The sequence below is a fragment of the Paenibacillus larvae subsp. larvae genome (assembly GCF_002003265.1).
GTDB classification, from domain to species: Bacteria; Bacillota; Bacilli; order Paenibacillales; family NBRC-103111; genus Paenibacillus_H; species Paenibacillus_H larvae.
In genome coordinates this window covers 518,781-572,004 of record NZ_CP019687.1, presented here as the reverse complement: position 1 = coordinate 572,004, position 53,224 = coordinate 518,781, and the positions used below count along the sequence as shown (strand labels likewise).

General features: G+C 44.1%; 72 protein-coding genes and 3 pseudogenes (2 of these 75 only partly in view). 14 read left to right on the top strand and 61 right to left on the bottom strand.

The window, feature by feature from the left end:
* From BXP28_RS03140 to BXP28_RS03110, 8 genes are all read right to left on the bottom strand, one after another.
* A protein-coding gene (locus tag BXP28_RS03140) for a phage antirepressor KilAC domain-containing protein (RefSeq protein ID WP_023483806.1) crosses the window boundary here: on the bottom strand, positions 1-440 show its 5' portion. Its footprint begins 313 nt before the window's first position; the window shows 440 of its 753 coding nt (coding positions 1-440); it begins with the start codon at positions 438-440; its stop codon lies beyond the left edge, outside the window.
* A gap of 4 nt (positions 441-444) precedes the next feature.
* A complete protein-coding gene (locus BXP28_RS22425) occupies positions 445-618 on the bottom strand; it encodes a hypothetical protein (protein WP_155116304.1) in 174 nt (57 codons plus the stop codon).
* A complete protein-coding gene (locus BXP28_RS03135; RefSeq protein ID WP_036658666.1) occupies positions 602-832 on the bottom strand; it encodes a hypothetical protein in 231 nt (76 codons plus the stop codon). The genes BXP28_RS22425 and BXP28_RS03135 overlap by 17 nt, the downstream gene beginning before the upstream one ends.
* Positions 829-1,206, bottom strand: coding sequence for a hypothetical protein (locus tag BXP28_RS03130; RefSeq protein WP_036658668.1), 378 nt, complete (start codon positions 1,204-1,206; stop codon positions 829-831). The genes BXP28_RS03135 and BXP28_RS03130 overlap by 4 nt, the downstream gene beginning before the upstream one ends.
* Positions 1,207-1,212: 6 nt before the next feature.
* Positions 1,213-1,416 carry a hypothetical protein gene (locus BXP28_RS03125; protein ID WP_036658670.1) on the bottom strand — a complete coding sequence of 68 codons (204 nt, stop codon included), beginning with the start codon at positions 1,414-1,416 and terminating at the stop codon, positions 1,213-1,215.
* A 20-nt stretch (positions 1,417-1,436) separates the two neighbouring features.
* Positions 1,437-1,706, bottom strand: coding sequence for a DUF7667 family protein (locus BXP28_RS03120; RefSeq protein ID WP_036658672.1), 270 nt, complete (start codon positions 1,704-1,706; stop codon positions 1,437-1,439).
* Positions 1,707-1,720: 14 nt separating this feature from the next.
* Positions 1,721-1,912, bottom strand: coding sequence for a hypothetical protein (locus tag BXP28_RS03115; RefSeq protein WP_144029586.1), 192 nt, complete (start codon positions 1,910-1,912; stop codon positions 1,721-1,723).
* Between the two features lie 122 nt (positions 1,913-2,034).
* The gene (locus BXP28_RS03110; protein ID WP_235430683.1) at positions 2,035-2,214 is read right to left on the bottom strand and encodes a helix-turn-helix domain-containing protein; all 180 of its coding nucleotides are present in this window, start codon (positions 2,212-2,214) and stop codon (positions 2,035-2,037) included.
* Between the two features lie 136 nt (positions 2,215-2,350).
* Between BXP28_RS03110 and BXP28_RS03105 the strand changes: the two genes are divergently transcribed.
* Genes BXP28_RS03105 through BXP28_RS23795 form a run of 3 tightly spaced genes read left to right on the top strand, consistent with a single transcriptional unit; the run spans position 2,351 to position 4,795 of the window.
* Positions 2,351-2,689 (top strand): helix-turn-helix domain-containing protein, encoded by a 339-nt coding sequence (locus BXP28_RS03105; protein WP_036658676.1) that lies wholly within the window; start codon positions 2,351-2,353, stop codon positions 2,687-2,689.
* A 1-nt stretch (position 2,690) separates the two neighbouring features.
* A complete protein-coding gene (locus tag BXP28_RS03100; RefSeq protein WP_023484366.1) occupies positions 2,691-4,373 on the top strand; it encodes a recombinase family protein in 1,683 nt (560 codons plus the stop codon).
* 23 nt (positions 4,374-4,396) lie between these two features.
* Entirely contained in the window at positions 4,397-4,795 is a 399-nt protein-coding gene (locus BXP28_RS23795) for a magnesium chelatase subunit ChlI family protein (protein WP_023484365.1), read from the top strand.
* A 97-nt stretch (positions 4,796-4,892) separates the two neighbouring features.
* Here BXP28_RS23795 and BXP28_RS03090 read toward each other — a convergent pair whose 3' ends face one another.
* The 28 genes from BXP28_RS03090 to BXP28_RS02960 all read right to left on the bottom strand — a co-directional run bounded on the left by BXP28_RS03090 (position 4,893) and on the right by BXP28_RS02960 (position 28,568).
* On the bottom strand, positions 4,893-5,297 hold the full coding sequence (locus BXP28_RS03090) for a YraN family protein (protein ID WP_023484364.1): 405 nt from the start codon (positions 5,295-5,297) through the stop codon (positions 4,893-4,895).
* Positions 5,298-5,306: 9 nt separating this feature from the next.
* Positions 5,307-5,639 (bottom strand): EscU/YscU/HrcU family type III secretion system export apparatus switch protein, encoded by a 333-nt coding sequence (locus BXP28_RS03085; protein WP_023484363.1) that lies wholly within the window; start codon positions 5,637-5,639, stop codon positions 5,307-5,309.
* On the bottom strand, positions 5,636-6,379 hold the full coding sequence (locus BXP28_RS03080) for a hypothetical protein (RefSeq protein ID WP_077584882.1): 744 nt from the start codon (positions 6,377-6,379) through the stop codon (positions 5,636-5,638). The genes BXP28_RS03085 and BXP28_RS03080 overlap by 4 nt, the downstream gene beginning before the upstream one ends.
* Positions 6,380-6,621: 242 nt before the next feature.
* A complete protein-coding gene (locus tag BXP28_RS03075; RefSeq protein ID WP_077584881.1) occupies positions 6,622-7,446 on the bottom strand; it encodes a TP0910 N-terminal domain-containing protein in 825 nt (274 codons plus the stop codon).
* A 54-nt stretch (positions 7,447-7,500) separates the two neighbouring features.
* On the bottom strand, positions 7,501-8,184 hold the full coding sequence (rnhB, locus tag BXP28_RS03070; RefSeq protein ID WP_023484361.1) for a ribonuclease HII: 684 nt from the start codon (positions 8,182-8,184) through the stop codon (positions 7,501-7,503).
* Between the two features lie 292 nt (positions 8,185-8,476).
* Positions 8,477-9,358, bottom strand: coding sequence for a ribosome biogenesis GTPase YlqF (ylqF, locus tag BXP28_RS03065; RefSeq protein WP_036658681.1), 882 nt, complete (start codon positions 9,356-9,358; stop codon positions 8,477-8,479).
* 91 nt (positions 9,359-9,449) lie between these two features.
* A complete protein-coding gene (lepB, locus tag BXP28_RS03060) occupies positions 9,450-10,052 on the bottom strand; it encodes a signal peptidase I (RefSeq protein ID WP_023484359.1) in 603 nt (200 codons plus the stop codon).
* A gap of 111 nt (positions 10,053-10,163) precedes the next feature.
* Positions 10,164-10,505, bottom strand: coding sequence for a 50S ribosomal protein L19 (gene rplS, locus BXP28_RS03055; protein WP_023484358.1), 342 nt, complete (start codon positions 10,503-10,505; stop codon positions 10,164-10,166).
* A 142-nt stretch (positions 10,506-10,647) separates the two neighbouring features.
* On the bottom strand, positions 10,648-11,400 hold the full coding sequence (gene trmD, locus BXP28_RS03050) for a tRNA (guanosine(37)-N1)-methyltransferase TrmD (RefSeq protein WP_077584880.1): 753 nt from the start codon (positions 11,398-11,400) through the stop codon (positions 10,648-10,650).
* Positions 11,397-11,918 (bottom strand): ribosome maturation factor RimM, encoded by a 522-nt coding sequence (gene rimM, locus BXP28_RS03045; RefSeq protein WP_024094306.1) that lies wholly within the window; start codon positions 11,916-11,918, stop codon positions 11,397-11,399. The genes trmD and rimM overlap by 4 nt, the downstream gene beginning before the upstream one ends.
* A 225-nt stretch (positions 11,919-12,143) precedes the next feature.
* Positions 12,144-12,374: a KH domain-containing protein gene (locus BXP28_RS03040; RefSeq protein WP_023484355.1), complete on the bottom strand. Its 231-nt coding sequence runs from the start codon at positions 12,372-12,374 to the stop codon at positions 12,144-12,146.
* Positions 12,375-12,396: 22 nt separating this feature from the next.
* Complete coding sequence (gene rpsP, locus BXP28_RS03035) at positions 12,397-12,669, bottom strand: 30S ribosomal protein S16 (RefSeq protein WP_023484354.1); 273 nt, start codon at positions 12,667-12,669, stop codon at positions 12,397-12,399.
* 41 nt (positions 12,670-12,710) lie between these two features.
* Positions 12,711-14,078 (bottom strand): signal recognition particle protein, encoded by a 1,368-nt coding sequence (ffh, locus tag BXP28_RS03030; RefSeq protein ID WP_023484353.1) that lies wholly within the window; start codon positions 14,076-14,078, stop codon positions 12,711-12,713.
* Between the two features lie 29 nt (positions 14,079-14,107).
* Positions 14,108-14,470 carry a putative DNA-binding protein gene (locus BXP28_RS03025; RefSeq protein ID WP_077584879.1) on the bottom strand — a complete coding sequence of 121 codons (363 nt, stop codon included), beginning with the start codon at positions 14,468-14,470 and terminating at the stop codon, positions 14,108-14,110.
* A gap of 133 nt (positions 14,471-14,603) precedes the next feature.
* Positions 14,604-15,611, bottom strand: coding sequence for a signal recognition particle-docking protein FtsY (ftsY, locus tag BXP28_RS03020; protein WP_023484351.1), 1,008 nt, complete (start codon positions 15,609-15,611; stop codon positions 14,604-14,606).
* 84 nt (positions 15,612-15,695) lie between these two features.
* Positions 15,696-19,274: a chromosome segregation protein SMC gene (gene smc, locus BXP28_RS03015; protein ID WP_023484350.1), complete on the bottom strand. Its 3,579-nt coding sequence runs from the start codon at positions 19,272-19,274 to the stop codon at positions 15,696-15,698.
* 168 nt (positions 19,275-19,442) lie between these two features.
* Positions 19,443-20,144, bottom strand: a complete 702-nt coding sequence (gene rnc / locus BXP28_RS03010; protein ID WP_036658728.1) for a ribonuclease III — start codon at positions 20,142-20,144, stop codon at positions 19,443-19,445.
* Positions 20,145-20,323: 179 nt separating this feature from the next.
* Positions 20,324-21,559: a beta-ketoacyl-ACP synthase II gene (gene fabF, locus BXP28_RS03005; RefSeq protein WP_024094309.1), complete on the bottom strand. Its 1,236-nt coding sequence runs from the start codon at positions 21,557-21,559 to the stop codon at positions 20,324-20,326.
* Between the two features lie 89 nt (positions 21,560-21,648).
* The gene (gene acpP / locus BXP28_RS03000) at positions 21,649-21,882 is read right to left on the bottom strand and encodes an acyl carrier protein (protein WP_024094310.1); all 234 of its coding nucleotides are present in this window, start codon (positions 21,880-21,882) and stop codon (positions 21,649-21,651) included.
* 118 nt (positions 21,883-22,000) lie between these two features.
* The gene (gene fabG, locus BXP28_RS02995; RefSeq protein ID WP_024094311.1) at positions 22,001-22,741 is read right to left on the bottom strand and encodes a 3-oxoacyl-[acyl-carrier-protein] reductase; all 741 of its coding nucleotides are present in this window, start codon (positions 22,739-22,741) and stop codon (positions 22,001-22,003) included.
* Positions 22,742-22,840: 99 nt separating this feature from the next.
* Positions 22,841-23,776: an ACP S-malonyltransferase gene (fabD, locus tag BXP28_RS02990; protein ID WP_023484345.1), complete on the bottom strand. Its 936-nt coding sequence runs from the start codon at positions 23,774-23,776 to the stop codon at positions 22,841-22,843.
* Positions 23,777-23,807: 31 nt separating this feature from the next.
* Positions 23,808-24,794, bottom strand: a complete 987-nt coding sequence (locus BXP28_RS02985; protein ID WP_036658693.1) for a beta-ketoacyl-ACP synthase III — start codon at positions 24,792-24,794, stop codon at positions 23,808-23,810.
* Positions 24,795-24,804: 10 nt separating this feature from the next.
* A complete protein-coding gene (plsX, locus tag BXP28_RS02980) occupies positions 24,805-25,791 on the bottom strand; it encodes a phosphate acyltransferase PlsX (RefSeq protein ID WP_024094313.1) in 987 nt (328 codons plus the stop codon).
* 1 nt (position 25,792) lies between these two features.
* Entirely contained in the window at positions 25,793-26,386 is a 594-nt protein-coding gene (gene fapR / locus BXP28_RS02975; RefSeq protein ID WP_023484342.1) for a transcription factor FapR, read from the bottom strand.
* Between the two features lie 172 nt (positions 26,387-26,558).
* Positions 26,559-26,732, bottom strand: coding sequence for a 50S ribosomal protein L32 (rpmF, locus tag BXP28_RS02970; protein WP_023484341.1), 174 nt, complete (start codon positions 26,730-26,732; stop codon positions 26,559-26,561).
* A gap of 118 nt (positions 26,733-26,850) precedes the next feature.
* Positions 26,851-27,174: a DUF177 domain-containing protein gene (locus BXP28_RS24910; protein WP_077584877.1), complete on the bottom strand. Its 324-nt coding sequence runs from the start codon at positions 27,172-27,174 to the stop codon at positions 26,851-26,853.
* Entirely contained in the window at positions 27,087-27,362 is a 276-nt protein-coding gene (locus BXP28_RS22420) for a YceD family protein (RefSeq protein ID WP_051428111.1), read from the bottom strand. The genes BXP28_RS24910 and BXP28_RS22420 overlap by 88 nt, the downstream gene beginning before the upstream one ends.
* 87 nt (positions 27,363-27,449) lie before the next feature.
* Positions 27,450-28,568, bottom strand: a complete 1,119-nt coding sequence (locus tag BXP28_RS02960) for a SepM family pheromone-processing serine protease (RefSeq protein WP_023484340.1) — start codon at positions 28,566-28,568, stop codon at positions 27,450-27,452.
* Positions 28,569-28,707: 139 nt separating this feature from the next.
* Between BXP28_RS02960 and BXP28_RS02955 the strand changes: the two genes are divergently transcribed.
* On the top strand, positions 28,708-30,057 hold the full coding sequence (locus BXP28_RS02955; protein ID WP_023484339.1) for a nucleoside recognition domain-containing protein: 1,350 nt from the start codon (positions 28,708-28,710) through the stop codon (positions 30,055-30,057).
* Positions 30,058-30,067: 10 nt separating this feature from the next.
* Here BXP28_RS02955 and coaD read toward each other — a convergent pair whose 3' ends face one another.
* From coaD to BXP28_RS02940, 3 genes are all read right to left on the bottom strand, one after another.
* Positions 30,068-30,577, bottom strand: coding sequence for a pantetheine-phosphate adenylyltransferase (gene coaD / locus BXP28_RS02950; protein WP_023484338.1), 510 nt, complete (start codon positions 30,575-30,577; stop codon positions 30,068-30,070).
* Positions 30,578-30,594: 17 nt separating this feature from the next.
* Positions 30,595-31,152, bottom strand: a complete 558-nt coding sequence (rsmD, locus tag BXP28_RS02945) for a 16S rRNA (guanine(966)-N(2))-methyltransferase RsmD (RefSeq protein ID WP_023484337.1) — start codon at positions 31,150-31,152, stop codon at positions 30,595-30,597.
* Positions 31,153-31,701: 549 nt separating this feature from the next.
* Complete coding sequence (locus tag BXP28_RS02940) at positions 31,702-31,845, bottom strand: helix-turn-helix domain-containing protein (protein ID WP_206764766.1); 144 nt, start codon at positions 31,843-31,845, stop codon at positions 31,702-31,704.
* Between the two features lie 118 nt (positions 31,846-31,963).
* Here BXP28_RS02940 and BXP28_RS02935 point away from each other — a divergent pair, with 118 nt between their 5' ends.
* Positions 31,964-32,377, top strand: a complete 414-nt coding sequence (locus BXP28_RS02935; RefSeq protein ID WP_024094321.1) for a hypothetical protein — start codon at positions 31,964-31,966, stop codon at positions 32,375-32,377.
* A 147-nt stretch (positions 32,378-32,524) separates the two neighbouring features.
* Here BXP28_RS02935 and BXP28_RS02930 read toward each other — a convergent pair whose 3' ends face one another.
* The 7 genes and pseudogenes from BXP28_RS02930 to BXP28_RS23790 form a co-directional block, all read right to left on the bottom strand.
* Entirely contained in the window at positions 32,525-32,914 is a 390-nt protein-coding gene (locus tag BXP28_RS02930) for a hypothetical protein (RefSeq protein ID WP_024094322.1), read from the bottom strand.
* A gap of 444 nt (positions 32,915-33,358) precedes the next feature.
* Positions 33,359-33,751 (bottom strand): hypothetical protein, encoded by a 393-nt coding sequence (locus BXP28_RS02925; protein ID WP_496543686.1) that lies wholly within the window; start codon positions 33,749-33,751, stop codon positions 33,359-33,361.
* A gap of 424 nt (positions 33,752-34,175) precedes the next feature.
* Entirely contained in the window at positions 34,176-35,507 is a 1,332-nt protein-coding gene (locus BXP28_RS02920; RefSeq protein ID WP_023483239.1) for a lytic polysaccharide monooxygenase, read from the bottom strand.
* Between the two features lie 390 nt (positions 35,508-35,897).
* A complete protein-coding gene (locus BXP28_RS02915; RefSeq protein ID WP_024094326.1) occupies positions 35,898-36,140 on the bottom strand; it encodes a hypothetical protein in 243 nt (80 codons plus the stop codon).
* Positions 36,141-36,329: 189 nt separating this feature from the next.
* Positions 36,330-36,818: pseudogene (locus BXP28_RS02910) on the bottom strand (peptidoglycan recognition protein family protein); the annotation flags it as partial.
* The gene (locus tag BXP28_RS02905) at positions 36,818-37,057 is read right to left on the bottom strand and encodes a BhlA/UviB family holin-like peptide (protein WP_024094328.1); all 240 of its coding nucleotides are present in this window, start codon (positions 37,055-37,057) and stop codon (positions 36,818-36,820) included. The pseudogene BXP28_RS02910 and the gene BXP28_RS02905, both read right to left, overlap by 1 nt.
* A gap of 27 nt (positions 37,058-37,084) precedes the next feature.
* Complete coding sequence (locus BXP28_RS23790) at positions 37,085-37,213, bottom strand: hypothetical protein (protein ID WP_024094329.1); 129 nt, start codon at positions 37,211-37,213, stop codon at positions 37,085-37,087.
* Positions 37,214-37,468: 255 nt separating this feature from the next.
* Between BXP28_RS23790 and BXP28_RS24895 the strand changes: the two genes are divergently transcribed.
* From BXP28_RS24895 to BXP28_RS24890, 3 genes are read left to right on the top strand one after another with little or no spacing between them, the layout of a single operon-like run.
* A complete protein-coding gene (locus BXP28_RS24895; protein ID WP_024094330.1) occupies positions 37,469-37,780 on the top strand; it encodes a transposase in 312 nt (103 codons plus the stop codon).
* A gap of 38 nt (positions 37,781-37,818) precedes the next feature.
* On the top strand, positions 37,819-38,628 hold the full coding sequence (locus BXP28_RS22415; RefSeq protein ID WP_367869692.1) for a DDE-type integrase/transposase/recombinase: 810 nt from the start codon (positions 37,819-37,821) through the stop codon (positions 38,626-38,628).
* Entirely contained in the window at positions 38,576-38,686 is a 111-nt protein-coding gene (locus tag BXP28_RS24890) for an IS3 family transposase (RefSeq protein ID WP_357548028.1), read from the top strand. Before BXP28_RS22415 ends, BXP28_RS24890 begins: the two co-directional genes overlap by 53 nt.
* Before the next feature lie 54 nt (positions 38,687-38,740).
* Here BXP28_RS24890 and BXP28_RS25725 read toward each other — a convergent pair whose 3' ends face one another.
* The 3 genes from BXP28_RS25725 to BXP28_RS02875 all read right to left on the bottom strand — a co-directional run bounded on the left by BXP28_RS25725 (position 38,741) and on the right by BXP28_RS02875 (position 40,881).
* A complete protein-coding gene (locus tag BXP28_RS25725; protein WP_051428112.1) occupies positions 38,741-38,947 on the bottom strand; it encodes a DUF8602 domain-containing protein in 207 nt (68 codons plus the stop codon).
* 1,081 nt (positions 38,948-40,028) lie between these two features.
* Entirely contained in the window at positions 40,029-40,379 is a 351-nt protein-coding gene (locus BXP28_RS02880; protein WP_036658701.1) for a YxeA family protein, read from the bottom strand.
* Positions 40,380-40,635: 256 nt separating this feature from the next.
* A complete protein-coding gene (locus BXP28_RS02875) occupies positions 40,636-40,881 on the bottom strand; it encodes an ArpU family phage packaging/lysis transcriptional regulator (RefSeq protein WP_235430685.1) in 246 nt (81 codons plus the stop codon).
* Positions 40,882-41,073: 192 nt separating this feature from the next.
* Here BXP28_RS02875 and BXP28_RS02870 point away from each other — a divergent pair, with 192 nt between their 5' ends.
* Positions 41,074-41,589 (top strand): DUF3231 family protein, encoded by a 516-nt coding sequence (locus BXP28_RS02870; protein WP_040930346.1) that lies wholly within the window; start codon positions 41,074-41,076, stop codon positions 41,587-41,589.
* 82 nt (positions 41,590-41,671) lie between these two features.
* On the opposite strand, the gene BXP28_RS02865 is transcribed toward BXP28_RS02870, so the two are convergent.
* The 3 genes from BXP28_RS02865 to BXP28_RS02855 all read right to left on the bottom strand — a co-directional run bounded on the left by BXP28_RS02865 (position 41,672) and on the right by BXP28_RS02855 (position 42,649).
* On the bottom strand, positions 41,672-41,875 hold the full coding sequence (locus BXP28_RS02865; protein ID WP_042119037.1) for a hypothetical protein: 204 nt from the start codon (positions 41,873-41,875) through the stop codon (positions 41,672-41,674).
* A gap of 424 nt (positions 41,876-42,299) precedes the next feature.
* Positions 42,300-42,470, bottom strand: coding sequence for a hypothetical protein (locus BXP28_RS22410; RefSeq protein WP_158529812.1), 171 nt, complete (start codon positions 42,468-42,470; stop codon positions 42,300-42,302).
* Positions 42,470-42,649: a helix-turn-helix transcriptional regulator gene (locus BXP28_RS02855; RefSeq protein WP_235430686.1), complete on the bottom strand. Its 180-nt coding sequence runs from the start codon at positions 42,647-42,649 to the stop codon at positions 42,470-42,472. Before BXP28_RS02855 ends, BXP28_RS22410 begins: the two co-directional genes overlap by 1 nt.
* A 191-nt stretch (positions 42,650-42,840) precedes the next feature.
* Between BXP28_RS02855 and BXP28_RS02850 the strand changes: the two genes are divergently transcribed.
* The 4 genes from BXP28_RS02850 (at position 42,841) to BXP28_RS02840 (ending at position 44,494) form a co-directional block, all read left to right on the top strand.
* Positions 42,841-43,392, top strand: coding sequence for a helix-turn-helix domain-containing protein (locus BXP28_RS02850; protein WP_051428114.1), 552 nt, complete (start codon positions 42,841-42,843; stop codon positions 43,390-43,392).
* Entirely contained in the window at positions 43,389-43,538 is a 150-nt protein-coding gene (locus BXP28_RS24885) for a LexA family transcriptional regulator (RefSeq protein ID WP_357548020.1), read from the top strand. The genes BXP28_RS02850 and BXP28_RS24885 overlap by 4 nt, the downstream gene beginning before the upstream one ends.
* Before the next feature lie 19 nt (positions 43,539-43,557).
* Entirely contained in the window at positions 43,558-43,893 is a 336-nt protein-coding gene (locus BXP28_RS02845; RefSeq protein ID WP_024094340.1) for a tyrosine-type recombinase/integrase, read from the top strand.
* A gap of 115 nt (positions 43,894-44,008) precedes the next feature.
* Positions 44,009-44,494: a site-specific integrase gene (locus tag BXP28_RS02840; protein WP_052752961.1), complete on the top strand. Its 486-nt coding sequence runs from the start codon at positions 44,009-44,011 to the stop codon at positions 44,492-44,494.
* 444 nt (positions 44,495-44,938) lie between these two features.
* Here BXP28_RS02840 and BXP28_RS23785 read toward each other — a convergent pair whose 3' ends face one another.
* Positions 44,939-45,037, bottom strand: coding sequence for a YjcZ family sporulation protein (locus tag BXP28_RS23785; protein ID WP_226989871.1), 99 nt, complete (start codon positions 45,035-45,037; stop codon positions 44,939-44,941).
* Positions 45,038-45,360: 323 nt separating this feature from the next.
* Between BXP28_RS23785 and BXP28_RS02835 the strand changes: the two genes are divergently transcribed.
* Positions 45,361-45,564 carry a hypothetical protein gene (locus BXP28_RS02835; RefSeq protein WP_024094341.1) on the top strand — a complete coding sequence of 68 codons (204 nt, stop codon included), beginning with the start codon at positions 45,361-45,363 and terminating at the stop codon, positions 45,562-45,564.
* 258 nt (positions 45,565-45,822) lie between these two features.
* Here the strand turns inward: BXP28_RS02835 and BXP28_RS02830 are convergent, their stop codons facing one another.
* The 8 genes and pseudogenes from BXP28_RS02830 to arsB form a co-directional block, all read right to left on the bottom strand.
* Entirely contained in the window at positions 45,823-46,527 is a 705-nt protein-coding gene (locus BXP28_RS02830; protein ID WP_023484790.1) for an NADPH-dependent oxidoreductase, read from the bottom strand.
* A gap of 150 nt (positions 46,528-46,677) precedes the next feature.
* Complete coding sequence (locus tag BXP28_RS02825; RefSeq protein WP_023484789.1) at positions 46,678-47,949, bottom strand: Glu/Leu/Phe/Val family dehydrogenase; 1,272 nt, start codon at positions 47,947-47,949, stop codon at positions 46,678-46,680.
* Positions 47,950-48,083: 134 nt separating this feature from the next.
* Entirely contained in the window at positions 48,084-49,415 is a 1,332-nt protein-coding gene (locus BXP28_RS02820) for a sensor histidine kinase (RefSeq protein WP_036658705.1), read from the bottom strand.
* A 410-nt stretch (positions 49,416-49,825) separates the two neighbouring features.
* Positions 49,826-50,143 carry an ABC transporter-like protein gene (locus tag BXP28_RS02815; RefSeq protein ID WP_023484787.1) on the bottom strand — a complete coding sequence of 106 codons (318 nt, stop codon included), beginning with the start codon at positions 50,141-50,143 and terminating at the stop codon, positions 49,826-49,828.
* Positions 50,144-50,572: 429 nt separating this feature from the next.
* Entirely contained in the window at positions 50,573-50,911 is a 339-nt protein-coding gene (locus BXP28_RS02810; RefSeq protein ID WP_023484786.1) for a YolD-like family protein, read from the bottom strand.
* Entirely contained in the window at positions 50,908-52,155 is a 1,248-nt protein-coding gene (locus BXP28_RS02805) for a DNA polymerase IV (protein WP_024094347.1), read from the bottom strand. The genes BXP28_RS02810 and BXP28_RS02805 overlap by 4 nt, the downstream gene beginning before the upstream one ends.
* 214 nt (positions 52,156-52,369) lie before the next feature.
* A pseudogene (gene arsC / locus BXP28_RS02800) lies at positions 52,370-52,681 on the bottom strand (arsenate reductase (thioredoxin)); the annotation flags it as partial.
* A 29-nt stretch (positions 52,682-52,710) separates the two neighbouring features.
* Positions 52,711-53,224, bottom strand: a pseudogene (gene arsB / locus BXP28_RS02795) (ACR3 family arsenite efflux transporter); it runs 541 nt beyond the window's last position.

Sequence of the window (53,224 nt, the reverse complement as noted above, 5' to 3'; positions counted from 1 at the left end):
ATTACCTTTGGTCTATCCTGTTCAATTTGCGATTCCAGCAACTTTCTAGCTTCTCTTTCTTCCTTTAGCTTTGTCGCCGCTTGTATGAGAAAGTCAGGATTGTCCAGTAGCTCGTCAGTCGCATACATTCCTGTTTTGCGGATAGCCGGGAGAACTTCGTGTGTAACCCAGCGCTTAAACTGTTTTGCTTCGGGTTTACGGCTGGTTAAGATGAGAGAATACAATCCGGGCTCATTTACAAACCAAACATTCCGATTCTGACCTGATACAAACAATGTTTGGGTCAGCTTTTCGTCCTCATCCAACCTCTTAACTGCCATGGATACATCTGAGTGATCGAGAACCGAACAAATATCTTTCGCTAACCACCACGGCTGTCCGTCTTTCATAATCACGCGAACGTCTTTTCCGGTGAAGTTAAACACTTGTAATTGATTCATTCGCCTACTCCTTTCTTTTCACGTAGCCTTTTTGTATCCATTCCGGGCGTGGGTAATATTCTTCATTCCCTTCAATCAGGAATCCTATAGGTACCTTTTCCCCTGCCTTTCTATCCGGCATCTTGGACTCAGCTTTTTCTGTCCATACCCACGGGTTCGGTTTAGCTTTTTGGTTCATTTTCGTTCTCCTTTAGCTGTTCTTCGCAAAATTTTATGCTGTCTTCGAGTTTCCTTTTTATTAGCGCCCGTAGCTCACTGTCTATGGTGATATCCATAAAAACCATCGTTTCATCTTGAGTCCACACATAGAGCCATCCGTGATAACTGTTGATTTTATTAAGCTGTGACTTAAGTTGTTCGAGATGTCTTTTTATAGATTCTATTTCATTCATTTTCTTGCTCCCTCCTCTGATTTTGGCGTAATGATATCAAGGGCATATTCAATTTTGTCTACATCCGTTTCTAATTGTTTTAGCTCAGCTTTGATATGCTGTATTTTGGTTTCAAACTCATATTTCTTTATTAGAAGTAACAGGTGGGGATCCGTCACAGTTTCGAGATGTTCTTCTTCGCGCAAGTGTATTCTCCTATTGCCAGATACCGTATTTTTTACCTTGTCAATGTCTAGGTAGCAGATGTCATATCTCCACTTTCCATATTTTTCCGGAAACGTCTTGCTTACTATTTCTACAATTTTTTGTCCTCCCTGTAGCATTGCGAAATCGCCTACTTTAAACTTGCTATTTGGCTTGCTTTTTTGATTCATTCACCTTCAGCTCCTTATTTGATTTGGTAAAGCTAAACCGTACTTGGACTCATCAAGGAGTGTTATATAGGTGGTACCACGGCGCTTCCAAAGCCCAACCACCTTGTATATACGATCATTTTCAAATCCGATAAGATGCGTTCCCTTTTTCGGGTCCCAGGTGCCTCCACCGCTAAGCAGCCGCACCGTATCCCCTGGATTAATATTCATTGACTTCAGCTCCTTTTTGGTTATTTCGAAAATGACGCTTCCAATTGTTTGATCTTTTCGTCCAGTTCTTCCTTCCACTCTTCATCATTCGCAAGATGGGCTACAAAAGTGAGTTGTTTGAGTTCATCTAACTTATAAACCAGATCAGCGTTTTGTTTTAAACATTGCCATAACTCTCCAAACTCCGACTTAGAGTGATTTTCGAACAGAGCGAATAGATTGCTATGTTTCATACAAAGTTCAGCCAGCCTTCGGTGTACGGGGTGTATGCCAATTTTAATTTCTGACATATCAGAGCTCCTTTCTAAGCCTTATCCCTCACTATTTTCAAAGCCTCAACCATTTTTCCCCGATCAGGTGAGTATGTCGCGACAAACTCCAATCCTTTTGGTGTAGAAACATTAATAGTTCCAGGAGTTTTGCCTAATTTAACTGAGGCAATGGCCTTAACAAGTGCCTCGGGTACTCTTTTCTTGCATTCAATCGTATGATCCATTCCCATTAACTCCCTCCGAATGAGCTTTTAAATAACACAATGATATTCACAATATCATTTTTGGTAAAAAAAATATCATTCTATATAATGTGATATTGACAATATCACATAGACAAGGTATACTATCTTTGTCGAGATGTAGTATACCGAAAAATATCCGGAAAAAGTTCTTGCGGGTTCTTTCCATAAAGTTCACAAAATCTTTGTAAAACGAGAACACTTGGGTTAACGGAACCATCTTCTAATTTTCTAAGGTGTATTTGTGAGATGCCTAGTTTATTCGCTGCCGCAGGTCTAGGCAACCCTAGCGACTCCCTGCAAGCACGAAGATATTTTCGTTTCAAGTTATCACCTCCTATGTGTTTGATTATAAGCGATATTTGTAATATCGTCAATATATTTTAAATATCTTTTTTTAAAAAAAAGGAGGCGTTCTGAATGAATGTTGGAGATAGGATTAAGGATCTTCGGATTAAGAAGAAATTGACCCAAAGTGATATGGCCAAAAAAATTGGTACTGGTAGAGCAAATTATGCACACATGGAAAACAACAGGGTGGAGATAAAACATGAATTCCTTCAAGCAATTGCAAAAGAATTAGATGTAAGCACTGATTACCTCCTAGGCAATTCGAATTCTACAGTGTCTGATGCACACGACCTAAAAAAGTTCCTAGATCAAAACATGATATTATTTGACGGTATTCCACTGACTGAGGAAGAGATATCTAGGATTAAAGGATATCTTGATGCACTGATTTCTAGGGGAGGTAAGTAAGATGTTCTCTAATTCCCTTGAGGATTTCTTTGGTCCGGAAGTTGACATTTATGCAAGGGTATCTTCAGAGGATCAGCAAGAAAGAGAAACCATCGAAAATCAAATTGAATACGCCACAAAGTATTGTGAACTAAATAAACTTACTATTAGAGAATGGTATCTTGATGACGGAATAACAGGCACCATCCCTCTCCGTGATCGACCTGCAGGAGCAAAATTGATTAAGGATGCCCAAGAAGGGAAATCAAAAAAGATACTCATCTTTAATATGAAAAGGCTCGGAAGAGTTGCTAGGGTGACATTAGATGCTGTTTACGAACTAGAAAAACATGGGGCCAAAATTAAAAGTATGACTGAACCGTTTGATACTTCCACTCCCGCGGGGCGTTTTATACTTACCGTTTTAGCAGGCCAAGCTGAATTAGACCGCGATACAATGCTTGAAACAATGTGGCATGGTGCTAATAGGGCAGCAAGGAAAGGAAAATGGCTAGGCGGTATCGTTCCTTATGGATATAAGAAAAACCATGATGGGTTTCTGGAGATCAATTGCGATCCCTTGCCAGGCAAAGAGGATATGTCAGAAGCATCAGTCATTGAACTTTTGTACCATCTATGTGTAAACGGAAAAATGTCTACAATACAAATCGCTGATTACTTAAATGCTTTGGGAATTCCTCCGTCATACGTAAAAGATAATAGATCAATCAAAAGAGGACGCAGGAAAGAAAAAACTGCGGGGGTTTGGAGGCCTGCTCGAGTTGGCAACATGATAAAAAACTCCACTTATCGAGGTATACATGTATATGGCAAAAGATCGAACAAGGATAGAGAACTAATAGAAAGAAAAGTACCTGCTATCATCAGCGAGGAAATGTGGCACCAGGCTCAAATTATTCTTAAAGCAAATCAAATTGAAGCAGTGAAAAACACTAAGAGGCAATACCTCTTAAGGGGCCTAATAAAATGTGGTTGCTGCGGTTTGAATTATCACGGTACTGCTTATAGATCTTCCCCATTTTATGTATGTAATGGGAAAACCGCTTACGCGGGGCCATTGATGGGAAAGTGTAAATCTCGGAACATACCTGCACCGTGGGTTGAAAACTTGGTCTGGGAACAATGTGTTAATTTCATTAACAATCCTGGTGACACTGTTAAGGAATTAGTTAATGTCGATGAAAAAGTATTAGATCATACAGCTGCTTACATCGATGAAAAGGAGTTAGTACAAAAGTCACTTTTGAATAAAGATGACGAGAGACAGAGTATTTTAGAGCTTTACAGAAAAAAAATGATATCATCAAATGATGTTGAAATACAACTCACAGAAATAACAAATGAAAAAAAAGAACTTGAAGACAGACTCCGTGAATTGAATATCCTCATTGAGGGAAACGCAAGAAAAGAAAAACGGACAGATGATGTATTCCAAATTCTTGACGGACTTCGCGAAGTGATAAAAGAAGAACTTCCTTTTGAAACAAAAAGGGCTATCGTAAAAGCTCTAGTTAAAAAAATTATTGTCCATACCCACTTTGAGGATGGTGTTAAGAGGTTTCATAACGCCTCAGTTCACGCCGAGTTTTCTTTTGATGGAATCAAGGTTATTAACGGAACTCCTGTCCCTGTGGTTATCTTTCCGCTGAGCATGAAACACAAGGCTGTACCTGTACTCCATTGAAAATTCAACATTACCGGTCGAAGATGTCCGGACCGCTAATGGACCGGATTGATTTGCATGTGGAAGTTCCGCGTGTCAATTTTCAACTATTATCCTCCAAAACGGAAAGTCTTTCCTCTGCCCAGATGAGAGAACAGGTGGAATTTGCTCTTCAACTCCAAAAACGCCGCTATGCACATTTCCCCATCACTTTCAATAGTGAGCTGCAAGGGAAACAGCTTCGTTCCTGCTGCGAATTAAGCGGGGGAGCTTTGGGACTGCTGCAGCGTGCCTTTGCTGCCCTTAGGCTTAGTGCAAGAGCATACGACCGGATTCTTCGGATTTCCCGAACCATTGCGGACCTGGAAGGTTCAGAGACTATTCAGACTGAGCATGTGGCAGAAGCGGTCCAATACCGGAATCTCGATCAGAAACAGATGTGATTTTTTATAAAAAGCCCGCGGGGTCCTTTTAACAAGGAACCCCCCGGGCTTGTCTAAGCATAACTTTACTTTCCTTTTAATCAGAAACTTCTCTTACTTAAAAAGCGGCCTTGATATGATGAATCACCGGGTCTTCTTTTTCTGGAAAAAACTCCACAGTTACGACATCAAACCTGATGGTATATCTGTTAAATGGAGGATGAACATAGACATAATAAAGAGCAGTTTGTCTTATTTGCTGCTGTTTTCTCCTGTTTATGGATTCAGCTGCCGAACCGAACTTGCCCGTCACCCTTCGCGAGCGGACTTCTGTAAAAATCAGACATCTTGGTTCCTCAAGCAAAATAATATCAACCTCACCTGTCCGGCATCTCCAGTTTTGGGACAATATCTGAAAGCCTTTTTCTTTAAGATAACGGACCGCTATCTCTTCTCCTCTTTTACCTAACGCTTTTCGGCCGTCTAATTTCTTGGTTTCTCTTTGGAACTCGTCAGAATTCATTTGTATGAATTAGTCCTCCACTTGCTGTGACTTCCGGATCTCGCCCATCCGGTTATCGGACCGGTAAATAAAGGTCAAAATTTCGGCTACAAGCTGATAAAGTTCAGGAGGAATCTCCTGATCCAAATCAAGTTTGGACAGCACTTCTACGAGAGAGGGATCCTCCTGCACAGGAATGCCGTGTTCTTCTGCCTTACTTAATATATCCTCCGCAATCTTCCCCGTCCCCTTAGCTATTACAACCGGAGCTTGGCCCTGGCCTGGATTATATTTTAAGGCAACTGCTTTTTTCAATGAATTTCCCGGCCTTCCCTCCTGACCGTTATGAGCCGCTTTAGTCATATGCGGTAATCCACTCCTTTGCGTACTCCGCCTTCATACCACTCCGTCATACGTACAGCTGCCGTCTCTGATTGAGCCCCATTCTGAGTGGTCATAACCGGAAACGGATCACACTTCATAGAAATAAACTGGTATCCGAGTTTATCCAGTGCTTCTGCTATCTCGCCTTTTTGACTGTCCAAAAGTGCGCCGAGCTCAGGAAAATCATTGCGAATATTCAGGCTCACTATACGGTTGACAATTTGTACATCAACCAGTGTATCCCCCAGTGTATGTAGTTGAAGGTCAAATAAAAGCCGGCAGTTATCCATGTCCAGTTCCCCTTTGGCCCCTTTGCGGGTTTGTACATGTACAGCCGCAGACCGGCTCCCGTCCTGATTCTGAAAGGGCACGAACAAGGTCAAGTGGGTAAACGGTGATTGGCGGTCTGCCGTCAGCAAAAGCTGCTGGCCGGTTATATGCTGGATAGTTTGCTGAGCGGCCTCTTTGACTACAGGAGGCAAATCATCAGTCGCTGTAGCTTGCAAAAGCAAGCCTTTCAGCGTCTCGGTCGCGCGGGCAGCTTGATGTTCCGCTCCTCCGGGGAGCGGGGCTGTCTCCCCGTGCACGCCCATGAGCATCTTCCCAAGGTGATGCTCATGATCGATACCAAGCGCCTGAAGCAGGCGCTTGATGCCTTCGCCCTCCTCCGCGCCGGCGGGCATTGTTTCAGCCGCGGCCTGGGTGGCCTGCGGCGGCATTTGCCGGACCGCGGATTCCGGTCCGGGCCGGTGGCCTGCGGCGGGCGGCTCTGCCGGTCCTGCCGCTTGAGTCGGGCGCGAATCAATACGCGCCTGAGCCTCTGCCGCCCCCGCAGGGTTAGGAACGGTAGAGGACGGCGGAGCGGCCCCATCCCTTGGGGCTGTACCGCCGGCCTGCAGCGCTGTCCCTGTAAATGCGGGAGCAGCTTTAGACGCAGCCGGTTGAAACGACTGCAGCCCGGCTATGGCCTGGCGGACTTGCTGAAGGAGGGCTGTGGCTTTATCCGGCGATCCCCCCCGTTAGCTGCCGCCGGCGATATTGAAGAAGGCTGGCTCATTTCAGTTTGAGATTGTTTATTCGCAGCTGCGTTCTGAGTGCTGTTTAACAAAGGCTTTCCTTCAACCGGAACTTGTGCTGAAGAACTCCCCCCATTGGATACAGGAGACTGATTCGGTTGGGGATTCAGCGGGGAACGGGCAAGCCATTCGCTCAATCCGGTTTCCAGCTTCTGCAAGAGAGAAAGGATAGATTGTCCAAACAGTACCTGATGCAGCGGCTTGACTGTTTCTCCAGACAAAGGCAGCTGCTTATTTACTGCAATAGAGGCCGCCTGGCTCCATTCCTGTAAAGGAATGTTTCTTGCTTTTCCCTTAAGAACGTCTGTGAACCGGGATACGTTCTCCTGTGTAAACGATAGCCCTGCCTGCTTCATACCAAGCAGCAGCGCCCGGTTTTCCTCCGTATCTTTCAAACCAAGCTGTTTCAACAGTTCCCCGAACATCGAATCTGTCAAAGCAGTCAGGACAGGTCCAGTAATAGGTTTCATGACTACGGTCCCGTCTTTCATTCCCGGCTGAACCTGGAGCAGGGTGGACTCCCCTTGGGTTAAGGGGGTCTCCAGTTTCGCTCTAAGCTGAACTCCGTTAATGGACAATATTGCATCCTGAGCATCCAGCAGTTCTAATACAACACCCCTTACGACTTGGCCTGTTTTCAGTTCGACTGTTTTGGCTTCACTGCCCCGCATATCGCCAAGTGCAGCTCTTACTAATCCGCTTATATTCATGCATTCACCCTACTTTCCGATCCTATGTATCCTTTTTATCGGTTATAAGCCAGCTTAAAATAACGTCTGTTGCTCCATTAGAATATTGCGCAAAAACAAAGACCGGTGAAGCGGGGTTGGCCCAAGCAGGCGGATTTGCTCCCGATGCTCTTTTGTAGCATACCCTTTATGACCGGCAATTCCGTATCCGGGGTATAGCCCGTCCCATTCAGCGCAAAGCCGGTCTCTCGTTACTTTTGCAACGATGGAGGCCGCGGCAATAGATTGGGACAACTCATCTCCATGAATGACAGCTTCCTGGGGGAAGGAAAGATCTACTTTCTCCGCATCAATAAGCAGGTAATCAGGGGCTAAAGCAAGTTCTTCCACTGCTAATTTCATAGCCAGTCTTGCAGCCTGTTTGATATTGATTCTTTCAATCGTTTGCACATCCACTCTCCCTATACCAACTGCCACTGCTTCATTCATAATCGTTTCAAAGAGAGCTTCCCGTTTTTTTTCTGTTAATTTCTTGGAATCATTGATTTCCTCTATATATGAATCTGCAGGCAAAATGACAGCCGCTGCCACCACATCTCCAAACAGACAGCCTCTACCGACTTCATCTATGCCGGCTATGGCAGTGTACCCGGCTGCCCACAGCTCTTTTTCCTTTTGCAATAAATCAGGAGTTTCCGCCTTTTTTCTTTTTTCTTTTCTTTTAAGCTTTGCGGAACTGCTCGTTTTATTTTCTTTCATGACCTCTCCTCCATCTTCCTATTATAACGGAGGCTATGTTCAGCATCTAGCTATTTGTCCTTATAAAAAAAGCCGCTAAAGCGGTTAGGTGTGTCGACAAAGTATGTCTGATATAAAAAGGTAAAAAGATTTTGCTTTCGGCGCTGTTTCATTCCAGGGAATTTGAATAGATTCTGTCGTTATTCCCCGGAATGAAAGACGCACGCTGACGCTCTCAAGCTAATATCTTTTATCTGTAACCATGATTCAGAGATATTGCCGGCAGTTTGAAACCTCTTTAGCGGACTGACTTTTATACATTATCATAATAATCGCTTGGCCGTTCCAAACTGACCCGGCCAAGCTTACCCGAACGCGTATCCCTCAGTAAAACTGAGGAAGCTTTTTCAAGATCGACACGTCCCCCGCTCATGATCGCTCCACGCTTTCGCCCCACTGTCTCCATTACATCCACTATGGCATGATTATCTTCCAGATCCCCGGGAAGCTCAGCTAAACCGTAACGCTCTCTTAGTGCCTGCGGATAATGAATAATAAGCTGCTTGGTTAAGTAAAAAGCGATCTCATCCAAATGAAGAATTTCTTCACGAATGGCTCCGGTAGCAGCCAATTTTAAGCCGACAAGCTGATCTTCAAATTTTGGCCAGAGAATGCCGGGCGTATCAAGCAGATCCATTTCCTTCCCGACTTTAATCCACTGCTGGCCTTTTGTTATTCCGGGACGGTCCCCGGTTGCGGCAATTTTTTTGCCTGCCAGTTGATTGATTAAAGTTGATTTTCCTACATTCGGAATTCCTACTATTAAAGCACGGACGGGCCGTGGCTTTATCCCTTTTTGGATTTGGGCTTCGATCTTGTGGCTGGCCAGTTCTTTGCATCTGGGAATGATGTCTTTTACTTGAAAACCGCTTGCCGCGTCAATAGGCAGAGCTTTTAGCGTTTCCTTTTCGAAGAAAGCAACCCATGCTTCTGTCACAACCGGGTCAGCCAAATCACTTTTATTCAGTACGACCAGTCTGGGTTTGTCTTTTAAAATTTCGTCAATCATTGAATTACGGCTGGATAAAGGAATGCGTGCATCCAGCAGTTCAATAACTACGTCAAGCTGTTTCAGTTTTTCCTGAATTTCTCGTCTCGCCCTGGTCATATGACCAGGAAACCATTGTATTGTCATACATTCACCTCATGATCCTTGTGGATCCCCGCACCAAATAAGTATGGTGAAATTCGGTTCTTTAAGCGAATTTCACATTCTGGCAGCTCATTTATCCGCCATGATTTACTAAAGTGAAATTTTTAATCGGCCAGAAAACTACATCCGCCCGGCCAACAATTTTATCATATGGTACAGCCCCTACCTCGCTGGAACGGCTATCCTTGCTGTTGGAACGGTGATCGCCCATGACAAAAACGGTACCTTCGGGGACTTTAGCATCCTGGAAATTAATCGTATTGTATGGAATACCTTTCTTTTTGGCATCATCCACAGCTTCCTTCAGATACGGTTCATTCAGTACTTCCCCGTTTATGTACACCTTATCCCCTTCTACCTTAACCGTTTCCCCCGGCAGGGCAATGACCCTTTTGATAAAGTCCTTGCCTTCAGGCGCATGAAAGACAATCACTTCGCCCCGCTCCGGCTTGCGTACTTTGTAGATCAGTTTATTGACGATCAAACGTTCATTCGTAAAGAAATTAGGTTCCATTGAGGGCCCGTCAACAATGAAAGGGGCGAACAACAGCCAGCGAATGAGAATCACTAATACCGCAGCGATTAAAATGGCCTTTGCCCATTCCCAGGCTTCCTTTTTAACCGGACCGGTATTGCGCTGGACTTCAGGCAGGGATTGCTCTTTTTTTTGTTCCACACATTCGCCTTCCCTTCGTTCGTTAGTTTGGTTTATATATCCCTATTGTAAAGGTTTTGTCCTACTAAAACAAACAAAAGGGGCTTGATTGACTCAAGCCCCCTGGTTTTCTTATCGAATCTCACGAATTCTTGCTGCTTTACCGCGAAGACCACGCAGATAATAAAGTTTCGCACGGCGAACTTTACCACGGCGAGCTACTTCAAGCTTATCAATCTTCGGAGTGTGAAGCGGGAATGTTCTTTCCACGCCTACGCCGTAAGAAATTTTACGAACGGTAAAGGTTTCACTGATTCCACCACCGCGGCGCTTAATGCAAACACCTTCAAAAAGCTGAATACGCTCACGGCTTCCCTCGATAACTTTTACGTATACTTTCAAAGTATCTCCAGGGCGGAAGTTAGGAATATCCGTACGCAGTTGATCTTTAGTCAGTTCTTGAATAAGATTCATCTAAGATTACCTCCTTCCACACGGGTGTTCATTCCGCCATTCCCGGGATATTCCCTATCCTACAGGTTTGCATGCGTAGAGGACCACCGGATTCACAACATGAGTTATTTTAGCATAAAGCGTCCAATATGACAACTTAATTTTACGGCTTGTCTGATCCCCCGGATGCTTCCCATTCCGTTTTCCATTGCTGTTCTTCCTTAGTAAGCTCGCGGCCCTCGAGAAGATCCGGGCGGCGTTCCAAGGTGCGGTATAATGACTGCCTCCGGCGCCAGCCTTCGATGTTCTTATGATGTCCGGACAAGAGTAATTCAGGCACCTTCCACCCGCGGAAATTCACTGGCCTTGTGTAATGGGGGTGTTCAAGTAAACCGGTGCTAAAAGAATCCGTAACTGCAGACATCTCATTACCGAGCACACCCGGGAGTAGCCTTACCACACTATCGATGATAACCATGGCTGGAAGTTCGCCTCCTGTAAGGACATAATCACCGATGGAAAGTTCGTCGGTAATAAGGTGTTCCCTTATTCGCTCATCATAGCCTTCGTAATGACCGCAGATAAAGATCAGGTGCTCTTCCCCGGCAAGCTCCTCCGCTTTTTTCTGGGAGAATGTCTCTCCTCGGGGACACATCAGAATCACTCTGGGCCGTTTGACATGTCCCTCAGGCACAAGATCCTCCACTGCGGAGAATATCGGTTCCGGTTTCAAAACCATTCCCCCTCCCCCGCCATAAGGATAGTCATCAACCGTATTATGTTTGTTATTGGCATAGTCCCGGAAATTAACGGATTTTAGCGAAACAATACCTTTTTCCTGGGCTTTCCCCAGAATGCTGGAGGTAAAAACCCCTTCAAACAATGCTGGAAAAAGCGTCAATACATCAATCTTCATAAATCCAGCAGCCCTTCCAAAAGCTTAACCCGGACAATTTTGTTATCTACATCTACTTCTTTAACAACATCCTCAATGTAAGGAAGCAGGATCTGTTTGTATTTCGGTCCGGATACGACCCAAACGTGATTGGCACCGGGAGTTAAAATGTCTTTAATGGTACCCAGCTCTTCTCCATCCATGGTAAAGGCCGTACAGCCTAAAATTTCATGGAAGTAATACTCCCCTTCCTCCAGTTTCTGTAGATATTTTTCTTCCACTTTAAGCAATCCGCCTTTAAGCGGTTCAACCTCATTAATATGATGAAACTGTTTAAACTTCACAATAAAAGCGTTTTTATGTAAACGGGCAGAAGCAATTTCTACCGGCATTTCTTTCCCCTTTAAATCCACAGCCATGAGCTTGCTGCCGGGAGCAAACCGCTCTTCAGCAAAGTCCGTGTGCGGAATAATTTTGAGTTCTCCCCGCAATCCGTGTGTATTGGCAATAGCCCCTACTGTATACAAATTTGGACTCATCTTTGAATGTCAACCCTCCAACAGATTTAAATGGATACTCTATTCTTCCTTTATACATGTTTTAGGCTTCTGGTATATACAAGAAAAAACGGTTTTGCCGGACCCGTTTAAAGGCGGCAACCGTTTCTCCCAAACTGCAGAAAGGTATGTTTTTTACTAACGGCCTTCCTGCAAAAGTCATCACTTTATAATATGGAGAAAAGGTTAGGATCTCCTAACCTTCCCCTATGAAATGATTTCAACAGTCACACGTTTGTTCACTTTCACTGCTGCAGATGTCACTACGGTCCGAAGGGCTTTGGCGATCCGGCCCTGTCTGCCAATTACCTTGCCGACATCGTCGGGATGCACGGTAAGTTCGTAAACAGCGCTGTTCTCGTTCTCCACCACATTGACCTTGACATCTTCCGGATGATCAACCAATGCCTTCGCGATAACAGTAATAACTTCTTCCATGAGGACCTCCGAAATCACAGAATTACTTCTGCTGCTTTAGCTCGTGAAACTTTTGCATCAAACCTGCTTTGCTGAACAAGTTGCGCACGGTATCGGAAGCTTGCGCCCCGTTTTGAAGCCACTTCAACGCTTTTTCTTCGTCGATTTTAACTTCAGCCGGTTGGGCTACCGGATTATAAAAACCGATTTCCTCGATGAAACGTCCGTCACGTGGAGAACGGGAATCGGATACTACCACACGGTAGAAAGGAGCTTTATGAGCACCCATACGTTTCAGGCGAATACGTACTGCCATGAATATCACCTCCTACACAAAATTAGAATCTCTTTATCCGGTTAACCAAATGGGAACTTAAATCCTTTACCGAGCTTGGACTTCAGGCCTTTCATTCCCTTAGGGTTATTCATCATGCCGGAGAACTGTTTCATCATTTTGCGCATATCCTCGAATTGCTTGATGAACCGGTTCACATCCTGAATGGAATTACCGCTGCCGAGCGCAATCCGTTTCCTGCGGCTGGCATTTAATAATTCCGGTTTCTGTTTTTCTTCCTTAGTCATGGATTTGACAATAGCTTCAACACGGCTCATCTGCTTGTCATCCACTTTCAAGTCTTTCATGCCCTTCATTTTTCCTGCTCCAGGAAGCATATCCAGAATTTGATCGAGAGGCCCCAGTTTTTTGACCTGCTCCATCTGCTCCAAGAAATCATCGAACGTAAATTCCGCGTTACGCATTTTACGTTCCATTTCTTTTGCTTTGTCGGCGTCAATTCCGGCCTGGGCTTTCTCGATTAGCGTGAGCATATCCCCCATGCCAAGAATCCGGGATGCCATCCGTTCTGGGTGGAACGGTTCCAGCGCATCCATTTTCTCACCCATAGCCGCAAACTTGATAGGGCAGCCTGTCACGGCCTTTACAGAAATCGCTGCACCGCCACGGGTATCGCCATCGAGTTTAGTCAGTACCACACCGGTTAATTCCATCTGTTTATGAAAGCTTTCCGCCACGTTGACCGCATCCTGCCCCGTCATAGCGTCCACAACGAGCAGAATCTCATCCGGCTCAACTGCTTCACGCACCTGCTTAAGCTCCTCCATCAGACTTTCGTCAATATGAAGGCGTCCTGCCGTATCAATGATCACATAATCATAGTGATTATCCTTGGCATGCTGGATACCTGCTTTGGCAATGTCAACCGGGTTCACCTGATCTCCCATGGAAAACACAGGAACCTGAAGCTGTTCCCCAAGCACCTGCAGTTGTTTGATTGCAGCCGGACGATAAATATCACAGGCCACGAGGAGTGGTTTATGGTTCTGTTTAGTCAGAAGTTTAGCAAGTTTCCCGGTAGTTGTCGTTTTACCGGCCCCTTGAAGACCGACCATCATGACGATGGAAGGAGGGCGGTTTGACTTGGCCAGTTTGCTTTGTGTGCCACCCATTAGTTCGGTCAGTTCTTTATTCACAATATCAATGACGACCATGCCGGGGGTGAAGCTCTTCATCACTTCCTGACCTACCGCACGCTCTTTCACTTTAGAAATAAACTGTTTGACTACTTTAAAGTTAACGTCTGCTTCCAAAAGAGCAAGGCGCACCTCACGCAAAGCCTCGTTCACGTCATTCTCACTTAGCTTCCCTTTGGATCTCAGCTTGCCGAATACATTCTGCAAACGGTTTGTCAATCCTTCAAACGGCATCCATCTCACCTCCTGCCCGATCGATTTATCTATTCGTTATCTTCATCCAATGCATAAAATTGGTTGATAATGGAATCTGCCCGCTGCCGGAGTTCGGCCGGTGCGGTTTCCATTACATTCATCAATTCCTGCAAGAGCATACTTCTTGCTTGATATTGCGCGAGCAGCTTCAATTTCTTCTCGTAGTCCTGAAGAGTGCCTTCCGCCCGCTTGATATGCTCATAGACGGCTTGTCTGCTTATGTTAAAGTTCTCGGCTATTTCCCCTAGAGAATAATCGTCATGGAAATACAGCTTAAGAAAAGTTCGCTGCTTCTCGGTAAGCAGAGGCTCATAAAAATCAAACAAGAGATTGATCCGGTTAGTTTTTGCTAACACTTCATCTTCCGTCACTTTTATCGCCTCCGTCAAGGATAAACACTTTACACTTAAATAGCAACATGATCATCATACTCAATATCCAAGCCCATGTCAAGTATTTAACCTTGTCAGTCAGAAAAAGGTTTAAGGTAGGTGAATTTTCCGTTTAAGCCTTGTCTGAATCGGAGACCCTCTTCTCTTCCTCTGCAATCCATTTCCCGAATAGGGCATGAACAAATTGCTCTGAATCAAATTTTTGGAGATCATCCATTTTTTCTCCCAGCCCTACAAACTTCACAGGGATATCCAGCTCCTGACGGATAGCAACAACAATCCCGCCTTTTGCAGTACCGTCCAGCTTGGTCAGCACCAGACCTGTGAGCCCGGTCTTGTCTCCGAACAATTTGGCCTGGGTTAGTGCATTTTGTCCGGTGGTCGCGTCAAGCACCAATAAGACTTCGTGGGGAGCTTCCGGAATTTCGCGGCGGATTACCCGATAAATTTTGTTGAGCTCTTCCATCAGGTTCACCTTGTTTTGAAGGCGTCCGGCTGTGTCGCAAAGCAGTACATCCATCCCCCTGCGTTTTGCCGCTTGGAGCGCGTCAAACATAACCGCAGCCGGATCAGATCCGGAATGCTGTTTAATAACCTCAACTCCGACTCTCTCTCCCCATGTCTCAAGCTGCTCAATCGCTCCCGCGCGAAAGGTATCCCCTGCAGCCAGCATGACTTTTTTTCCTTGGGATTTCAGCATGTGGGCCATTTTTCCGATCGTCGTGGTCTTGCCGACACCATTAACTCCTACGAACAGGATAACCGAGAGTCCTTCCCCGGCCAAATTTAATTCGGCATCCTTGCCTGTTTCAAGCAGATTGATTAATTTTTCGGAAAGTACCGGCTGAAGCACACCGGGGTCCTCAATCTTGCGCTTGCGGACCTCATCCCGCAAATCATCGATCAGTTCCATGACGGTATTCACTCCAACATCGGCACTGATCAATATTTCTTCCAGTTCTTCATAAAACCCCTCATCCACTTTTTTTCGGGTGCTGAATAAATCTTCAATGCGTTCCACAAAAACGTCACGGGTCTTGGACAGCCCCTCTTTGAACTTATTGGTTACCGCTTCTGTTTTATTGGAAATACTCTCTTTCAATCGTTTAAAAAAGCTCATAGATGATCTCCTTCGTCATAATCTTGCTTTACTACTGTCATAAGCTGTCATAAGCCGCCCTGCATACAGTCAAGTTCTCTTTGGTTATGATGCGGGAATAACTTCCTCTTCCCCATCTTCCAGCCGGACAGAAACCAGCTTGGATACACCGCCTTCTTCCATAGTAACCCCATAAAGCACATCCGCTTCTTCCATGGTTCCTTTGCGGTGGGTAACTACAATAAATTGGGTCGTTTCGGAAAACTCGCGCAAATACTCGGCAAATCTGGAGACATTCGCTTCATCCAGTGCTGCTTCCACTTCATCCAGAACACAAAAGGGAACAGGCTTTACTTTGATGATCGAAAATAGCAGAGCAATTGCGGTCAAGGCCCGCTCACCGCCAGACAGAAGCTGAAGGTTTTGCAGTTTTTTCCCTGGAGGCTGGGCTACAATCTCAATACCTGTTTGAAGTAAATTATCAGGATCCGAGAGGATCAGGTCGGCTCTCCCGCCTCCGAACAGTTTGGCAAAAACACCGACAAAATGAGAACGTATGGCATCAAACGTCGTTTTGAAACGCTTGGACATTTCCTGATTCATCTCATGGATCACTTGATAAAGTGCCGTTTTAGCCTCTACGAGATCATCACGCTGTTCGGACAAGAAATTATACCGGTCAGATACCCTTGCATACTCCTCTATTGCACCCAAATTTACTTCCCCAAGTAACTGGATTGACCGCTTTAATTCCTTCACCTTATGCTGAGTTGCCGTAAAATTTTCAGACACTGCATAAAGCTCCCTGGCCCTTTCATAAGTCAGCTCATACTCTTCTGACAGCTTTTTAAGCAGATTATCCAATTCAACGTCCAGCCGGTTCACTTTCACTTCAGTTTGCAGCATCCGCTCTTCTATTTCTTTTAGCTGGTTGCGCTGTTCCCGCGTATGATTCTCTTCCTGCTCCAGCTTGGCGGCCCATTCTGCTCTTTCCGCCCGTTTTGTATCCATTTGCCTGCAGCAAAGTTCTTTCTTCTCACGGAGTTCTTCCAATAGACGGGCCTGTTCGGCACTTTCCTGATCGTGCCACTTCATGTCTTCTTTAAGCTGGGCAAGAAGTTCCCTGTTCGCTTCCAGTTCCCTTGTTTGATCATGATAATCCTGCTGCAGACGCCGAAGCTGGTCTTGAAGAGACTGTTTCTCCTGCAAAGCTGAAGCTACTTTAATCTTCAGTTCGGTCAGCTGTGTTTGCAGTTCTTCCTTCTGGGATTCATTTTCTTTACGCGATTGTTCGGCATCACGTATCGCCTGCTGCAAAGCAGCCTCTTCGCGCTGAAGCTCCTCCAGCTTATCCCGGCCTGCTTTAATACTTGTTTCCCATTGGTGTTTTTCCGTGTCTACCGATTCCCGGTCCTGTACATCCAACTTAAGCTGATCATCAACCCGCCTCATCTCAGCTTCCAAGGGAGCGAGTTCGGCTCTTATCTGCTGCTCTTCAATGCGTTTCTGCTCACTTTTCTCACGCAGTTTTTCCAGTTTCTCGTTATCTTGCTGCATGCGGTTATGAAGTTCTATTGCTTTATGCTTTAGCTGTCCCAGCCTGTCCCGGTAAGTACGGATTTCGTTTTCCAGTTCCTCCATATGGCGCTGCCTGCTCAGCAAATTCGTTTTCTTCTGCTGCTGGCTGCCTCCTGTCATGGAACCACCCGGATTTACCACATCCCCGTCGAGGGTAACGACCCTGTATCTGTACTGGGCTCTTGCCGCAATACGATTGGCATCTTCAAGCGACTCGGCAATAATAACATTCCCGAGCAGACTTGAAAAAACCTGCCGGTATTCATCATCAAAATCAACCAGATCCACTCCGATACCTACAAAGCCTGCTGTCACTTCAATCGATCTTCGTTCCTGTTCGCCAATAAAACGCCCGCGGATGACATCTATAGGAAGAAATGTGGCCCGTCCAAGCTGGCGCTTTTTGAGATAAGCGATCGCCTGTCGTCCGTATGCTTCCGTTTCGACAACGACATACTGCAGCGCACCTCCTAGTGCCGTTTCGATTGCCACTTCCATATCCTCTGGCACTTTGACAAGTTCCGCTACTGCTCCTCTGATTCCTTTGAGCGATTCGGATTGTCTGGCTTTCAGCACTTCCTTTACCCCATACATAAAGCCTTCAAAATCATTTTGCATCTCTTTAAGCGTATCCCGCCGGGAAGTAAGAGCATCCAGCTTCTGTTCCCATTTACGCACGGTACCTTGGGTGTCTTGGTACAACTGTTGTTTTTCTTTCAATTGATGCGCAACATTCACGTATTCATTGCGGGATGCTTCCACTTCTTTAACTGCCTGCTCCAATTTCGCATTCAGATCTTGCTGCCGACGGATAACCGCTTCTTTCTGTGAACCCCATTTCCGGCGTTCTTCATCCAGTCTCTCGACCCGCTTTGATAAACCTCCAAGCTGCTGTTCTGCATAGCGGATTTCGTTACGGGTTTGGGCCATCTCATTCAGCTTATCCAGAAGTTCAGATTTAAGCTGTTCTTCAACTGAAGAATTAAGCCCTCCGGTAACACCTTGCAATCTGCGTTCTTCCTCATCCAGCCTGGCCTGAAATTCAAAAAGCTGCGCGCTGATCTGGACCGCCTTTTGTTTGTGAACGGCAATCTCATCCTGTTTTTCCTGGAGTCTTTTTTCCTGGTATTCGACAGACTGGGTTAACTGCTGCTGGTTTGTAACGAAATTCCGCTTGCGCTCCTTCAGCACCTCACCCTGTCCTTCGCATTTTTCCACTTCCTCACTCACCTGAAGCAGAGTTTGTTGAAGCTGCTCCAGATCTTCTTCCAGGCGTTTTGTTTCATTGCGGTGCTGCACCAGATGGGCATCATGCCGATTCACAAATTCCGCAAGTTCATTTTGTTCTTCTTTCAGTTTATTGAGCCGTTCGTTTGCGTCATTCCAAGAATTGTGTACCTGTTCGATCTGATTCACATACATGGCAATTTCATTATGTTTCAGTTCTTCTTTTAAAGCTTTGTATTGCTGGGCCTTTTCTGCCTGCTCTTTTAAAGGTCCTACCTGATCTTCGAGCTCTACAACCAGATCGTGAATACGCAGCAGATTTTGCTCGGTATCCTCCAGTTTTTTTTCCGATTCTTTTTTTCTCGATTTATATTTTACGATACCGGAAGCTTCCTCAAAAATGCCTCTTCTCTCTTCAGATTTCGTACTGAGAATTTCTTCAATCCGGCCTTGTCCAATAATGGAGTAAGCTTCTTTTCCGATACCAGTATCCATAAACAATTCCGTAATGTCTTTCAATCTGCAAGACTGCCGGTTGATAAAATATTCGCTGTCTCCGCTGCGGTGCACACGGCGGGTTACCGTTACCTCGTTAAAATCCAGGGGCAGAGACTGAGAGGTGTTGTCCAGTGTCAGTGATACTTCCCCGTAGTTCACCGCTTTACGGGCATCACTTCCGGCAAAAATGACATCTTCCATTTTGCCTCCGCGCAGGGATTTAGCACTGGTTTCTCCAAGAACCCAACGGATTCCATCGGAGATGTTGCTTTTGCCGCTCCCGTTCGGGCCGACAACCGCAGTAATACCTTGCACAAATTCCAGCTCCGTCTTATCCGCAAATGATTTAAAGCCGGATAATTCAATCCGTTTCAAAAACATGGTCTCACCTCAAAGCTATTGTACCATAACCTGTTCTCCTGCAGAAACGGCTTCCTCCCTCTTTCCGGTTGATGCCGTTTCGCGTATCCGTAAAAGTTTTCATTTTCGAAGAAAGGAGCAGCACGAGGCTGCTCCTTACGTTAGACTGAGTCTGGATTTTTGCTGTCTTTACCGTTGTATGGTCACATTCAATTTAACAGATGCTTTGGAAGCGGCCTGCTGCTCGGCCTCTTTTTTGGATCGGCCGACACCTTTTCCAAGAATCTTCCCGTCCATCTGAACCTCAGCTACAAATTCCCTTTCATGGGCAGGGCCCCGCTCCTCGACAATCCGGTATTCCAGTGTACCCAGATTGTGATGCTGGACGTATTCCTGCAGCTGTGTTTTATAATCCACTACCAGAAGCTTGCCCTCATTAGAAATATGGGGGAACACATGCTTGATTAAAAAGTCCCGGACCGGTTCCAGTCCTTGGTCCAGGTAGAGGGCTCCGATGAAAGATTCAAATAAATCCGCCAGGAGAGCAGGCCTTGTCCGGCCTCCTGTCATTTCCTCCCCTTTTCCAAGAAGCACATAGGAACCAAAATTAAGGCGTTCCGCAAAATTAACAAGTGAAGGCTCGCAGACAATGGAGGCCCTTAGTTTCGTTAATTCCCCTTCCGCCCGGCGCGGGTATGTAAAATACAGATGCTCAGACACCATGAGTTCAAGTACGGCGTCACCCAAAAATTCGAGCCGTTCATTGTCCTTATGATTCGTAATCCGGTGCTCATTGACATAGGATGAATGTGTAAATGCCTGTCTTAAAAGGTCCACATTATTAAATGTTATCCCGATGCGGGCCTGCAGCTCTTTCAAATCCCCGTTCATCTGTTCACCACCCCAAGAAGAAACGGGATACCTCATACTGTTTGGCTTCCGTTTCTCGTTGAAATATAAGACCTTAAGCAAATGTAAGCTGGTTTGCAAAAAGTACCGAGCATGCTGCAGCTTTTCGGTTACCCTGAAGGGAAACATGAACTGATGCAGCATGCTGTATTTTAGTCAAATTACTCTTGATACTTTTTCAAAACGATCGTCGCATTAGGACCACCAAATCCGAAGGAGTTGGACATTGCTACCTTCACGTCTGCTTTGCGGGCTTCGTTAGGCACATAATCAAGATCGCAGTCAGGATCCTGATTATCCAAGTTAATAGTCGGCGCTATAATTCCATCACGGAGTGTCAGGGCACAAATAACCGCTTCAACCCCACCGGCCGCACCAAGCAAATGCCCTGTCATGGATTTTGTGGAGCTTACAGCCAGTTTGTACGCATGATCGCCAAACGTTTTTTTGATGGCCGTAGTTTCGGAAACATCACCAACCGGTGTAGAAGTTCCATGTGCGTTGATATAATCCACTTCTTCAAACCCAATACCGGCACTGCGCACAGCCATTTTCATGCAACGTGCAGCTCCGTCTGGATCCGGCTCGGTGATGTGATGTGCGTCACCGCTCAATCCGTAACCGATTACCTCACCGTAAATAGTAGCTCCGCGTTTTTGCGCGTGTTCCAGCGATTCGAGTACCAGAATACCGGCACCTTCCCCCATAATAAATCCGTCACGGTCCTGGTCAAATGGACGGCTTGCCTTTTGCGGCTCCTCATTCCGTGTGGACATTGCCTTCATGGAACAGAAACCGGCCAAACCGATCGGAGTAATAGTTGCTTCAGCTCCGCCACAAATCATGACATCTGCATCCCCGGATTGAATCAGTCTGAAGGAATCCCCGATTGAATGGGTTCCGGTCGCACAAGCCGTTACGGAAGTACTGTTTGGCCCCTTCGCTCCGGTCATCATCGATACTTGGCCTGAAGCCATGTTTACGATCATCATCGGAATGAAAAACGGGCTGACCCGTTTTGGCCCTTTCTCAAGAAGGACACGGTGCTGTTCTTCCCAGGTAGCAAGTCCGCCGATACCGGACCCGATATATACGCCTACGCGTTCAGGATCGGTGTCTGTAGCAATGTTTAGCTTGGCATCCTCCAGTGCAAGTTTGGAAGCGGCAACGGCAAACTGTACGAAGCGGTCCATCCTGCGGCTTTCTTTTTTATCCATATAATCTTCGGGACTAAAGTCTCTCACAGAGGCGGCAATCCTCGTCGGATAAGCACTAACATCGAAATTATCGACAGGGCTAACCCCCGATTTGCCGGCGAGAATATTTTCCCAGAAGGTATTTGCGTTTTGTCCCAGGGAGCTGATAACTCCAAGGCCTGTTACGACTACTCTTTTCATATGAACACCACCCCATCTGTCTGTATCGGTGTTTTAGTCAAACTGAAAATGATGAGGAGTCCCGTCTTGAGAATGGGACCCACTGGATTTTACGTATGAGATTTTATGTAATCTAATACTTCTCCCACAGTAGTAATCTTCTCAGCATCTTCGTCGGAAATTTCCAGATCAAACTCATCTTCCAGTTCCATCACTAATTCTACTACATCCAAAGAATCAGCTCCTAAGTCGTCTTTGAAAGACGCTTCGGGGGTGACTTCAGATTCTTCAACCTGAAGACGTTCGATGATGATACGCTTTACTCGATCTAATACGTCGGACATCCGGTTCACCTCCTCCTTGGTATTATACGAAAATTAAATCCAAAATGCTATACCGGAGAAATAGCAGGTTATAGATTCCAGATTTTTCGGATTCGTCTTTCGTTATCCCGGACCTGCTTTACATGTACATGCCTCCGTCAACATGAAGGGTTTGTCCTGTCATGTAAGAAGAATCCGCAGAAGCAAGGAATAATACAGTTTTAGCCACGTCTTCCGGCTGACCCAGCTTGGCAAGCGGAATATCCTCCAGCATTTTAGCCTTCACGTCTTCCGGCAGTTGGTCCGTCATATCGGTTTCAATAAATCCGGGTGCTACCGCATTGACAGTGATGCCACGGGATGCCAGTTCTCTGGCCGCTGCTTTTGTCAGTCCGATTACACCGGCTTTTGCCGCTACGTAATTGGCTTGTCCAGGATTACCCAGTACACCTACTACCGAAGAAATATTGATAATCCGGCCGGAACGTTGCTTCATCATGGGGCGGGTTGCTGCTTTGACACAGTTAAATACCCCTTTGAGATTCGTCGCAATAACGGTATCAAATTCTTCTTCCTTCATTCTCATTATTAGATTATCTCTAGTAATGCCGGCGTTATTCACAAGAATATCCAATTTTCCTAATTGCTCAAGTGTATCCTTGACAAGCTGATCGGCTTCTTGGGCCTTACTTACATCTGCGCGCATCATGGCAGCCTTGCGGCCCATAGCTTCAATCTGCTGCACTACTTCTGCGGCAGCCTGTTCATTGCCCGCATAATTGACGGCTACATCCGCGCCGGCTTCGGCAAGGCAAAGGGCGATTGCCCGCCCGATTCCCCGCGAAGCGCCGGTTACAAGTGCTACTTTTCCAGTTAGCATGAAAGGTCCCTCCTCCAATTTTTGCGATAGCAAAAATACTTCGAAAGCATGTGCTTAAATTTTTACACTAAGCAAAATACATTAAAAGCATACGCTAAATCAAGTTTCTTGTCCAAAGGTTTGGATCGCTTCCAAGTTGTTGAGCGATATTGTTTTTACCGTGCGGTCCGTCTTCTTCACAAGTCCGGAAAGCACGCTGCCAGCCCCCAGCTCAATAAAGGTATCGACCCCTTGTCCGATCAGATAACGGACGGAATCCTCCCATAGAACTGCAGAATAAACTTGCTTCACAAGCAGCTTGCGTATTTCATCCGGATTGCGGACAGGTTCCGCGTGGACATTGGCAATGACCTGAATAGCAGCCTCCTGCATCTTGACGGACGAGAGGACTCCCTCAAGCTTCTCAGAAGCCGGCTGCATCAGTGAAGAATGAAACGGGCCACTTACTTCCAGCGGAATAACCCGCTTGGCGCCGGCTTCCGCCTTGGCGCGTTCAGCTATGGCCTGAACGCCTTCTTTGCCCCCGGACACGACAATCTGTCCGGGACAATTGACGTTAGCCAGTTCCACCGGGCTAACGTCCCGGCTGATGGTGGCGCATAGCTCGCTGAGTGATTGACGCTCAGCACCCAGCACCGCTGCCATGGCTCCCAGACCGGCAGGCACCGCCTGGTCCATGAACTCGCCGCGCGCACGGACAGTGCGTACGGCATCCTCGAACGGCAGCACGCCTGCTGCGACGAGGGCACTGTATTCACCAAGGCTGTGCCCGGCAACAAAGTCAGGCTTGATGCCTTTTTCGCGGAAGGCTTCCAGGCAGGCGATACTAGCAGCGAGCAGGGCAGGCTGCGTATGAATAGTAAGCTTGAGTTTCTCTTCCGGTCCGTTAAACATGATATCAGTAAGGGAATAACCTAAAGCTTCGTCCGCCTGATCCAGCAGAGCTTTGGCACCCGCGTGATGGTCATATATATCCCTCGCCATACCTACGGATTGAGCACCCTGGCCCGGAAAGATAAACGCTATTTTTCCCATGTTCACTTAAACTCCTTTTTCCAAACTGCAATTACCAAACAAGCACCGAAGCGCCCCAGGTAAGGCCGCCCCCAAAGCCGACAAGCAGGACCGTATCCCCTTGCTTCAAACGTCCCTGTTCGTCGGCTTCCGCCAAGGCGACAGGGATAGAGGCGGCAGACATATTGCCGTACTTATCCAAATTGATCATACATTTATCTTCCGTCAGATTCAAACGGTTAAGAGCGGATTGAATAATTCGTACATTGGCCTGATGAGGCACAAGCAGACCAACCTGCTCTTTGGTCATTCCCGCTTTACGCAGAGCCTCTTCGGCTGCATTCCCCATAATACGGACAGCAAACTTGAAGACTTCACTGCCTGCCATGTAGATATAATGCATTTTCTGCTCCAGAGTTGCCGGAGAGGACGGATAACGCGAGCCTCCCCCTCTCAAATGCAGCAGTTCGGCTCCTGACCCGTCAGCTCCAAGCTCGAATGATTTAAACCCGCGGCCTTCTTCGACAGACCCGAGTACAACGGCTCCGGCTCCATCCCCAAAAAGGATGCAGGTATTCCTGTCTGTGTAATCGGTAATTTTAGATAATGTCTCCGCCCCGATCACGAGTGCATAACGATACATTCCGTTTGCAATAAAGTTGGAGGCCGTAGCCAGTCCGTATAAAAAACCGGCACAAGCGGCGGAAAGATCAAAGGCAGCCGCTTTGCGGGCTCCCAGACGGTCCTGCAGCAGGCAGGAGGTTGAAGGGAACGACATGTCAGGTGTTACTGTAGCTACAAGGATCAGGTCAAGTTGGTCGGCTGTAATGCCGGCCCGATCCAAAGCAATTTTAGCAGCTTCGTAAGCCAGATCTGAAGTAGCCTCATGTTCCGAAGCTATATGCCGTTCTCTCATTCCGGTTCGGGTGACAATCCATTCGTCGTTTGTATCTACCATTTGTTCTAGATCCTGATTAGTAAGCACTTTCTCAGGAACATATTTCCCGCTGCCCAGCACTCCTACTGGTATCAAATTCATAACTGACCACTCACTTCCCATTAATTTCCGATACAATCGCACCCACCAAATCACGCTGAAGTGCCGTTCTTGCCTGGCGGACAGCATTTTTGATGGCTTTGGCGTCTGAGGAGCCGTGGCTTTTGAGCACCAGACCGTTGATACCAAGAAGGGGTGCGGCTCCGTGTTCGGTATAATCGAGTTTATTTTTAAACTGTTTCAATCCAGGCTTTAACACAGACGCAGCCAGTTTGGTTGCCAGAGATTTGGTAAATTCCGTCTTCAGCATGGAGAAGATTGCCGAGGCGGCTCCTTCCAGTGTTTTTAGCATAATATTGCCGGCAAAGCCATCGCATACAATGATATCGCATTCAGCCTGAAGAATTTCTCTGGACTCTACATTACCCACAAAGTGAATCGATGCTTGCTCCAATAATTCATAGGCTGCCTTGGTTAATTCATTGCCTTTCTTGGCCTCTGTTCCGACATTCAAAAGACCTATCCTGGGCTTCTCAAGACCATGAACCTTGTTCCGGTATATACTGCCCATAATGCCATACTGGAGAAGATGTTCAGGTTCCGCATCCATGTTGGCTCCAAGATCCAGGGCAAGCACACCTTTTCCATTCAGCGTCGGAATCATCGGAGCCAAACCGGGGCGCTCAATGCCGGGAATTCTTCCTATGACAAGCAGTCCGGTCGTCATCAGTGCCCCTGTATTGCCGGCAGATATCATGGCTTCCGCCTGTTTCTCCTTGACAAGTCTGCCTGCTACAACCATGGAGGCATCCTTTTTCCGACGAACAGCCCGTACAGGTTCGTCATCTGCGGCGATTACTTCCGAAGCATGCTTAACCGAAAGGTTGGACGGCCGTTTTGTCAGAAGCGGTTCAATGCGGTCCTGATCCCCTACGAGAATGATGTCCACATCCGGCCATTCACTCGCCGCATCCAGCGCTCCCTCAACGGCAACCTCAGGAGCCTGATCTCCGCCCATGGCATCTATGACGATACGCAAATTAGTTTCCTCCTTCTGTACGGCGTTCTTTCATGGAATGGAAAATAAGGAACCGCCCTTCAAATACAATTTCCTCTCCAATATAAGTGTACACCTGTACGTTTGCTTTCCCCTTAGAAATCGATTTTACATAAGCTTTGGCTATACACTTTTCCCCCAGCTTGACCGATCGTTTATACTTAATCTCGGCTGATGCCGTCAAAGCAATCTGATCGTCTATGACCGCAACGGCCAAGGAATTAGCTTGGGCAAAAATATGATGACCCCTTGCAATTTTGGTCCGGGAAAATACATGTTCTTCCTTGATTTCAAATATAGAAATACCGCTATGGTCCAGTTGAAGGTCAATGATTTCCCCGATGACTTCGTCAAGCGGCAGGGATTTTACCTGATCATACGTTTTTTCCGCCATCGTTTTGATGCGCTCGCGCAGTTCCGGGATCCCCAGTTCCAGCCGATCCAGCCGGACGGTTTGTATGCTGACCCGAAACAGCTTCATCAGTTCCTCATCAGTCATAAAAGGATTATTTTCAATGGCCTTCAGTAACTGCTGCTGCCGTTGTCGTTTCGGAAGGCGTTCGATGAAGAGCACCACCTTATCCTATGTAGTAGCTACGTAAGCATTTAACATCATGATGTAAAATGCTCGTTTCTATAGCTCGTCTTATTACCTGATACTAAAATGTAGTATATATAATTTAGAGCAAAAAGGAAAGAAAAAAAATAGCACCTCACCTCCAAAGATGAAGTACTACCTTCTGGTACTATTAAGCTTGAACGATTTCTCTTCCTTTGTAAGTGCCGCAAGTTTTGCAAACGTGATGAGCTTTTTTCAGCTCACCGCATTGCTCGCATTTTACCATGCCCGGTACTTCCAGTTTAAAGTGAGTACGGCGCTTGTCGCGACGAGTTTTGGATGTTCTTCTTTGAGGTACTGCCATGATCCCACCTCCTTAGCAGATGTAATGTTTGCTTATGTTTGGATAGGTAACAGCTTCGCTCACCGGCTCCGCGTTTCCTGTCGAAAGATAAGAATAAAATAAGAACGCTTATTTCTTCTTATTTTTCAAAAAAGTCAGCCAGCCCTGCAAGACGGGGGTCTATCTTGGCCGTCTCACAGCCGCATTGTTGATGGTTCAGGTTGGTGCCGCAATTCGGGCATAGCCCCTTACACGCCTCTTTGCAAAGAGGAGCATATGGCAGAGATACCATTACATTCTCCAATATATAAGGAGACAGATCGATATAGTCCTCTCCTGCCGGATGAATGTCATATTTCTCTTGATCTTGCTGTTCTAAACCACCTGTCTTCTCGGCAAAACATTCCCGAAAGGAATGTCCATTGTTTCTTTGACCGGTGTTAAGCAACGGGAGCAACTGCATTCCAGCTCCAGTTTGATACTGCCGCTGACCTCTGCAGTTCCTACCGTACAGATTACTTTCAGATCGGCAACCGCCGTTCCATAGTGAAGAATATCTTTACGATTTTTCACCAAAGAAGAAATATCTATCTCTTCGTGCAACTGGACCGGTTGTCCTTTTGCAGCCAAATCTCGTAAATTAATCTGCATGATGATCACCTCAAACAAAGTTTATTATAGCTATTAAGATCGACTTTTGTCAACAATTCATCCCGGAGTGTTCATCCATGCTCATTTCTATTTCTGCTCCTCTTTAGGGGGCAGAGAAGCTAAATATTGAAGCGCATCATCTATCGTAGCTACTTCCACTATCTTCATCTTGGTTCCAATTTCTTTAGCTTTTTGTACGGCAACCGTATAGTTTGGAACCTTCGTACCGTCTTCCGCAATATAATCCTTAGGTGCAAAGAAAATTTCCGCCCCTACTTCATCCGCAGCCACAATTTTATGCTGGATACCGCCGATGACCCCAACATGGCCTTCCGGGTCTATTTCTCCGGTTCCAGCGATTCTGTACCCTTTTGTAATGTCCTCCGGCACAAGCTGATTATACATTTCCAAAGAAAACATTAAGCCAGCGGAAGGTCCGCCAATATCACTTACATGCATTTTAATCTGCTTGTCTTCCTCATCCGACTTGACAGCCTGAAGGTCCACAAGCAAAACTCCAAGTCCCGCTTTCTTCTCACCTGTGTCTGGATTAGCAGGAAGTTCGCCCAATTGTACGTCAATGGTTTGAGGTTCTTGTCCAACTTCTCGTTTGTACGTAATTTTAACCGTATCCCCTGCTTTTTTATCCTTCAAAGCATCTTTGAGCTCTGCGGTGCTTTTAACAGGCTTGTCATTTACTCTCATGATGGAATCCCCGATTTTTAGCTTCTTCTCTGCCGGCAAGCCGGGAGTCAACTGCTGGACCAATACTGCCTGGCTTTCAATGTGGAAAGGGACCCCGGCTTTTTTGTAAGCAGCAGCCATGGCATTACTCTGTGAAGCCTGCATCACCGTGACCTGGCGCTGGGAGTATTCCGCCTGGCTTTGCCCCCGCAGAACACTTTTCTTGGTTTGTAATTCCTTATTCGGATCTAAAAGGGCAAGTACATAATTCACCACATTAGTATTGCTCATCAGTACGGTTGTCAAGTAAAAAGCCCCTTTTTCTTCCGGATACCCTTTATTCACTTCCATCATCGGTTTAATCCGCTCTGCCGATCCCGGCATATAAATATAGTAGGGAAGCGGAATGTTAAAAATCCCGTAAAGGAAAAGGAAAATCAATACGAGAGTGACAATAAATTTCCTCTGTATACTCATTCTCCTTTTTTTGAGCAATCCCCGTTTATCTTCTTTCCTGTTCATAGTCTCTCTCCTTCCTGCTCGCACATAAGACAAGCCGATATGAACTAGTGTATGTTCGTAGGGCTTGGTCTAAACGTAAAATCGTATGCGTAATATGTATCGAGCCCGTATACGCATTCCCGATAAACGAGGTGATTATATGCCGCAAAAGTCCTTCGCTTCCTCCAGCCCTTACAGGACAATTCTGCTCGGTTTACTGGTTGGGATTCTCGTCATCAGTATCATATTGTTTCCCGAAGAAGCTTTTGATGCTTCTATGAAAGGGTTGTCTGTCTGGTGGAAATTCGTATTTCCCGCCTTGATCCCTTTTATTATTTTATCTGAAATATTGTCAGGGCTAGGTGTAGTCCACGCACTGGGCATTTTGCTGGAACCCTTGATGAGAATTCTCTTCCGTCTGCCGGGTACGGGAGGCTGGGCTTTAGCCGCAGGAACTGTAGCAGGTTTTCCCGCCGGTGCCGCAGTTACGGCTGATTTGCGCAGAAAAAGATTGATCTCCCGCAAAGAAGGGGAAAAGCTGCTCTGTCTTTCCCATCTTGGCAGCCCTCTTTTGATCATCACCATCATTGGGGCAGGTTTCCTACATAACGCCAGGCTGGGGCTGATTCTGCTTGCCATTCATTATCTGGCAGCATTGTGTACGGGCATTTTACTGCCCGGAGTCAAGAAGGGAAGGTTTGCACGGCCCGGAACAAGAAATCTTGCTCCTATAAATAAAAGGGGACATGAACATCCACAAGGTGAAAAAGAGCAAGACCCCGCCCTGGAAAATTCCCTTTCTGTACCGTTACCTATTTCCGGTTTCCTCTTTAAGCGTGCACTATTAACCATGCAGCAGGTTCACCTCCGGGATGGAAGAACCTTTGGCAAACTGCTGGGAGATTCGGTTACGAATGCCGTTCAAACCGTCATGATAATTGGAGGGTACATTATGATTTTTTCTGTACTTCTTCATGTTCTTAATCTGACCGGGGTTTTGTCCATTTTCGAGTACATATCTGCCCTCCCCGCCGTCAAAGAATGGCTGGACAGTGATAGCATCCATTCTGTCATAACCGGATTACTAGAGGTCCATCTTGGCGCCTTCGGGTTCAGTGGAACCGCTTCTCATCTGACTGTCAGTCAGGCAGCGGCTCTTGCCGGCCTTCTCGGATTTGGGGGGTTTGCTTCTCACGCTCAAGTTAAGAGCCTGATTTACGAAACAGATCTGCGGTATCTGCCCTTTCTTGTATCGCGGACTGTGCACGCCCTCTTATCCATTGTCTTGACCCTGGTCTGCTGGGAACCGGCCGGGCAGCTTTGGAATGCGGACCAGCCCAGCTTCCTTCAGGAAAACAGTCCCTTTGCCGGAGCCTCTTCGGCATGGCTTGTACAATCAATTCCACTGTTTGAAACGATTATGTATGAGGGAATCTTGCTGACTGTCCTGCTCGCTCTAGCCATAATGATTTCCGCTTTACTCATGAAAAGGAAATATTCCGTTTCGTAAAGGCTGTTCCTCATACCCGGGTATTTGTATATTTTTGAACAAGTGCATTCTCTACAACCTCTGGCACAAGCCCGGTTACAGGACCGTGGAATCTGGCCACTTCCTTAACTACACTCGAGCTCAGAAAAGAGTACTGCGGGGAGGCCGTCATAAAAAAAGTCTCTACTTTCGGGTTTAGCTTGTTGTTGGTAGTGGCCAACTGCAGTTCATATTCGAAGTCAGAGACAGCCCTTAGGCCACGAACCACAATATTCACCTGTTTTTGTTCCAAATAATTAACTAAAAGGTCACGGAATCCGTCTACTTCCACATTCGGAATATGTCCGGTCGCTTCCTGCAGCAATTGAATTCGTTCTTCTACAGTAAATAACGGATTTTTCGACGAATTATTCAAAACGGCTACAATTAATTTATCAAAAACAAGGGCTGCCCGTTGAATGATATCAAGATGCCCGAATGTAACCGGATCAAAACTTCCGGGATAGACAGCCACCTTCAGATCTGTTTTTAATGGATTCATGTTTAGCTCAGCTCCTTTTACACAGCATTGACTTTATAGATGGAAACAGCTGTTTCTCCATAATCTGCCCGTTTCACCAGGCAAAAACGCCCTATCTGTTCCTCTTGTTTGTCTGAAGCATCGTGCTCCACGACAATAGTAGATTCAAGGCAGAGCAGCTGATCCTCTTCCATCTGACCGATTAGTTCCCGAATCATCTTCATCCGGTAAGGCGGGTCCAGGAAAACCAGATTGAACTGCTGATTCCGTTTGGCCAGAATCTTCAGTGCTCTTTTGGCATCATTGCGGTATACTTCAGCCCGGTCGCTCAGTTTTGCCGCCTCCAAATTGTGACGGATTGTGTCCAAGCTTTTCTTCTCAATATCCACAAAAATACCTTTTTCCATTCCCCGGCTCAACGCTTCGATACCAAGCCCGCCGGTTCCGGCGAACAGATCCAGCACCGAACCTCCGTCAAAATAAGGGCCGATCATACTGAAAATAGCTTCTTTGACTTTATCAGTCGTAGGGCGTGTATTCATGCCCGGAACCGCCTTGAGGGGCCGTCCTTTTGCACTTCCTGATATTACTCTCATCTGTCTTCCTCACCTAAATTTATCCATACTTGAATCCGGCATTGTATGCACATATCCATCAAACCTCTCAACCGGAATAATGTACAATGCTTATCCTTGTTATCATACCACGATCTAAAATGAATTCACAAAAAAATCATTTGCTACGTATATTTACCCATTGAACGGACATCCTTATAGTATCGACATCAAAAAATGTCGTAGACAACCGCGGAGAAGACTTACGTTTCCCCATAAGCTCTTCGTCCGGTTTCTCCTCTCCCATGAGGGTGTCCTGTAAAAGGGGCACCCGTTTATTTTATCTGAAAATCCTTTATTATCAACGCTTATTTCATCTATTACAGCTTTTATATCGACAATAAAAAAGCCTGTTGTAGACCGTTTGTAGACCAAATGCACAATTATATACCTCATCAAACACAAAAGAATAATATAATAAGAAGAAACAGGACTCAATAAAATGTACTCTATAGGGTACATTTTATAAATAAGCCCTTCGGGGCTTTTTATTTTGCACAAAAATAACCTGCCATTTGTTTCATTAGTAGGTTACTCCTCTACATTAAAAAGCTCTTCTATTGTTATTCCTAATGCTCGTGCAATGGCAAATAAATGAGCGTCTTCATGCCGGCTATTCTTATCAAAACGGGAAATTGATCCTTGGGGCACTCCTGTCATCTGAGACAGTTGCATTTGGGTCAATCCCCTATCTTTTAAAATTTGATTAAGTTTGGGCGTGACAATCACAAAAAAACACCTCCAAGCCAATTATATGATATCGTATAAAGAATTATAAGGAGGTGATAAACAAGTGCAAAAAAAGAGAAAGAAGAGCAGGGGAAATGATAAAGAATTAATCTTGTTGATGACTGCCATCCTCACACTGACTAATTACATCATTACCCTTTATCATTACATTGACCCGCTAACGACGGGTCTCCCCCACAAGGGGGGTGAGATGAAATACAAGGGCCTGCTCTTCTCTCTCAATATTATATCAAAGGGGATAGTACGTGAACAGGAGCCTACTGGGAAAATTGAGGCGGAAATATGGTTTGATGGGAGGTATGAACTTGCACTACATCTTGATGCAGCTAATAAAGTTGTAGATAAAGATACCAGCCTAAGTAAATTTCCGGAGAATGTAGATATTCCGTTATCGGTTTTAGAGGATATAGTGAATCTACTACCATTGGAAGTTAAATGGGTTAAGCAGGAGCTATAATAGAAAACCCACAAACTTATGCGGCATAATTCAAAAGAGCCTTGATGTGCTTCCTCAAAGGCTCCTTTTCTTCTGTATAACTGGATGTATTTATATGCATGGTTTGTAGTACCTATTTAGTCGGACTCTTGAATTTCCTTACATGAATTACTCAGATATTTTTTCGATAGTAGTAGGTAAAGCAATTGGCGGAATTGACAAGGTCGCTACTTGATAAAAGACATTTACTTTATCCCCAACTACAAATTTTTCGTTTTGCGGAAGAGGAACAAGTAATACTTTATTTTGATTGACTAAATCTACCCAATTTCCTTGCAGAGCTTCTTCTTTAGTGGAAGCATTTACAACTGTTGCATACACATCACCAATGGAAGTGATGTATCCAGTGAATTGAATTTGATCCTGTTTTTCAACAGAAGATACGGACGGACTCAGAGTATCGTCTGAATGTGCAAAAGTGGGGCTGGCTCCAGCCGCGAATCCTAAACCTAAAGTAAGAGAGGTTGCTACGGCTACTAATTTCTTCTTTGTGATCATAGTTCTAATCCTCCTTGTATTTTTTTGGTTACATAACCTTATTTCTACAAGTAGATTGAATATCCTTTATATTTCCATTTATTTAATAAATTTGTCACAAAAGAGAAAAAGAGTACTCAGGAAATTGTCTAGGCACTCTTTTTGTATTAGCTCTTAAAACCCGGTTGCAAAAACAGAGGTTTTGGGTAAGATGGTTGCAAAAAGCTTTTGTCAAGACCTTTCCGAAAATTTTTCCTCATTTTTTAAAGTAATACCCCTTGACAATCCTTCCTACAACCAATTCACTAAATAAACGCGAAAATCACAACCAACAAAAAACCGCCACAGCATAGCTGGGCGGCCGACATATAAATGCTCTTCTTTAGGTATAGCAAAAACCTGTCCGGAATTTGGGAAAGCATTCCAAGCCAGTACTAGTTCTTTATTTTATAAACTTTTTATCTGTTAGCAATTTTTACGTAATAAAGGTTGAGTTGTACAACGGAATGAACCGCCGAAGTCTCTAGATATACTATAATCAACGTATTCAACCTTTATTCCTCTCTTGGTTAATTGCTCGCCTACTGATGATTGAAATTCCGGGTCAGTTACGTATACCTTTTCATTTAAAGGTAGCCCATTTGTTATTAATTTTTGTGCATCTTCAAGAGGAACAGTTATTTTATCCCATTCTTTCAAAGACTCTGGGATACCTTCCAGAAATGCTTCTTTACAAATAATCATTAATCCGTCTCTAACTAGACTTAATGCACAGTCCAAATGTAATATTTCAGGATGAAGTGGGACTTCAGTGACTGTATAATCGAAATTTGACAGAAAATTTCTTAACCATACTATTCCATTATGATTGGAAGCAAGCCCCGATGTTCCAACGAAAATTTCTTTGTTCAGAACTAAGACATTGGACTTCTGTCAATAGATTGGACACCTAAAACCGAGAGAATTATGCAGCTAAACAGATCATATGTTCGCATTGATTGAGCGTAAGATACCCGATAGAGGAATGGATTCTTTTTCCATTGTAAAAGCACGTAATGTACTCAAAAATTTTCTCACAGTTTTTAAAATAACCTCTTGACAATATTGCCTACAAACAAATCGCGAAAAAACACGGAAAATCACAACCAACAAAAAACCGCCACAGCATCACTGGGCAGCCGAAATAAATTTTTTTTATCTCATTTAATCGATTTCCATGTACTCTTTCTGAATTTTGCTTTATAAAAATACGAGCCATTTGGATTTATGTCCTTAACACTTTTTATTCAATCACCGTCCATAAAGATAGTGCGTATATCCAATTAGGGTCACCTTTCCCTTGATAGCTTTGAACACATTCATAAATTTTCCCTTTATGTTGTACTTTATCTCCTTTTTTATAGGCAGCACTTAGGTTCCACTTTTCATACTTAGATGAACTCTCTTGTTTTGTTTCTACCTTGATTTCATTACTAGGATCCGAAACATTCCCTTTCATATCAACCGCTCTGATTGTATATCGATATTCGGTATTGGGTTGTAAACCTGTATCTGTATATTTAGTGGAATTAATCGTTGCTACCTTAGTACCATTACGGTAAATCTCGTACAACTTTATACCAACATTACTTGTAGATGGATTCCACATCAAATCTATACGAGAGGCTGTAATGTCCATACTTCGCAACCCTTGAGGTTGTGTGGGTGCTTCTCCCTGGGCTTCTTCCTTAGTCTTTGCAACCACCGGATCGCTTTCTTCAGAAATAACTCCTCTCGAATTTACTGCTTTTACAGAATATTTATACTCTGTATTTGGTTTTAATTCGGTATCTGTAAATGTTGTTCCTGATACCGTTTTGATTAATTTTCCATTACCAAATACTTGATATCCTGTCACTCCGCCCTGAGCCTGTGACGGATTCCATTTTAATTCTACACTGTTTGAGGTAACTTTAGTTGCGTGTAAACCTTGAGGTTTTGTAGGAATCTCTGGACCGGATGTGTCATTTTTCAAATTAACGTCAATTACATTATAAAAAGCGGCCCCGGTATCTGCTATATCCCATACAGCTAAAATGATGTGGTATCCACTGCGATCAGTAGGGATGTTTATATTGTGGGATACTGTTCTAGATGGAAAAGCACCGTTCTCATTAAATTCTTCAATTAGCTCAAAATCACTTCTCTTTAGTTTCTCATTAGGGTTCCACCCTTTTTTTGTAATATAATAATGCCATTTAGCCGTCCGATGTGGTGCAGTTAACGTCCAGGTAAATGTATGTGAGCCCCCGGTAAGATCTTGCTTGTACCAACGGGTTTCCGTTTGTTCATCAAGCTCAGGGCCCCATGCCTCATCTGCAGATGCAATTTTACCGTCGTCAGGCCCTCCATGTGGAAATCCTTTTGCAGCTTCTAAACCATTATGATTCCATTTCGTTGCTCCGCATCCAGTATTTTTCCCTTCATAGCATAATCTCGCACGACTTTTTACAGGTGCTTCAACGTATCCGTGAGCAAATGCTTCTGGGGCAACCATGGTGAATCCTAAAATAGCACCTAGCAATAAAAGAGCAATCTTTACTTTTTCTTTTTTAATACCCAAATTAGAGATCATTGTTTTTCTTCTCCCTTTTTTCAAAAAAATAGAAACTCTGTTACCAAAAAAGAATAAAAAACAGTTCCTTTCATTTTAATTCTGCTACGGCTTGTTTAATTTAATTATCTCCATGGACATCAATCCCCCTTACCAAGAGTTATTTATGTTAATAACGTAAAAAAACATTTACGTTATTAACACTCAACTAAATTAGAAGAATGAAGTAAAATATGTATTTATATTCTTATATTATCAAATTCTCATAATATTTTTTTATATTTTTTTGTGTTTTTTGTGAATTTTATAAAACCCAAGAAATTAGAAATGATCAGACCCGCAAGACTCTCGTAATATGCTCTTTTTTAGGTAGCTAGAATGAGCATATCAAAGCCCGCGGGTTGATGTATATTACTGCTCCTTCTTCACAGCACTCTTACCAGCACTATATAGCCCGCATGAAGTAAGACCAGAGATAATGCCAAACATAACGCTTGTCTTTATATCACCTGGGAAGTAAACAACTCCAGCCGCAATACCCAGTATAACGGATAAAACCGGGGCCAGACGAACCCGTAGTCCGATCCCTTTCGCCATTTCAACAAGACCGACTATAACAGCAACAATGACAACATCTGTGATTTCTATACTCATGTTGACCTCCTACAGACTGCTCGCCAAAATGTGGTTATTCAGCCATGCCAGCTCATCAACGGTAAGGCAACGGTTTTCTATTTTAACCATCCAATTCCAGTCCGTGAATAGTCCTGCATTCCAGGCTTTCCCCATGTTGTCAAAAAGCTGTTTCCACTGCCAGTCTTCCAGTTGTAATGTTCTATTCATGTCTTCCTCTCCTTCATATGCTTGTTTAATTCGCTCTATAAAGCTTGGTATTCTTCCCTCATCTAACATTCTGTGCGGACAGTATTTACCACTCCAGTGCTGGTGTGGGACCACATTTTCAATAGGAATAAAAAACTGTCTCATAAGCTGGGCAATGACAATAGCCGCATGGTCCTCGGCCTTATAATATCGGTTACCGCCGGACTTGGAATAACAAATTTCTACGCCGATGGACTGACGGTTTCCTGTTCCGTTCCCGTCTCCGCAATGCCAGGCATTTCGATCAAAAGGAATGCCCTGAACAGCTTCTTTATCGTCTACAGCAACGTGGAACGAAACCTCGTTATTGTTTCCGATCATGTAACGGATCTCATTTTCTGCGGGAGCATCGTTCCAAGTGTTATGGAATGTGATGTACTTAGGTGTCATTTTATTCGGGCATTTGATGCCATACTTACTTGGGTCTACTAACATTTGTCTGATTTCCATCATTGGGCTTCTCCTTCCCCGGGTTTTCCTTTTAGAATCCCTTTGATCTCGGCAATATCACTTGAAAGAAGGCTAAAAGACTTTGCTTGCTCCCGGATAACTTCCTGGTTCTCGCTAATGGTCTTTTGATATTCCTTCTCTCGAACTTCATTCTTCTTCATTGTAGTAAAAAGCAGCCAGATAAACAGCGCACCAAATATCCCGGTATTTAGCGCTGTATCAAAAAATTGTTCTTCCATTCATGGTTCCTCCTGTTCATTCTTTCATCACACTTCAACTATAATTTTAAAGATTCCTACAGGAGCATATATTTTTTCACTTATCGTTGAAAGCGAATTTGCTCCTTTAAAAAGAGTTGTTCTAGCGCAATCACAATAATGAAATTTCATTTCCATATGTCCCCTCCTGTTTTTGAGCATAAAAAAGACGCCCTTAGGCGCTCACTTCTTTTTAAAATGTACCCTTTGTCAAGGACATTTAAAAAAAGCCTAGGCAGTTTTAAGAAGATGATCTCTGTATTGAGTATTGAACAGGGGTCATCTTCTTCAAATCCCATTGGTATCTATAACGATTCTATAAAGCTCCCTAATGAACTTGGACAATAAGAGTGTGTATTGTTTATACTACAAGTGATAGGGGAGGATGAATAAATGAGACGAACGAAATATTCCAACGAGTTTAAGGTACAGGTTGTAAAGGAAGCTCTGGAAACCAGAAACAAAGCAGCCGTGGCAAGACGTTACGAGCTTGCCTCCAATATGCTACACCGATGGGTAAAAGAGTATGAGTCAGGAAAATGGGGAGTGATTTCGGTAGAGGGGATTTCCCCTCTGGAAACAAAGAAGTTGTCCCAGGAAAATGACCACTTAAAACGGCTGCTAGGGGAAAAAGATCTTGAGATCGCTATTCTGCGTGACCTGGTAAAAAAGAAAAACCCTCACTTGCTGACAAAGTTGAAGTAGCCGAAATCTACATTCAACAGGGATACGCTATAACGCTCGTGCTACGTTTGGTGAAGGTCCCACGTTCGACTTATTATTACATAAAAAATAAAAAAGTCATGAAGAAAACAGTTAGTGAGGGACGTTCAGCGCCAGGGTATTCCTATCAAGCGAATGGAACAAAAGTACCTGATGAACAGATTCAAGAACGGCTCATGGAACTGATTTCGTCAGATGGATTTGCTTATGGATACCGGAAGCTGACCGTTTGCTTGCGCCGAGAATACCAGTTACAGATCAATAAGAAGAAAGTGTATCGCCTATGTAAGAAGCTGGACATCCTGCGCCCACAACGACAGAAACCTGTTGTGTATCCACGAAAACTGGCTCGTAACCGAACGGTTACTGACTCCAACCAGCTCTTCGAAACAGACATTAAATACGGATTTATAGCAGGTGAAGAACGATTTTTCTTTATTCAGTCTTGCATAGATGTATACGACCGCTCGATTGTAGCCTTTCACATAGGACTGAGCTGCGAAGCAAAAGATGTTGCAAGTACACTTCAAAGTGCCTTGATGAAACGTCAGTTGTTTGAAGCTCTAGAAAATCCTGTGATTCGTTCCGATAACGGACCACAGTTTATTTCCCATGCCTTTCAACAAGCCTGTACAAGCTTCGGAGTGGAACACGAACGAATTCCACCAAAAACGCCGAATATGAACGCTCACATTGAGTCATTTCATCGACTTCTCCAAGATGAGTGTTTGGCACGGTACGAATTTCAGACGTACGGAGAAGCCTACCAGGCTGTTACTGAGGTACATTCGGTATTACAACGAGCGACGAATTCATTCGAGCATTCTTGACCTTTCTCCATACGAGTTTTACAAACAGCTCATCTCGATTAAGGCTATTCGAGTATAATTACAACCTTGAGGAAAGCGATGATTAAGATAGTACGTGTCCAAAATTAGGGGGTTAATCCGGTCTTACTTTCCTCCATTCCTTGCCTAGGTAGAATTCTCTCGCCTTTTTGTTCCTTTGGTATTTATCATATTCCTTATGTGCCCTTTGCTTCTCTAGCTTTCCAAGTGCTGCATGATTATCGCAATACCTTGTTCTTGTTAGCTCCGGGCACCCATGTACCTTGCAAGGTTTCAATGGACGTTTCGGTATATATGTCATGTCTTCACCTTATGCGTTACAAGCATTCATTGCGTTCCAGATATCCTTAAATCTAAGCTCTCCGGGCGAGCCAGCGGGAAGTACGGTACCTCAAAATAATAGTGCCTCTCGTCCACGAACGCCTCCTATCGTTGATCTTTCCGATCGTATACATGTGGATCGCGCGTCCAAATTTTGGATACTCGGCTGCCAATCGGTGTTCCGAGTTCCCACGCTATTATTTCAACCCACACTGACCTCGACCTGTAGTGATCGTAAAGCTGACGCTGGACTTTTTCCGCCTCTTCCAACGTCCCATAGACCATACAAAAATTAAGCATAACTTAGTTTGGATATTTACCATGACATGTTCGTCCAAAGAAATTATGAAAGATTCATAAGATGATGTATCAACAACTGTAAAGGAAGTGAAAGAATTATGGCAAAGTTTTTAGAAGCCCAGATTTCGCAAAACTCTGGCTCTTTTGGGTTTCCGCTGATACCTGTTACCAGTACTCTTGGCCTTATTTGGAACATTGGGATTAAACACAGCAGGTGCAGGTCCGAATTTGCGCGTACAGCTCGAGGCTACAGTTGCGATAAGCGCGTTTGTTAACGTTCCCTCTTGTGTTATCATTATATTTTGCATAGATGGTATCTGTTTTATAGTGATAGCTTGTTTGCCTGTGATTCCTGGCGTTTTAAGCACAAATTTAATTACCGCTACTGCTTCTCATTTCAATCCTCCAAACCCAGGCTTCCTGTCTTACCAGGCTTTCGTTAACGTGACTGGTATAGCTTCGGCAACTCGCGTGGGTCCCGAGAGCTTTAATGCACTCGCAGTTTCCGATTAATAAATTTTGAAAGAATCCTATAGCGTCACCTCGACTTTCTTCCCATTTCTTACATTATTTCCGGTCCGCGAAATATCGAATCGAGACGTCAATTCCTCTAAGGGTGATTGAGGTGACCTCCTTTCTCAGAGCGGGCCGTACGGACTTTCGCTTATGCATCGCATCAGGAATCGGTGCATAAGCGTGCCGTGATGGGCCTAAGCGGCATGAAATAAAAAAGCCATGCCTTTTGGCATAGCTCATTTGCTTTAGAGAGTAACCTGAAGTTTCTCTTTCACTTTGGTCTGCAATTCTTCTTTCTTCACTTCATCGTAGCTGGTTACTACTTTCTTGCCATCCTTATCTTTCATATAAAGGCGTAGATATGCACCCTGTTTAAATTGGTCTTCTCCAAATTTAGAGAACGTTAGCTGAATTTCTTCTCCCTTTTCGTTATAAGCCGGGAGCGTATACTCGTACTGTTTATGTTGATTATCCAGTTTGCCCTCACCTTTAATTTGGGTGTAGGCCTCGTCTTTAAAGGCTCTGTTAAAATCAAATTTCAACAAAAAGCTGGCGAGGATAATAAAAATGCTAAAAAACAACATAAATTTTTTCATGATTCGTTAACTCCTTTATACTCTTGATGTTTATAATTGTATTTTAGCAATATTTTGTTCCTTTTTTGATCGATTTACATTACAAAAGACTGATCAAACTTACATATCTGTCATACAAACGATTCCAATGTGATCGTTCAACCAGCTATGGTGCCGTGGTACCTCTCTTTTCCTTTGTGGCCTATGATATTACTATACATCGTAGAAATCCAAACATCCGAACCTTTTTCGGTCAAAATTCTTTCTTTTTTCTGTCTTATCCTTCTTTTTCCACGGCGATATTTAGAAATAAAGCAAGCTTATAAAAGGCTTTCCAACGTATTCGGTAATATGATTTTTCACTGATTGGCGGATTGAACACTTGGTTGTAAACGACATAATCATATACGTAATCGTGCTTCAGGTATCGTTCTTGAATCAATAACCTTTCCTTTGGATGAAGCCTCGATACTGCCCTATCTATTCTTTGAATATGTGCCAGTCGAGCTGCAGGAACATCGATATTGTAGATAGCAACATTGGCCGTTTGATCTGTTGTAACGTTCGTCGGCCCATGAAATCGCTCCTGGTAACTGGATGTGATGTTAGCTTCTTTTTCTTAAATCTTAGAAAACCATCCCTTTGCATAAAAATGCTAATTTAAGGAAAACTTTATTTATGACGTTCTATCACAACATTAAAAGGAGCAATCAGAATAGGAATTTTAAACGGCAATTCAAAAGATGAACCTATGCACTATGGAGAAATTTATAGTGTATGGCAATTTTCAATGGCAGCAAAGAGCTGTATCTCCACTAATCGTTTGTTTCAATATCATGTAGGTGACAAAGATTTAAAAAAATTTTTAGAAGACGTCATTTATCAGGCCAAGCTAGAAGTTAGTGAATGCGATTCACTGCTTACTCAAAACGGAATTGCTACAACTCCTGTATTACCCGAAAGACCAGAAGCTAAGCTTGAAGATATTCCTGTGGGAGCAAGATTCACTGATCAAGAAGTAGCCGCTATTTCGGCTGCGGGATTAGCTGCTAGCTTAGTTGGTTGTAGCTCAATTATGGGCACATCAATTAGAGAAGATATTGGTGCATTATTCGCTAAATACCACACAACAAAAGCGGCTCTTGCTTTAAGAATTTTAAAAATGAGTAAAGAAAAAGGTTGGCTGATCCCTCCACCACTACAAGTTAAACCTGAGTCTGTTGAAGAATAAATTGAAACAAGGTTAAAAAGGTTTTATAGGGGAGAAGGCTGGTGCCCTCTCCTTTATTCGTCTACTCCCAGTAGGTGATTGATTACGTTGCACAGTGTCCACTACATTCATTGCCGAAACCATCGAAATCCATTTCCAACTGGTTTTCGTTTATGTCCACTTCTTCTAACGGTACACAGGATTTATGGAGATACACCTTTCCTCTCATCTGGCGTAATCCGTATTCATGCAGTGTCTTTTCAAATTCAACCGCTTGTTTCCACTCATCAGGGAAGTTGCGTTTCAATTCCAACCACGCATAGTCACTATGAAATGGACACCCTATACACGCTGATTTCGGAGGCACTTTATAGCCGTTTTTACACGATGTATCTCGTCGGTTGAGATACCAAGCCACTTTATGACAGATTGTTTCTTAAAGCGTTGCCGAGGTTTAAGTCCAAGATGCTGCCTGACGGCCTTTTGGGGTATGGTTTTTGCAGGTCATACGTTTCAACCTCTGCATATGCTTCCTTTGCTTTGATAGTTCCTACAAAGCTATCTTGAAGCTTCATTTTTCGGTTTTTAAGAACTACTTTAGCGTGGCCATGTTCATATATGGATTGTGCATACAATGCCCCTATAATGCCCTGTGCTTGTGTATAGAGGGTGATCTTCCGGGCAAGGTCGCCCGGATTTTCTATAATGTTTTCAAAACATCCACCTCACTTTTATACTTTTTGAGCTTCATATACTGCTAGCAATGCAAGATCTTCATTCAAACCTACTTCTTTAGCCAAGATCCTGGCTCTGTTGGGGGTAATTGTATTTTCTCCGTATCTAAGTCTTGCTAATTCAATGAATTTCCGCCCTACCAAACGTAGCCTTTCTTTTTTACTCATTAGACCACCTCTTTGTGTTGTTTATACAATATCATCAACAAAAAAATTTCCCTAGGGTCTTTGTTAAAAAACTTAGATAGTTTAAGCATCAATGATCCGCTTATTTCCCCACCTCTTTCCAAATGGTATATTGTAGATCTTAATACTTTTAGCGCCGCTGCTAACTCAGCTTGTGTCATATCAAAATCTTGACTGCGCCTAAGATATTTAACATTGTTCTTCATTAAACACTTATAACTCCCTTCTTTTGTGTTGTATACCCTACAATTCATACCCAAAGAAAAGTGTTGTTTACTTTACATTTTGTTGTATGTACTATACAATATACATGTCGATATAAATTGTAATTTGATGAAGCGGAGGATTTTTGATGAACAATTTAGGGAAATATTTAGAGCAAGTAAGACGTGAAAAAAAGTTTTCGCTTCGAGAAGCCGCACAAAAAAGTGACCTATCTTACACATATATTCGAGACATTGAATTAGGAATGAACAGAAAAACAAAAAAGAAAGTCAAGCCTTCACCAGATTCCTTGAAAAAGCTAGCTGAAGCTTATGGCATCGAGTATTATGAACTCCTTCAAAAAGCTGGAATCCTTGATGAAGGAACGGAAAGTGCATTGGACGAAGCAAACAGTAAGCTTGATAAATTGATTGAAGAAACAGTAAATAATTCAACTCATATCAGTACAATCCCTTTAATTAGAACTATTTGTGCTGGTGATGGCATCATAGCAACAGAAAACATAGAAGATTACGTGGCTTACCCTTTGCTGAAAGGAAATAAGCCAGACTACGCTCTACGTGTACAAGGAGATAGCATGAAAGACGTTGGAATTGATGATGGTGATATTGTTTTTCTAAAGGCTGCTAATTGGGTTGAAAAAATGGCCAGATTGTTAATGGAGAAGAAGGTACTTTGAAAAGAGTTTATTGGGATGAAATTGATCCTAAGGTCAGATTAGTCCCCGAGAACAAGAATTACAAACAAATTGAAGCTTATCCGAATGAAATTCATATCTGCGGAGTTTATGCTGGCCACTTTAAATCCGAGTTCCAAATGCTTTGATGAACATGGAGGTATTCAAATGGCGAGTATCAGAAAACGCGGAACCAATTCTTATTTACTCACTGTCGAATTAGGTTACGATGCTCAAGGAAAAAGAGTAATAAAGGACAACCCTATGAATGGAGTTAAAAAGCCTAAAGAAAAAGCAACTAGAGAAATCGAAGTGTATGATGAACATGAGGTTCAGCAGTTGACAAATGCACTTGAGAAGGAACCTCTGAGATTTAAAGTCCTGGTAATGCTCGCCCTTATAACTGGTATGAGGAGAGGCGAATTAGTTGGGCTGGAATGGAAACATGTGGACTTGAACGAAGGTATTATTCACATAAAACAATCCCATACCAATTGCTGCTGATGGAGTTCCTGTAATAAAAATTTCAAAAACTAAAAACTCTGTCAGACAAATTTCTTTACCTGCATCAATGGTAGATCTTCTAAAGAAATACCGGGTTCATTATCTGCAGGAAAAAATGAAATTGTTAGACCGTTGGGATGAGGGTAATGAGGAAAAAAGAGAGTTTGTATTTAGTAACCCTGATGGAAAGCCAATTTATTTCAGTCGGCCTACTAAGTGGTGGATAGCATTTTTGGAAAAAAATAATTTAAGGAAAATTAGATTTCATGACCTCCGACATACTTCCGCAACATTGCTTATTAACCAAGGGGTTCATGCAAAAATTATTTCCGTACGTTTGGGTCATGCAGATATATCTACAACAATGAACGTTTACAGACACGCTTTATGGTCAGCCGATAAAATAGCCGCAGAGAAGTTTGATCATCTACTTAAAAACTCAAACGAATTGTCTACCGATTGTCGACCAAATCCACAAAAACGGTCTACAATGTCCATAAAGATGCAATCAAAGGACATCCCAATTAAATCAAGGGAAATAAGACTATACAACAAATCGCCACTGACAGGGTTTCTCCTCTCCCATGAGGGTGTCCTGTAAAAGGGGCACCCGTTTATTTTATCTGAAAATCCTTTATAATCAACGCTTATTTATATCGTAATAAAAAGTTAAATGCAGGCCGGTTGTTGTATTTTTCGGAGGTTCTTGTTTTCGGGGGACATCTTTAATAACATTTCCAAAATGCAACATTTCATAGCCAAAAACTTAGTTATTGGCGAATCCTAACCGCTTGCAGGCGAAAAACAAACAATATAAAATCAGCTCAACACTTACAATGAGCGGTAATATGAAGGATGAGGAGTTTAAGAAATACCAGGAGGTTATGGATAAAGAAGTATAAGAGATTAAGAATAAAGCCCTTTGAGGTTATTTTGCACAAAAAGACCACATGGCAATACTGAACTGCACCTCCAATTGTTATCCGGTGTCTAACAATTGGGGCACTTCAATACGCCCCTGTGGTCTTTTTTAACGAAGTACGTATTAATAAAGCATAGTACGCAAAATGATGACTAATAGAATGAATAGAACGAGAATTGCACCTGTACTAGTTAATCCGTATCCTCCAGATGAATAACCCAGAAGTAACACTCCTTTCCTTAAAACTCAATATATTTTATGACGGAAATCGGATCATGCTTGGACTTTTGAACCGCCTGAGGGAATGTTTGTAGTTATTTTGAAAATACCTCAAGCAGCATTTTCGTTATAGGACGGAGAATAAACGTCTGATTTTGTAACAAGCTGAGTTTGTGCCATTTTCATGCCATGAATCCTTAAATAAAGTACGAAAATGCCTGCTCATACGGATTATTCCTTTTTGCAGATCGCTTGTCTCTTGTGATAGGGTAATAACTGATTAGTTTATTAGAAAAGGAACGGGTACCGGAGATGGAGGAGAATCAATGACTATTGCTGATTTTAAAGGCAAGGCTGTTCATATGAAAACGAATGAACAGACGAATAAACACGCATCCAATATGAAAGACCGAAGTTGTCATTACTACGGTATTTACTCAGGGCATGACGAGACGTTTATGTATTTAAAAATTGAAAAAAAAACTGTCTGCTTTCCTATCTCTAATGTTGTCTTTGTGGAGGAAGTGTAAGCACTTAGTACAGGGAAAAAGAAAAAGTGTTCAATAAAGAAAGGTTTATGGCAACGGAACGTTTATTTTTTCTGTACAACCTTAGCAGCTTGAGGGGCCATTTTCGGGAAAATGTACAGCACAACTTGCATATAAAGTAAGCCAGTTCCTTTTGTACATAAAGAAACTGGCTTATTTCATATCCATTTTATGAGGCAAGTCAATTTGACCTAATTCGATTGAAACAACTGATTCTACTATTGCAGTTTAAACCCCTGCTTATACGTGGGGATAGTAGAACTTGTTATACATGCCGGACACGGTCTGAGACCAGGTCCTGGTTTCGGCACCACCCGTCCGCTTAGCCATATAGTCCGAAATCGTCCCGTCATATTGATCAATCAATTCACGCAAATGTTCCTGTTTGTAGCTTTCTTCATGATAAACCGCTTCTTTCGGCAGCCGCGGCTTTTTGGCAGAAGGATCTGCAGGGTGCCCCAATACAAGTCCGCATACCGGGAATACGAGTGGAGGTATATTTAATAGTTTAATCAGCTCTTCCGGGTTTCTTCTGGCACCGCCAATCGGCACGGTTCCAAGCCCCATCGACTCCGCTGCGGCAATGGCTGTACCCAGCGCGATGCCCACATCGGTTGCTCCAACCAGAACTGATTCCACACTATCTGTAAGAATCAGTTCTTCCCCGTTTTTCTCTGCAGCAATCTTAGCTCTATTGAAATCTGCGCAAAAAAGCAAAAAGACAGGAGCCTGATCCACCCAAACCTGGTTTCCTACCAGTTCGGATATTTTTTTCTTGGTGGCGGAATCTTGCACACTAATAACCGTAACCTGCTGTCCATTTATTGAAGTAGGGGCGGCCTGAACAGCCTGAATAATCGCATCCAGCTGTTCCGGAGCTACCGGTTTATCCAAGTAATTGCGAATAGACCTGTGTTCGTTTAAGGTTTTCAAAGTTTCATTCATGGGTACTTCACTCCATTCCCTCTTTTTATTTATAAACTATATTAAATAGTATAACTTACTTTTTATCAATAAATAGCGTCATGTTAAACAAAAAAACCGCCTATCCAGAACTTATCATAGGACAAACGGTTATGTTATATGCTACCAGGCTTATACCCAACCGCGCACTTTCATGGCTTCGGCAATCCGCTTCATTGATATAATGTATGCTCCTGTACGAAGATCGGTATTATGCTCTTTGGCAGTTGCCTGAACTTCTGCAAAGGCTTTAACCATAGTGACCTTCAGTTTTTCATTTACTTCCTCTTCACTCCAATAGTAATTCATCAGGTTTTGTACCCATTCAAAATACGAGACGGTAACTCCGCCCGCATTTGCCAAAATGTCCGGGATAACCGTAATTCCTTTCTTAAAAAGAATCTCATCCGCCTCTGGAGTTGTTGGTCCGTTGGCAGCCTCTGCCACAACCTTGGCTTGAATCCGGTCCGCATTCGCAAGTGTGATCACATTTTCCAAAGCAGCCGGTACCAGGATATCCACATCCAGCTCTAATATTTGGGAAGGGTCGATTTCATACCGGGAACCGTAGGTTGCAAGACTTCCGCCGTCCTTGCAGGCCGCAGCTTTGGTTACATCCAGCCCGTTAAGGTCCAATAAGGCTGTTTTCGAGTCACTGACAGCAACAATCGTACAGCCAAGTTCAGCAAGAAGCTCAGCCGCGATTCTTCCCGCATTACCGAAGCCCTGAACTGCAACAGTAGCTTCGGACGGCTTCTTTCCAAAGTCTTTCAGGGCTTCCAGGATCGTAAATACGCAGCCGCGGGCTGTTGCCTCATTTCTACCAAGAGATCCGCCCAAAATAAGGGGCTTCCCTGTTATCACTCCGGGCTGGAAGGTACCTTTCATGCGGCTGTACGTATCCGTCATCCAGGCCATTACCTGCGCATTGGTATACACATCCGGGGCAGGAATATCTTTATCAGGGCCTACAATGTCCGCGATGGCTTCCATGAAAGCACGGCTTATTCGTTCCAGTTCTCCTTGACTAAACTCAGTCGGGTCACAGATTACACCGCCTTTTCCTCCACCATAAGGAAGTCCGACAACTCCGCATTTGAAGCTCATCCACATGGATAAAGCCTTAACTTCATCCATGCTTACTTGAGGGTGAAAGCGGATGCCGCCCTTAGTCGGACCAATCGCATTGTTATGCTGGGAGCGGAAACCTTCAAAAACTTTTACGCTTCCGTCATCCATTTTTACCGGAAAAGACACGCTCAGCACTCTCATCGGTTTTTTCAGGACTTCAACTACGTGGTCAGCAAGCCCCAAGTAGGAAGCCGCATGTTCCACTTGCTTTTGGGCTATCGCATAGGAGTTCAAATTTTCATTGTCTTGCATAAGCTCTGTCTGTTGACTCATTCAGTTTTCATCCTCTCCGTGTTGTTTTTGGCTTCGATATCTATCCGCTTCACTGCTTTAGCACAGTGATATAAGTATTGTATACTAAATCTTCTGAATTGAAAAAGTTTTTTTATCATTTTAAACCCTTTTTTTCAATTTTTTTCGGAACCCGAAAAAACGGGAAGCCGGAGAATGAATTCCGTTCCGCTGTTCCATTCACTTTTTACTTTCACTTGTCCCCCGTGAGACTCTATAAAATGCTTTACAATTGCCAGACTAAGCCCCATGCCGGAAGATGCGGCAACCGCCTGCGGATTTGTTCCCGGAAGGAAATAAAAACGATCAAAAATATAAGGAAGTTCCTCTTCTTCTATTCCTATTCCATCGTCTTTCACCTGTACAACGGCATCCAGATCCTGCTGATACACGGTTACGGTTACAGAGGAACGGGCATGCGCTATACAGTGTCCCAGCATGTGGTTCCATACTTGTTCCAGCCGGTCCGTATCCGCATACAAATGAATATCCTTTTTTATTTCCAGAGTAAGGGAAATACCGGCTTGTTCTGCCGCCTGTTTCATCATCTCTACTGCTACCTTGAGGTTATCAGATAAAGAAAACCAACGTTTGCTTAAAGGCAGATTTCCAGCTTCTGCGAGGCCAAGATTTTGGAGATCCTGTACAAGCCTGTACATACGGTCCACTTCTTCAAACAATTCGTGCATTTTCTCAGGAGATAGCCTTGTTTCAGCCACAAGTGCCCTTTCTAATTGGGTCTTCATGGAAATGAGAGGTGTCCGCAATTCATGAACGATGTCAGCGGACAATGTTCTTCTTACTTTCTCTAAACGGGCAATCCGGTCCTCAAGACGGTCTACAACTGTACTCATTTCTCTTTTCCAGCTTTCCAGATCCTCGGAATAACCTAATTGTCCTCTCATTGATGTTATACTCTGATTTTCTTGTCCTGATACCCGTTTTAGCTTGGCTAGAGCCGTTCTCATGACGCGCAGGTAAGGCTGATGAAATCCGGAGAGCAGTCTGTACGTGATTAACCAGATAAGGATTAACGATGCCCCGTAAGCAAGCCAATATGCATATGAATATGCAGGAAAGGGGGGTTTTTCCAAATACATATACCCGATTAGGGTACCTTCTAACTTAATGGAATGGATATTCTTGTCTTCGCTTTTGGTCTTTTCATTATGTAAGGATTGAAAAAGGACACGCCGGTCCTGGTCCCAAAGTACAAATCCGGCTTCCTGTCTGCTGAGTGGGCCCTCTTCTCTTTGAAGCTGATTGACTACAGGCTCCCAAGATCTTTCCGTTTTATACAAGTTGGCCAGATATGAATGCCAGAAACTTTCCATTTGTTCGGAAACCCGCTCACGCTGGTCTAAAGAAATCAGCATTAATGGTATGGCAATAAGCAGGGCAGCCAGCAGGGTAACTGCTGAACTTATATATATCTTTTTTTTCTTCACAAGCATCCCTCTTCTTTTATCCGTCTATATCTATTTCCATACGTTACTTTCTAGAATACCAGAGACTGGACTAGAATCAAATGGACAAAACTATACTTCGGCAAGAAAACTATATGAAACCTGTGCCTCCTGGCGTTGGCTTTGGAACCGGACGGCGGGTGATCGGACCCATGCTGTAGTGTCTTCACTAATCTTAGTTCCACTCTCCCTTTCGTTCAAAATAAGAATCCTGATCCATAAAAAACGCCCCTGTCCTAAATCTAGGAAAAGGGGCGAACCGGGTTTTAGAACCCGGAATGCTTAAGTTTATTCAAACGGACCTGTGCTTCCCTGATTTCCATCATCCGTTTTCGTTGTTCTTCCTCAGTTGCAAGTTCCTCGCCCATCCATCTGGCAAGCTGAAGCTCAAGCTACCGCACCTCGTCAGCCGCCTCCGGGTTATCAGGCTCCTGCAGTTTCCGGTTCTGTTCCTCCTCGTACTCCTGCCAGCTTCCCTCATACAGGAAAAGGACGCTGTCCTGCCCAAGAAACAGAAGCCGGGTAGCCAGCTTCCGGATCAGATAACGGTCATGGGAAACCACTACAAAGGCCCCGGTAAAACCTTGTAAAGCCTGTTCTACCTTCTCCTTGGTTTCTACATCAAAGTAATTGGCAGGTTCATCCATCACAAGCAGATTTGCTCCGCTGAAATAAAGCTTGAGGAAAGCAACACGGCATTTCTCCCCCATGCTAAGATCTCTGATCCGTTTAAACACATCATCCCGTGAAAACAGGAAGCAGCCTAAAATCGTACGCGCGACAGTCTGCGTCATCTCGGGGAGTACAAGCAGGCTGTCCAGAATCGTGATTCAGTGTTCAGCCCTTCCAGCTCCTGTGAAAAGTAGGCGATGCGGGCCTGTTCCAGCCAGGCAAAGATTCCTTCTGTTCTCATTCTCCTTCCGAAGATATCACCTGTATCGTTTTTTCCCTTCGTTCATCAACCGTTGCTACATTTTTAAGAACTATTTTCCCGTCAATTAAAATGTAATTGTCGAAAAAACGATTAATTTCTTCCAATGTGATGTTTCCGTATTGATACATATCTCGCAAGGTATAATCTATCCTGCCTTATTTATGGATATGAGTTTTCCGGAGAATCTAGGTATCGTCTCGTCTTTTCACTCGAGCCTTACGTCGATTATGTTCTCCAACATGATATGCATAGCTTTATTTGCCTCACTGATCACCCCAAGGCTCCTAGTTAAAGGATCGTACTTGATTAATACTCCTGCAATGTGCTGATCTTCATAAACATCATACACAGTAAATCTCACCTTATGTTTCGTGGCCAAAGCGTAGTTAAGGATTGTAGAGAGTTCTTCCAGCCTCTGCTCATCAAGTAAGGGCTTTGCATGTTTTTTCAATTCCCGCCGCTGCTCCAGGAGTTGCTCCCGGTGTTCAGGCAGCATCATGCGGGAGGATTCCCATAATCCGTTTCCAGTCAGCTTCTTGCTCATTTATAATGTCCTCCAATTTTCATGGATCGGTCTTTGGCCTGGCCAGCCGCTGTCAGAGAAACCGCGCGCATGATCGAGGCATTGCCGAACCGGTCTTTGATGCCGTCAAGGGCTTTTTCCAAAGCCAGCTTTTTCATCCGGTCTTCAAAAAGGACGAGCTGGAACGTATCATCACGGACCAGTCCGGTCAGTGAAACTGATATTTTACGGACAGGAAGGCCGTTCCAGTGCCGCTTGAACAGCAGGACTACCGCCCGGTTTACTTCGTCACTGAGATTGGTCGGATCCTCCAGCTTCATCTGGCGGTGAAACCCGGTAGGATAGTCAAAGTCGGTTCCCTGGCAGCCGACAGATACGACCTGTCCCATATATCCTTTGGCCCGGCAGCGCTGGCATACCAGTTCGGAAAGTTCCAGAAGAGGAACAAGCAGTTCATTTATCGTCATGTAATCGCGGGGAAGCGTCATTTGGTGACCGACTCCCTTTTGTCCGATATAGGTATCGGGAGTAACAGGAGAATCATCCAACCCATTGGCAATTCGCCAGATGACTTCTCCGTTAATTCCCCAGCGCTTTTGCAGGCGGAGCACAGAGGCGCAGGCAAGATCACCTATCGTATGAATGCCCATGCGTTTCAGATGGCGGGTCATCCGTGAGCCGATGTGGTACATTTTATTGACCGGTAAAGGCCACAGTTTTTGTTCCATCTCCGTTTTGGGCAAATAAAAAATGCCATCCCCGTTCTTTTTGGCAAAATTATCGCAGGCCATTTTGGCCAGCACTTTATTTTCGCTGATCCCGATCCGGGTATAGACGCCTGTCTCATTCCATACACGACTCTGGATACTTTTAGCAATCTCTTGCGGAGAACCAAGCAACTTTATACTAGCGGTAACGTCCAGATGCTGCTCATCGACGCTCAGCGGCTCTACTAGATCCGTATAGGACTGAAGAATTTCCGTGATTTGGAGGGACACTTTAATGTATTCTTGCATTCTGGGCCTGACAACCACCAGGTCCGGGCACTTGTTTATGGCCTCTCCTAATCGTTCTGCCGTTGTAATCCCATACTTTTTAGCCAAAGGACAAGCAGCCAATACAATCCCTGAACGACGCGCCGGGTCTCCGGCGACTACGAGAGGACGATTGCGATACTCAGGATGATGCGCTTTTTCCACACTGGCATAAAACGACTGACAATCTGCTAAAAAAATCACACGTTTATTTTTTATTCCTTTATCCATTAGGTGTATCACCGCCTTTTTAGAACATGTGTTCTTATGTATAAACAGATTAGCGGACAATTATTCGTATTTCAATAGAATATTTATGGAAAATCAGTCCGCAAATAAAAATCCCACTGGCTGCAGTCAGTGGGAAATTCCAACAGAATAAATTTACACACCTATTTTGCTAAAAACTGTTTGAGTTCCTGGTACCCAACAATATCTTCTGACAAAATCCCCAATGTACTCGTTTTACATGCGGAGGTGTTGTGGGACAAACATCGTTTGCATGGCCACAGAGCGTAACAACAAGGTCTGCCTTGTCCAAAAGCTTCCGATCTATCGCATCAGATGTTTGGTCGGTAATATCAATGTTGACTTCCTTCATAGCTTGAACCGCTTTTGGATTTACGCCATGAGCTTCAATGCCGGCAGAATAAACGTTCCAGTTCTTGCTTAAATAATGTTTCCCCTATCCTTCAGCCATTTGGCTGCGGCAAGAATTTCCTGTGCATAAAAAATAAATGGTTTTCTTGTTTGTCATATTACATCCACTCCTAATAATTAGTCTGTTTATTTAGTTTGTGTTTGAAAATATTTTCGTTGAAACCATAAAGCCACATTCACGAGAGCAATCATGACTGGCACCTCAACAAGAGGGCCAATTACAGCAGCAAAGGCGGCTCCAGAATGAATACCGAATACCCCAACAGCTACAGCAATAGCTAATTCAAAATTGTTGCTGCCTGCTGTAAACGCTAACGTAGTTGTTACCGGATAATTAGCTCCGATTTTCCTTCCCAAAAAGAATGAGACAAAGAACATTACAATGAAGTAAATTAAAAGTGGAATGGCAACGCGAACCACATCTAACGGCAGACTGACAATAACATCCCCTTTTAAAGAAAACATCATAATAATCGTAAATAACAAGGCAATCAGCGTGACCGGACTGATCTTTGGAATAAATACTTGCTCATACCACTCGCGTCCCTTTGCTTTAACAAAAGTAAAGCGCGTTAACATTCCAGCGATGAATGGGATGCCCAGATAGATAAAGACTGACTTTGCTACCTCTGCCATCGTG

Excerpts from the sequence above, each read along its gene's own strand:
- BXP28_RS02835 (WP_024094341.1), top strand. The coding sequence starts at position 45,361 with ATGACTATTGCTGATTTTAAAGGCAAGGCTGTTCATATGAAAACGAAT.
- BXP28_RS25725 (WP_051428112.1), bottom strand. The coding sequence starts at position 38,947 with ATGACATATATACCGAAACGTCCATTGAAACCTTGCAAGGTACATGGG.
- BXP28_RS02850 (WP_051428114.1), top strand. The coding sequence starts at position 42,841 with ATGAACAATTTAGGGAAATATTTAGAGCAAGTAAGACGTGAAAAAAAG.
- coaD (WP_023484338.1), bottom strand. The coding sequence starts at position 30,577 with ATGAATCCATTAAAAACAGATCTGAAGGTGGCTGTCTATCCCGGAAGT.
- BXP28_RS03105 (WP_036658676.1), top strand. The coding sequence starts at position 2,351 with ATGAATGTTGGAGATAGGATTAAGGATCTTCGGATTAAGAAGAAATTG.
- BXP28_RS23790 (WP_024094329.1), bottom strand. The coding sequence starts at position 37,213 with ATGGAAATGAAATTTCATTATTGTGATTGCGCTAGAACAACTCTTTTT.
- BXP28_RS03090 (WP_023484364.1), bottom strand. The coding sequence starts at position 5,297 with ATGAATTCTGACGAGTTCCAAAGAGAAACCAAGAAATTAGACGGCCGA.
- fabG (WP_024094311.1), bottom strand. The coding sequence starts at position 22,741 with ATGCTAACTGGAAAAGTAGCACTTGTAACCGGCGCTTCGCGGGGAATC.
- BXP28_RS02805 (WP_024094347.1), bottom strand. The coding sequence starts at position 52,155 with ATGGATAAAGGAATAAAAAATAAACGTGTGATTTTTTTAGCAGATTGT.
- BXP28_RS02930 (WP_024094322.1), bottom strand. The coding sequence starts at position 32,914 with ATGATCACAAAGAAGAAATTAGTAGCCGTAGCAACCTCTCTTACTTTA.
- BXP28_RS03080 (WP_077584882.1), bottom strand. The coding sequence starts at position 6,379 with ATGCCGCCGCAGGCCACCCAGGCCGCGGCTGAAACAATGCCCGCCGGC.
- BXP28_RS02955 (WP_023484339.1), top strand. The coding sequence starts at position 28,708 with ATGCCGCAAAAGTCCTTCGCTTCCTCCAGCCCTTACAGGACAATTCTG.
- BXP28_RS02880 (WP_036658701.1), bottom strand. The coding sequence starts at position 40,379 with ATGAAAAAATTTATGTTGTTTTTTAGCATTTTTATTATCCTCGCCAGC.
- BXP28_RS02830 (WP_023484790.1), bottom strand. The coding sequence starts at position 46,527 with ATGAATGAAACTTTGAAAACCTTAAACGAACACAGGTCTATTCGCAAT.
- BXP28_RS02840 (WP_052752961.1), top strand. The coding sequence starts at position 44,009 with ATGAAATTGTTAGACCGTTGGGATGAGGGTAATGAGGAAAAAAGAGAG.
- rplS (WP_023484358.1), bottom strand. The coding sequence starts at position 10,505 with ATGAATCTTATTCAAGAACTGACTAAAGATCAACTGCGTACGGATATT.
- BXP28_RS02985 (WP_036658693.1), bottom strand. The coding sequence starts at position 24,794 with ATGAATTTGATACCAGTAGGAGTGCTGGGCAGCGGGAAATATGTTCCT.
- ftsY (WP_023484351.1), bottom strand. The coding sequence starts at position 15,611 with ATGAGCTTTTTTAAACGATTGAAAGAGAGTATTTCCAATAAAACAGAA.
- BXP28_RS22410 (WP_158529812.1), bottom strand. The coding sequence starts at position 42,470 with ATGAGTAAAAAAGAAAGGCTACGTTTGGTAGGGCGGAAATTCATTGAA.
- acpP (WP_024094310.1), bottom strand. The coding sequence starts at position 21,882 with ATGTCCGACGTATTAGATCGAGTAAAGCGTATCATCATCGAACGTCTT.
- rimM (WP_024094306.1), bottom strand. The coding sequence starts at position 11,918 with ATGAGTCCAAATTTGTATACAGTAGGGGCTATTGCCAATACACACGGA.
- ylqF (WP_036658681.1), bottom strand. The coding sequence starts at position 9,358 with ATGACAATACAATGGTTTCCTGGTCATATGACCAGGGCGAGACGAGAA.
- fabD (WP_023484345.1), bottom strand. The coding sequence starts at position 23,776 with ATGGGAAAAATAGCGTTTATCTTTCCGGGCCAGGGTGCTCAATCCGTA.
- BXP28_RS02845 (WP_024094340.1), top strand. The coding sequence starts at position 43,558 with ATGGCGAGTATCAGAAAACGCGGAACCAATTCTTATTTACTCACTGTC.
- trmD (WP_077584880.1), bottom strand. The coding sequence starts at position 11,400 with ATGAAGATTGATGTATTGACGCTTTTTCCAGCATTGTTTGAAGGGGTT.
- rpmF (WP_023484341.1), bottom strand. The coding sequence starts at position 26,732 with ATGGCAGTACCTCAAAGAAGAACATCCAAAACTCGTCGCGACAAGCGC.
- BXP28_RS02825 (WP_023484789.1), bottom strand. The coding sequence starts at position 47,949 with ATGAGTCAACAGACAGAGCTTATGCAAGACAATGAAAATTTGAACTCC.
- BXP28_RS03115 (WP_144029586.1), bottom strand. The coding sequence starts at position 1,912 with ATGGATCATACGATTGAATGCAAGAAAAGAGTACCCGAGGCACTTGTT.
- BXP28_RS24895 (WP_024094330.1), top strand. The coding sequence starts at position 37,469 with ATGAGACGAACGAAATATTCCAACGAGTTTAAGGTACAGGTTGTAAAG.
- BXP28_RS03040 (WP_023484355.1), bottom strand. The coding sequence starts at position 12,374 with ATGGAAGAAGTTATTACTGTTATCGCGAAGGCATTGGTTGATCATCCG.
- BXP28_RS23795 (WP_023484365.1), top strand. The coding sequence starts at position 4,397 with ATGTCCGGACCGCTAATGGACCGGATTGATTTGCATGTGGAAGTTCCG.
- BXP28_RS03125 (WP_036658670.1), bottom strand. The coding sequence starts at position 1,416 with ATGAATATTAATCCAGGGGATACGGTGCGGCTGCTTAGCGGTGGAGGC.
- BXP28_RS22425 (WP_155116304.1), bottom strand. The coding sequence starts at position 618 with ATGAACCAAAAAGCTAAACCGAACCCGTGGGTATGGACAGAAAAAGCT.
- ffh (WP_023484353.1), bottom strand. The coding sequence starts at position 14,078 with ATGCCGTTTGAAGGATTGACAAACCGTTTGCAGAATGTATTCGGCAAG.
- BXP28_RS02920 (WP_023483239.1), bottom strand. The coding sequence starts at position 35,507 with ATGATCTCTAATTTGGGTATTAAAAAAGAAAAAGTAAAGATTGCTCTT.
- fabF (WP_024094309.1), bottom strand. The coding sequence starts at position 21,559 with ATGAAAAGAGTAGTCGTAACAGGCCTTGGAGTTATCAGCTCCCTGGGA.
- BXP28_RS02940 (WP_206764766.1), bottom strand. The coding sequence starts at position 31,845 with ATGCAACTGTCTCAGATGACAGGAGTGCCCCAAGGATCAATTTCCCGT.
- BXP28_RS03135 (WP_036658666.1), bottom strand. The coding sequence starts at position 832 with ATGAATGAAATAGAATCTATAAAAAGACATCTCGAACAACTTAAGTCA.
- rsmD (WP_023484337.1), bottom strand. The coding sequence starts at position 31,152 with ATGAGAGTAATATCAGGAAGTGCAAAAGGACGGCCCCTCAAGGCGGTT.
- BXP28_RS02915 (WP_024094326.1), bottom strand. The coding sequence starts at position 36,140 with ATGAGTATAGAAATCACAGATGTTGTCATTGTTGCTGTTATAGTCGGT.
- BXP28_RS02855 (WP_235430686.1), bottom strand. The coding sequence starts at position 42,649 with ATGACACAAGCTGAGTTAGCAGCGGCGCTAAAAGTATTAAGATCTACA.
- rnhB (WP_023484361.1), bottom strand. The coding sequence starts at position 8,184 with ATGAAAGAAAATAAAACGAGCAGTTCCGCAAAGCTTAAAAGAAAAGAA.
- BXP28_RS03085 (WP_023484363.1), bottom strand. The coding sequence starts at position 5,639 with ATGACTAAAGCGGCTCATAACGGTCAGGAGGGAAGGCCGGGAAATTCA.
- rpsP (WP_023484354.1), bottom strand. The coding sequence starts at position 12,669 with ATGGCAGTACGTATTCGCCTGAAACGTATGGGTGCTCATAAAGCTCCT.
- BXP28_RS02815 (WP_023484787.1), bottom strand. The coding sequence starts at position 50,143 with ATGGGGGAGAAATGCCGTGTTGCTTTCCTCAAGCTTTATTTCAGCGGA.
- rnc (WP_036658728.1), bottom strand. The coding sequence starts at position 20,144 with ATGAACGGGGATTTGAAAGAGCTGCAGGCCCGCATCGGGATAACATTT.
- BXP28_RS02905 (WP_024094328.1), bottom strand. The coding sequence starts at position 37,057 with ATGGAAGAACAATTTTTTGATACAGCGCTAAATACCGGGATATTTGGT.
- BXP28_RS02960 (WP_023484340.1), bottom strand. The coding sequence starts at position 28,568 with ATGAACAGGAAAGAAGATAAACGGGGATTGCTCAAAAAAAGGAGAATG.
- BXP28_RS03120 (WP_036658672.1), bottom strand. The coding sequence starts at position 1,706 with ATGTCAGAAATTAAAATTGGCATACACCCCGTACACCGAAGGCTGGCT.
- BXP28_RS03100 (WP_023484366.1), top strand. The coding sequence starts at position 2,691 with ATGTTCTCTAATTCCCTTGAGGATTTCTTTGGTCCGGAAGTTGACATT.
- BXP28_RS22420 (WP_051428111.1), bottom strand. The coding sequence starts at position 27,362 with ATGCAGATTAATTTACGAGATTTGGCTGCAAAAGGACAACCGGTCCAG.
- BXP28_RS03130 (WP_036658668.1), bottom strand. The coding sequence starts at position 1,206 with ATGAATCAAAAAAGCAAGCCAAATAGCAAGTTTAAAGTAGGCGATTTC.
- BXP28_RS03075 (WP_077584881.1), bottom strand. The coding sequence starts at position 7,446 with ATGAATATAAGCGGATTAGTAAGAGCTGCACTTGGCGATATGCGGGGC.
- BXP28_RS02810 (WP_023484786.1), bottom strand. The coding sequence starts at position 50,911 with ATGAGCAAGAAGCTGACTGGAAACGGATTATGGGAATCCTCCCGCATG.
- smc (WP_023484350.1), bottom strand. The coding sequence starts at position 19,274 with ATGTTTTTGAAACGGATTGAATTATCCGGCTTTAAATCATTTGCGGAT.
- BXP28_RS24910 (WP_077584877.1), bottom strand. The coding sequence starts at position 27,174 with ATGCAGTTGCTCCCGTTGCTTAACACCGGTCAAAGAAACAATGGACAT.